Annotated in this window: 51 protein-coding genes (1 of these 51 running past the window's edge); 47 read left to right on the top strand and 4 right to left on the bottom strand. The window is 42.1% G+C overall.

What is annotated here, in order from left to right; genetic code table 11:
• Positions 1 to 1442 carry the 3' portion of a glutamine--fructose-6-phosphate transaminase (isomerizing) gene (gene glmS / locus HMPREF2904_RS06020; RefSeq protein WP_070660972.1) on the top strand. It extends 367 nt beyond the left edge of the window, so the window shows 1442 of its 1809 coding nt (coding positions 368-1809); its start codon lies beyond the left edge, outside the window; its stop codon occupies positions 1440 to 1442.
• A 58-nt stretch (positions 1443 to 1500) separates the two neighbouring features.
• Here the strand turns inward: glmS and HMPREF2904_RS06015 are convergent, their stop codons facing one another.
• On the bottom strand, positions 1501 to 2358 hold the full coding sequence (locus tag HMPREF2904_RS06015; RefSeq protein WP_070448942.1) for a 5'-nucleotidase, lipoprotein e(P4) family: 858 nt from the start codon (positions 2356 to 2358) through the stop codon (positions 1501 to 1503).
• Positions 2359 to 2785: 427 nt separating this feature from the next.
• Here HMPREF2904_RS06015 and HMPREF2904_RS06010 point away from each other — a divergent pair, with 427 nt between their 5' ends.
• From HMPREF2904_RS06010 to HMPREF2904_RS05920, 19 genes are all read left to right on the top strand, one after another.
• On the top strand, positions 2786 to 3787 hold the full coding sequence (locus tag HMPREF2904_RS06010; protein WP_371106545.1) for a uroporphyrinogen decarboxylase family protein: 1002 nt from the start codon (positions 2786 to 2788) through the stop codon (positions 3785 to 3787).
• A 17-nt stretch (positions 3788 to 3804) separates the two neighbouring features.
• Positions 3805 to 4005, top strand: coding sequence for a hypothetical protein (locus HMPREF2904_RS06005; protein ID WP_070660966.1), 201 nt, complete (start codon positions 3805 to 3807; stop codon positions 4003 to 4005).
• Positions 4006 to 4104: 99 nt separating this feature from the next.
• Positions 4105 to 5106: a uroporphyrinogen decarboxylase family protein gene (locus tag HMPREF2904_RS06000; RefSeq protein WP_070660965.1), complete on the top strand. Its 1002-nt coding sequence runs from the start codon at positions 4105 to 4107 to the stop codon at positions 5104 to 5106.
• A 27-nt stretch (positions 5107 to 5133) separates the two neighbouring features.
• Positions 5134 to 6012 carry a transporter substrate-binding domain-containing protein gene (locus HMPREF2904_RS05995; RefSeq protein ID WP_070660963.1) on the top strand — a complete coding sequence of 293 codons (879 nt, stop codon included), beginning with the start codon at positions 5134 to 5136 and terminating at the stop codon, positions 6010 to 6012.
• A 66-nt stretch (positions 6013 to 6078) separates the two neighbouring features.
• Positions 6079 to 6771 (top strand): amino acid ABC transporter permease, encoded by a 693-nt coding sequence (locus tag HMPREF2904_RS05990; protein WP_070660961.1) that lies wholly within the window; start codon positions 6079 to 6081, stop codon positions 6769 to 6771.
• Positions 6772 to 6774: 3 nt separating this feature from the next.
• The gene (locus tag HMPREF2904_RS05985) at positions 6775 to 7461 is read left to right on the top strand and encodes an amino acid ABC transporter permease (protein WP_070660959.1); all 687 of its coding nucleotides are present in this window, start codon (positions 6775 to 6777) and stop codon (positions 7459 to 7461) included.
• 19 nt (positions 7462 to 7480) lie between these two features.
• Positions 7481 to 8245 carry an amino acid ABC transporter ATP-binding protein gene (locus HMPREF2904_RS05980; RefSeq protein ID WP_070660956.1) on the top strand — a complete coding sequence of 255 codons (765 nt, stop codon included), beginning with the start codon at positions 7481 to 7483 and terminating at the stop codon, positions 8243 to 8245.
• Between the two features lie 108 nt (positions 8246 to 8353).
• Positions 8354 to 8743, top strand: coding sequence for a DUF1310 family protein (locus tag HMPREF2904_RS05975; protein ID WP_070660953.1), 390 nt, complete (start codon positions 8354 to 8356; stop codon positions 8741 to 8743).
• A 166-nt stretch (positions 8744 to 8909) separates the two neighbouring features.
• Entirely contained in the window at positions 8910 to 9296 is a 387-nt protein-coding gene (locus HMPREF2904_RS05970; RefSeq protein WP_049473088.1) for a DUF1310 family protein, read from the top strand.
• Between the two features lie 2 nt (positions 9297 to 9298).
• Positions 9299 to 10900, top strand: a complete 1602-nt coding sequence (locus HMPREF2904_RS05965) for a lipase family protein (RefSeq protein WP_070660949.1) — start codon at positions 9299 to 9301, stop codon at positions 10898 to 10900.
• On the top strand, positions 10879 to 11259 hold the full coding sequence (locus HMPREF2904_RS05960; protein ID WP_070660946.1) for a type III secretion protein: 381 nt from the start codon (positions 10879 to 10881) through the stop codon (positions 11257 to 11259). The genes HMPREF2904_RS05965 and HMPREF2904_RS05960 overlap by 22 nt, the downstream gene beginning before the upstream one ends.
• 18 nt (positions 11260 to 11277) lie before the next feature.
• Positions 11278 to 11577 carry a hypothetical protein gene (locus tag HMPREF2904_RS05955; protein WP_070586354.1) on the top strand — a complete coding sequence of 100 codons (300 nt, stop codon included), beginning with the start codon at positions 11278 to 11280 and terminating at the stop codon, positions 11575 to 11577.
• Between the two features lie 357 nt (positions 11578 to 11934).
• Entirely contained in the window at positions 11935 to 14064 is a 2130-nt protein-coding gene (locus HMPREF2904_RS05950; RefSeq protein WP_049523161.1) for an AAA family ATPase, read from the top strand.
• 225 nt (positions 14065 to 14289) lie between these two features.
• The gene (locus tag HMPREF2904_RS05945) at positions 14290 to 14535 is read left to right on the top strand and encodes a hypothetical protein (protein WP_003009969.1); all 246 of its coding nucleotides are present in this window, start codon (positions 14290 to 14292) and stop codon (positions 14533 to 14535) included.
• A 156-nt stretch (positions 14536 to 14691) separates the two neighbouring features.
• Positions 14692 to 15018, top strand: coding sequence for a preprotein translocase subunit YajC (yajC, locus tag HMPREF2904_RS05940; RefSeq protein ID WP_070660943.1), 327 nt, complete (start codon positions 14692 to 14694; stop codon positions 15016 to 15018).
• A gap of 154 nt (positions 15019 to 15172) precedes the next feature.
• A complete protein-coding gene (locus tag HMPREF2904_RS05935; RefSeq protein WP_070660940.1) occupies positions 15173 to 15922 on the top strand; it encodes an isoprenyl transferase in 750 nt (249 codons plus the stop codon).
• Positions 15923 to 15931: 9 nt separating this feature from the next.
• Positions 15932 to 16735 (top strand): phosphatidate cytidylyltransferase, encoded by an 804-nt coding sequence (locus HMPREF2904_RS05930; protein WP_023919527.1) that lies wholly within the window; start codon positions 15932 to 15934, stop codon positions 16733 to 16735.
• 36 nt (positions 16736 to 16771) lie between these two features.
• Positions 16772 to 18031 (top strand): RIP metalloprotease RseP, encoded by a 1260-nt coding sequence (rseP, locus tag HMPREF2904_RS05925; RefSeq protein WP_070660937.1) that lies wholly within the window; start codon positions 16772 to 16774, stop codon positions 18029 to 18031.
• A 15-nt stretch (positions 18032 to 18046) separates the two neighbouring features.
• Complete coding sequence (locus HMPREF2904_RS05920) at positions 18047 to 19897, top strand: proline--tRNA ligase (RefSeq protein WP_021154372.1); 1851 nt, start codon at positions 18047 to 18049, stop codon at positions 19895 to 19897.
• Positions 19898 to 19951: 54 nt separating this feature from the next.
• Here HMPREF2904_RS05920 and HMPREF2904_RS05915 read toward each other — a convergent pair whose 3' ends face one another.
• Positions 19952 to 20503, bottom strand: a complete 552-nt coding sequence (locus tag HMPREF2904_RS05915) for a hypothetical protein (RefSeq protein WP_070660934.1) — start codon at positions 20501 to 20503, stop codon at positions 19952 to 19954.
• Positions 20504 to 20979: 476 nt separating this feature from the next.
• On the opposite strand from HMPREF2904_RS05915, the gene HMPREF2904_RS05910 reads away from it, so the two are divergent.
• From HMPREF2904_RS05910 to HMPREF2904_RS05805, 24 genes are all read left to right on the top strand, one after another.
• Positions 20980 to 21267, top strand: a complete 288-nt coding sequence (locus HMPREF2904_RS05910; RefSeq protein ID WP_003009979.1) for a WXG100 family type VII secretion target — start codon at positions 20980 to 20982, stop codon at positions 21265 to 21267.
• A 131-nt stretch (positions 21268 to 21398) separates the two neighbouring features.
• Positions 21399 to 24422, top strand: a complete 3024-nt coding sequence (gene esaA / locus HMPREF2904_RS05905; RefSeq protein ID WP_070660931.1) for a type VII secretion protein EsaA — start codon at positions 21399 to 21401, stop codon at positions 24420 to 24422.
• A complete protein-coding gene (gene essA, locus HMPREF2904_RS05900) occupies positions 24419 to 24874 on the top strand; it encodes a type VII secretion protein EssA (protein WP_070660928.1) in 456 nt (151 codons plus the stop codon). The genes esaA and essA overlap by 4 nt, the downstream gene beginning before the upstream one ends.
• Complete coding sequence (locus HMPREF2904_RS05895) at positions 24875 to 25117, top strand: EsaB/YukD family protein (protein WP_003013697.1); 243 nt, start codon at positions 24875 to 24877, stop codon at positions 25115 to 25117.
• 1 nt (position 25118) lies between these two features.
• The gene (gene essB, locus HMPREF2904_RS05890) at positions 25119 to 26408 is read left to right on the top strand and encodes a type VII secretion protein EssB (protein ID WP_070660925.1); all 1290 of its coding nucleotides are present in this window, start codon (positions 25119 to 25121) and stop codon (positions 26406 to 26408) included.
• Between the two features lie 3 nt (positions 26409 to 26411).
• A complete protein-coding gene (gene essC / locus HMPREF2904_RS05885) occupies positions 26412 to 30836 on the top strand; it encodes a type VII secretion protein EssC (protein WP_070660923.1) in 4425 nt (1474 codons plus the stop codon).
• Positions 30833 to 31186, top strand: coding sequence for a hypothetical protein (locus HMPREF2904_RS05880; RefSeq protein WP_070660921.1), 354 nt, complete (start codon positions 30833 to 30835; stop codon positions 31184 to 31186). Before essC ends, HMPREF2904_RS05880 begins: the two co-directional genes overlap by 4 nt.
• Positions 31187 to 31196: 10 nt before the next feature.
• Entirely contained in the window at positions 31197 to 33401 is a 2205-nt protein-coding gene (locus HMPREF2904_RS05875; protein ID WP_070660918.1) for a hypothetical protein, read from the top strand.
• Entirely contained in the window at positions 33388 to 34368 is a 981-nt protein-coding gene (locus tag HMPREF2904_RS05870) for a hypothetical protein (protein WP_003009995.1), read from the top strand. Before HMPREF2904_RS05875 ends, HMPREF2904_RS05870 begins: the two co-directional genes overlap by 14 nt.
• 39 nt (positions 34369 to 34407) lie before the next feature.
• Positions 34408 to 34761, top strand: coding sequence for a hypothetical protein (locus HMPREF2904_RS05865; RefSeq protein ID WP_256263242.1), 354 nt, complete (start codon positions 34408 to 34410; stop codon positions 34759 to 34761).
• A gap of 179 nt (positions 34762 to 34940) precedes the next feature.
• On the top strand, positions 34941 to 35468 hold the full coding sequence (locus HMPREF2904_RS05860; RefSeq protein ID WP_070660914.1) for a hypothetical protein: 528 nt from the start codon (positions 34941 to 34943) through the stop codon (positions 35466 to 35468).
• A gap of 195 nt (positions 35469 to 35663) precedes the next feature.
• Entirely contained in the window at positions 35664 to 40058 is a 4395-nt protein-coding gene (locus HMPREF2904_RS05855) for a PolC-type DNA polymerase III (protein ID WP_070660913.1), read from the top strand.
• A gap of 350 nt (positions 40059 to 40408) precedes the next feature.
• Complete coding sequence (locus HMPREF2904_RS11930) at positions 40409 to 40531, top strand: hypothetical protein (RefSeq protein WP_256263241.1); 123 nt, start codon at positions 40409 to 40411, stop codon at positions 40529 to 40531.
• Between the two features lie 64 nt (positions 40532 to 40595).
• On the top strand, positions 40596 to 41906 hold the full coding sequence (locus HMPREF2904_RS05850; protein WP_031576550.1) for a DUF262 domain-containing protein: 1311 nt from the start codon (positions 40596 to 40598) through the stop codon (positions 41904 to 41906).
• A complete protein-coding gene (locus tag HMPREF2904_RS05845; protein ID WP_031576549.1) occupies positions 41900 to 43777 on the top strand; it encodes a DUF262 domain-containing protein in 1878 nt (625 codons plus the stop codon). Before HMPREF2904_RS05850 ends, HMPREF2904_RS05845 begins: the two co-directional genes overlap by 7 nt.
• Before the next feature lie 101 nt (positions 43778 to 43878).
• Positions 43879 to 44142 carry a type II toxin-antitoxin system RelB/DinJ family antitoxin gene (locus HMPREF2904_RS05840; RefSeq protein ID WP_031576547.1) on the top strand — a complete coding sequence of 88 codons (264 nt, stop codon included), beginning with the start codon at positions 43879 to 43881 and terminating at the stop codon, positions 44140 to 44142.
• Complete coding sequence (locus HMPREF2904_RS05835) at positions 44135 to 44413, top strand: type II toxin-antitoxin system RelE/ParE family toxin (protein ID WP_031576545.1); 279 nt, start codon at positions 44135 to 44137, stop codon at positions 44411 to 44413. Before HMPREF2904_RS05840 ends, HMPREF2904_RS05835 begins: the two co-directional genes overlap by 8 nt.
• 37 nt (positions 44414 to 44450) lie before the next feature.
• Positions 44451 to 45128: a hypothetical protein gene (locus HMPREF2904_RS05830; protein WP_141751201.1), complete on the top strand. Its 678-nt coding sequence runs from the start codon at positions 44451 to 44453 to the stop codon at positions 45126 to 45128.
• Positions 45129 to 45142: 14 nt separating this feature from the next.
• Positions 45143 to 45292 carry a hypothetical protein gene (locus HMPREF2904_RS11425; protein ID WP_141751200.1) on the top strand — a complete coding sequence of 50 codons (150 nt, stop codon included), beginning with the start codon at positions 45143 to 45145 and terminating at the stop codon, positions 45290 to 45292.
• A gap of 172 nt (positions 45293 to 45464) precedes the next feature.
• Positions 45465 to 48317 (top strand): AAA family ATPase, encoded by a 2853-nt coding sequence (locus tag HMPREF2904_RS05825; protein ID WP_070660910.1) that lies wholly within the window; start codon positions 45465 to 45467, stop codon positions 48315 to 48317.
• A gap of 254 nt (positions 48318 to 48571) precedes the next feature.
• A complete protein-coding gene (locus HMPREF2904_RS05820) occupies positions 48572 to 49813 on the top strand; it encodes an aminopeptidase (protein ID WP_070661192.1) in 1242 nt (413 codons plus the stop codon).
• A 619-nt stretch (positions 49814 to 50432) separates the two neighbouring features.
• Positions 50433 to 51101 carry a DUF443 family protein gene (locus HMPREF2904_RS05815; protein WP_070660907.1) on the top strand — a complete coding sequence of 223 codons (669 nt, stop codon included), beginning with the start codon at positions 50433 to 50435 and terminating at the stop codon, positions 51099 to 51101.
• Between the two features lie 32 nt (positions 51102 to 51133).
• The gene (locus HMPREF2904_RS05810) at positions 51134 to 51802 is read left to right on the top strand and encodes a DUF443 family protein (protein WP_070660904.1); all 669 of its coding nucleotides are present in this window, start codon (positions 51134 to 51136) and stop codon (positions 51800 to 51802) included.
• A gap of 82 nt (positions 51803 to 51884) precedes the next feature.
• Complete coding sequence (locus HMPREF2904_RS05805) at positions 51885 to 52889, top strand: hypothetical protein (protein ID WP_070660901.1); 1005 nt, start codon at positions 51885 to 51887, stop codon at positions 52887 to 52889.
• Between the two features lie 53 nt (positions 52890 to 52942).
• Here HMPREF2904_RS05805 and def read toward each other — a convergent pair whose 3' ends face one another.
• The gene (def, locus tag HMPREF2904_RS05800) at positions 52943 to 53557 is read right to left on the bottom strand and encodes a peptide deformylase (protein WP_003004253.1); all 615 of its coding nucleotides are present in this window, start codon (positions 53555 to 53557) and stop codon (positions 52943 to 52945) included.
• Between the two features lie 60 nt (positions 53558 to 53617).
• Positions 53618 to 54304, bottom strand: a complete 687-nt coding sequence (locus HMPREF2904_RS05795; protein ID WP_070660899.1) for a cyclic nucleotide-binding domain-containing protein — start codon at positions 54302 to 54304, stop codon at positions 53618 to 53620.
• A gap of 145 nt (positions 54305 to 54449) precedes the next feature.
• On the opposite strand from HMPREF2904_RS05795, the gene HMPREF2904_RS05790 reads away from it, so the two are divergent.
• The 3 genes from HMPREF2904_RS05790 (at position 54450) to HMPREF2904_RS05780 (ending at position 57602) form a co-directional block, all read left to right on the top strand.
• The gene (locus HMPREF2904_RS05790; RefSeq protein WP_070660895.1) at positions 54450 to 55613 is read left to right on the top strand and encodes an MFS transporter; all 1164 of its coding nucleotides are present in this window, start codon (positions 54450 to 54452) and stop codon (positions 55611 to 55613) included.
• Positions 55614 to 55719: 106 nt separating this feature from the next.
• The gene (locus HMPREF2904_RS05785; RefSeq protein ID WP_070660892.1) at positions 55720 to 56871 is read left to right on the top strand and encodes an MFS transporter; all 1152 of its coding nucleotides are present in this window, start codon (positions 55720 to 55722) and stop codon (positions 56869 to 56871) included.
• A 2-nt stretch (positions 56872 to 56873) separates the two neighbouring features.
• Positions 56874 to 57602 carry a pseudouridine synthase gene (locus HMPREF2904_RS05780; protein WP_070660888.1) on the top strand — a complete coding sequence of 243 codons (729 nt, stop codon included), beginning with the start codon at positions 56874 to 56876 and terminating at the stop codon, positions 57600 to 57602.
• Positions 57603 to 57671: the final 69 nt, after the last annotated feature.

Below are 57671 nucleotides of genomic sequence, written 5' to 3'. Positions count from 1 at the left end.
CAGAAATCGCAGCCCACTTGATCGGAAAATTTGCTGAAGAAGAGGGCTTGTCTACGCTTGAAGCCTTCAAAAAAGCCCTCCACATCATCCGTGGGGCCTATGCTTTTGCTTTGATGGATGCGGAAGATCCAAGCACCATCTATGTAGCGAAAAATAAGTCACCACTCTTGATCGGTCTTGGAGATGGTTACAATATGGTTTGCTCTGATGCTATGGCCATGATTCGTGAAACCAACCAATACATGGAAATCCATGACCAAGAGTTGGTCATTGTCAAGGCTGACAGCGTTGAAGTGCAAGACTATGATGGCAACGTCAAAGAACGGGCTAGCTACACGGCTGAACTCGACCTTTCTGATATTGGAAAAGGGACTTACCCATACTACATGCTCAAAGAAATCGATGAGCAACCAACTGTCATGCGTAAGTTGATCCAAGCCTATACAGATGAATCTGGTCAAGTAGTGGTAGAGCCAGCTATCATCAAAGCGGTTCAAGAAGCAGACCGCATCTACATTCTTGCAGCTGGAACTTCTTACCATGCTGGATTTGCTTCTAAGAAAATGCTAGAAGAGTTGACGGATACTCCAGTAGAACTCGGTATCTCCTCTGAGTGGGGCTACGGCATGCCACTTCTCAGCAAGAAACCACTCTTCATCTTTATCAGCCAATCTGGTGAAACAGCCGATAGCCGCCAAGTATTGGTCAAAGCCAATGAAATGGGCATTCCAAGCTTGACAGTGACCAATGTTCCAGGATCTACTCTTTCACGTGAAGCAGACATGACTATGTTGCTCCATGCTGGTCCTGAAATTGCGGTCGCTTCCACCAAGGCTTATACGTCTCAAATCGCAGCCCTTGCCTTTCTGGCTAAAGCTGTTGGGGAAGCCAATGGCAATGAGAAGGCCAAAGCCTTTGATTTGGTGCACGAATTGTCTATCGTTGCCCAATCGATCGAATCAACCCTTTCAGAAAAAGAAGTGATCGACGAAAAAGTTCGTGGCTTGTTGGAAACAACCCGCAATGCTTTCTATATTGGACGTGGCCAAGATTACTATGTTGCTATGGAAGCCAGTCTGAAACTAAAAGAAATTTCTTACATCCAATGTGAAGGCTTCGCTGCGGGTGAGTTGAAACACGGTACTATCGCTCTGATCGAAGAGGGTACACCGGTTATCGCCCTCTTGTCTGATCCAGTCCTAGCCAGCCACACACGTGGAAACATCCAAGAAGTGGCAGCACGTGGGGCTCATGTCTTAACCATTGCAGAAGAAAATGTCGCTAAAGAGACAGATGATTTGGTCTTGACAGCGGTTCACCCTTACCTCTCTCCAATCTCAATGGTGGTACCAACCCAATTGATTGCCTACTTTGCAACCCTTCATCGTGGGCTCGATGTTGATAAACCACGGAACCTTGCTAAGTCTGTAACAGTTGAATAAAATTATCTATATAGAAAAAAACATCCTCGTTAGGTTTTTCCTAGCGAGGATGTTTGCTTTATTTATCAAAACCTTGCAAGGCTTTGAGGCGTTCTTCTGTTTGTCCCTTGGCATCTAGTTTTTTACCTTGGTAAACAGCAGATTCCCATGATCCATACATTGGATTTGGGAAGATGATGAATTTTTCACCAAATTCTTTTTGCAATTCGTCCAATTTCTTGTCGCGATCAGCTTCAGAGGTCTTAGAGAAGTCTGCAAAGTCGACCAGGTTGTCCCCGAAGAGCAAGACAAGGTTGGTCTTTTCTTGTACAGCTTGGCGACGGCCTTCTTTTGATTTGACGCCATCTTCTAAGAACATGAGGTGGTCACGTCCTTGAACAGGAATGCCTTCTTTTTCAAGGTTTTTGATGGTATCATCTACTTGAGAGGTTGTACGGTCAGAAATGTAGTAGATTTGAACCCCGTTTTGATCCGCATATTGAAGGAAATCTTTGGCACCTGGCACCGCTTTTGCGGCTGCTTTTTTCACCCAAACATCCCAATCTTTAGGATTGAAGGCCGTACCATCTTTGACGTTTTGAACTTGGTAAGGGCTGTTGTCTAAAACAGTTTCGTCCAAATCCAAGACGATGGAATAAGGCTTATCAGAAGGAGTTTGGAGGATCTCTTTCAAACGGTCAGTAGCGACATTGTAGCCTTGTAAATACAAAGCCTTGGTTTCTGCTGCCTTTTGGTACCAGAGAACAGACATGGTATTTTCTTGTGAGCGCTGCTGATCATAGGTCATCGTCACCTGATTTTTAGTGCTACTTGCTTTTGTCTCTTGCGTTTTGTTGGTGTTGCTTCCACAACTCGTCAGTAAAATGACAGAAGCAAGAGCAGAAACGATGGTAAAGGTGGTTTTTGTTGTTTTCATAAACCGTACACTCCTTAAAATTATTCTATAAAAATTATACTCCTTTCAATCTTGCCTGACAAGAAAGAGAAGAAGGGGATCCAGGGAATGGTAAAATGAATAGGAAGAAAGAAATGTTGATATGAAGGGCTTTTTCACCTCAATAGATGCCATTTTTCAGCTTAAAAGAAGGGGTATAGTTTTATGCTATAACCGGATCAAAAAAAGATCAAAGCAGCTCTTTTCTTTTAAAATGAAACAATCGAGAAAGATACTCGCAAGTCCCTATTTTCAAGGACTTGCCTTTTTTTGATGCCTTTCTCAATAAAGAAATTTTAAGGCCTTGATAGGGAAAATATATTAGTCAGCCACTTTTCGAGGTGATATCATGGTTACAAATTCCAGAAGGGAAGCAGTTAGTCTTTCTTTTGGAGAAAAGATGAGGAGGATGTACAGTATGAGTAAAAAAGAATTGGTTCTTCGTGCCATTCGAGGCGAAACAGTAGAACGAATCCCTGTAGGATTTTGGCTCCATTATGTGACCCAAGAAGAAAAAGAATTGGGGCTAGACAATCCGGCTGTAGTAGAAAAAAGTATTCAAGGACACCAACACTATGTTGAAGAAATTTCACCTGATTTTGTCAAGATCATGAGCGATGGCTTCTTCCGCTATCCGAGTGCACTTTATTCGAAAGAGATCACATCAATCAAAGAATTGAAGGATATTCAGCCCATCGGGGAGCATCATCCTTGGATTGAAAAACAAATTGAAGTGGTCAAGGAAATTCGTTCTCATTTCCATGAAGAGATTGCTTCTTTCTACAATATTTTCTCGCCCATTTCTTATTTGAAACGCTGGTTCCGTACGGATCAATCCCGTGGAGACCAAGTGATTGCAGACTTTATCAAGGAAGATCCAGAAACTTTAGCTCATGTCCTTGACGTGATTGCAGGAGATATCGCTACTTTAAGTCGCCGCTTGATCCAAGAAGCAGGTGTTGAAGGGATTTACTTCTCAACCCAGCAGGTCCAAGATGAGCGTGTGACAGATGAAGAATACCGCAAGATCATTGAACCGAGCAATATCGCTGTCCTAGAAGCGGCCAATGAAGCTGGAGGCATCAATATCCTTCATATCTGTGGTTTTGAAGGGGCCAGCAATGAAGTGGAGCTCTTCAAGGATTATCCAGCCCAAGTCATTAACTGGGCGACCCATCATGAAGGCCTTAGCCTAGCCGCAGGTCGTAAACTTTTCGGCGATCGTGCCGTTTTGGGTGGCTTTGTCAATGGCAAGAAAGGCTTGCTCTACCAAGGGGAACGAGAAGCGATCGAGCAAGAAACGCGTCGCTTGGTGGCAGAAGCTGGAAGCCGTGGTTTGATCGACTGTACCGTGCCAGATGATTTCCAATTGGAACGCTTAGATTGGGTGCGTCAAGCAGCTGTATTGTAAGAAGAAAGGAGAGGGAGATGAAAAAGATCAATGTATGGTGTATTCTGGTAACCGTTTTGTTTTTGCTTCTAGGGCTCAGTAAAGTCGCTCTAGCAAGCAACCAGGGGAAAGCAAAAAAAGATCCAGATATGGCAAGACTGGAGAAGATTCCAACTCATAGTTTCTCCCTCCTTCGCCCGTCTGATCTAGCAGGAATTCTTCTTCTCGAAGATCAGTGATAAAAAAAGATGAAGAGCTTGATAAAAAATATATATTAGTAAAAGCATCATTGAAGTGATAAGATAACAAACAAGAAAAGAATAGAACGAGGTAAGAACATGTCAGCAAAAAGAGAATTAGTCTTAAAAGCTTTTAAAGGAGAAGCGGTTGACCGTGTGCCAGTTGGATTTTGGCATCATTTTACAACAGAAGAAGAATGGTTGAAAGGATTTTCTAATCCGGAAATTATTGAAAAAAACCTCAATGGCCATAAAAACTTCCTTCACAAGGTCAAACCAGACTTTGTCAAACTCATGAGTGATGGTTACTTTGCTTATCCAAACCCAGCCATTCACAAAGGCCTTGAAAATATCTCTGACTTAGCAGGGATTGAACCACTCGGAGCAGATCATCCATGGATCACAGAGCAGGTAGAGCTCGTTAAAAAAATCCGTGCCGGTTTTGAAGAAGACATTGTGGCTATCTACAATATCTTTGCTCCGGTGACCTACTTCAAATGGTTGGTCGGAGAAGTTTCAGGAGGAGATGACTTGATCGCAAACTTCATCGATCAAGATGCAGCAACTCTTAAAAAAGTATTGGATACGATTGGCCAAGATATTGCCAGTTTGAGCCAACGAATCATCAAAGAAGCAGGAGCAGACGGGATCTACCTCAGTGTTCAAAGTATCCAAGATGCGCGGGTTACACAAGAAGTTTATAAAAACATTATTGCACCGAGCGAACTCCATGTCTTAGAGGCAGCTAATGAAGCCGATGGCGTAAATATCCTTCATATCTGTGGCTACGAAGGAGCCCGCAATGATATCCATCTTTTCACAGACTACCCAGCCCAAGTCATTAACTGGGCAGTCGGACCAGAAGGAATCAGCCTAGCAGAAGGACGCGAAATCTTCGGTGGACGCACGGTTCTTGGTGGTTTTGAAAATGGCAAAAATGGTCTTCTCTACACAGGAGACAAGGCTGCGATCCAAGCAGAAACCAAACGCATCATCGCAGAAACAGGAACGACAGGCTTGGTCATTGGTGCCGATTGTACCATTCCAAGTGACATTGATGAAGAACGAATCGAATGGGTTCGTGAAGCTGCAGCAGAATAAGGAAAATAGAAAAAGGGAGAACAAAGTATGAGTAAAAAAACATGGATTATCGGTGGGGTGGCAGTACTTGCCATTGCAGGTGCAACCATTCTTGGACGGAGCTTGAACCATGCAAACGACAGCAAAGATTCAACAGGATCGAACAAGGTAACAACCTTGAAAGTAGCCCACACTCAAAACTATGTACCGTATGATTTCGTCGATGAAAAAGGAGAATCAGATGGCTATGAAGTAGCCGTTCTCAAAGCCATTGATGAAAAACTACCAGACTACAAGTTTGAGTACACTGGAACGAGTGATGACGATCTCTTGATCGGTCTAGAATCTGGTAAATACGATATCGGAACCAAAGGAGCTTGGTATACCGAAGAACGTGCCAAGAAATTTATCATTCCAAAAGAACCAATTGGAGCAAGTATCATCGGTTTTACCGTACGGAAAGAAGATGCGAATAAATACAAGAACATCGATGACTTCGCTAAAGAAAAAGGAAAATTGGTTCCAATTTCACCACAAAATGCACAATGGAATGTTATTAAAGAATACAATGAAAAGCATAAGGACCAACCAATCGAATTAACAGCTGCGGAATCTTTCAAAGTCGCAGATGCTTATGCTTGGGTTCTTGAAGGGCGTTACGATGCCTTCTTTGACATCAAACTTTCCTTTGAAAAAGCTATCACAGATAAAGATGGTTCTTACCACCAATATGCGGACAAACTGAGCTGGTTTGCCTACAAAGGAATTCCAACTTACCCATTGATCCATAAGGATAAGAAAAACGAAAAATTTGCAGAAGCATACAGCAAGGCTATCAAAGAGTTAGAAAAAGATGGGACACTTGCTAAATTGTCGAAAAAGTATTTCGGTGAAGATGTCTTCGGTTATGTAGATAAAGAGAAATAAGATGGAACTGGGTGCGCATAGCCCCAGCTTCCTTATTTCTATACGGATACAGAAAGGAAAAGAAACATGGTCTCATACGACATTTCCAAGGTCTGGTCATTTCTTCCAACCTTGGTCCAAGCTCTACCAGCGACCCTCGCTTTGATGGTTTTAACGACGGTTCTCGGTTCTGCATTTGGCTTGGTTTTAACCTGGGCACAAGTATCAGAAGATAAGGTAGGAGCAGGTCTGGCAAAAGGTTATGTCTTTACTTTGCGTTGTACTCCTCCGATTGTCTTGCTCTTTTTGGTCTTTTATGGACTCCCCCAATTTTTGAACTGGTGGTTGGGCATTGACATTGACCACTGGTCCAAGTTTGTCTTTGTCCTTGTTGCCATGTTTCTTCTCTTTGCCGCTATGATCTCTGAAGTTTTCAAGGCAGCCTATTTGGCCATTCCAAAAGGTCAGATGGAAGCGGGCTTGAGTATCGGCTTGACGCCAGCCCAAACCATTTGGCGGATTATCCTTCCCCAAGCATTTCGCGTGGCTCTTCCAAATATGACGACTGCCATCTTGAACCTCATGCGCGATGCCGCTTTGGCTTATACCATTGGCTTTATCGATATCATGGGAGCAGGCAACAACTTGATTAGCCGCAATCTTGGGAATTATTCCCTCGAAACGTATACAGCTGTAGCAGTGATCTACTGGGGAATTGCCCTTGTGATCTCCTTCTCCGCTCAACTCCTTGAGAAACGACTCAGTGTAACAGAAAGGTAGCTTATGGATTTCAATTTTATTAGTAAAGCATTTCTAGCCACCTTAGGTGGTGTTCCAGTGACCCTTCTGATCATGGTCGTATCGATTCTTTTGAGTTTCTTTCCAGCCCTCTTTTTGGCACTCGGTCAGATTTATAAGGTCAAAGGTGTTCGCAGTTTCTCAGTGGTTTACTTAGCCTTTATCCGCGCGACGCCTCCGATTCTCTTGATTCTCTTCTTTTATAGTCTCTTTCCCAGCCTCTTAAATAGCTTTTTTAAGAGTATTGGCAGTCACTTTAATGTCTTTGAGATCAATCCCATTTACTATGCCTTTATCATCTTTAGCTTGATGACAACGGGGAGTCTTGCTGAAATTCTACGGTCAGCCATTCTGACTGTGGATAAGGGCCAGCTAGAAGCAGCGCAAGCCATTGGTTTGACCAATCGCCAAGCCTACATCCGCATTGTTTTTCCACAAGCCTTGCGTTCAGCCCTGCCTAATTTGTGTAACCTGGTTATCAACTTGGTCAAAGGAACATCCCTTGTCTTTGTCATGACCATCAAGGATATCACCGCTATTGCCAAGGTCGAAGCCTCTTATGGCTATCAATATTTTGAATCCTATCTAGTGATTTTTATTCTTTATATTGTCATTTGTGGGGTGATTCAGTGGGGATTCAATCGCTTAGAAAAACGCCTGACACTCGCATAGAAGAAGGAGAAATAAGAAGATGTTAGAAGTAGAACACGTATCGAAAAGATTTAAGGACCACCAAGTCCTGGTAGATGTTAATCTCAAGGTCAACCAAGGGGATGTCGTCGTTATTTTAGGTCCATCTGGATCAGGAAAAACAACCTTCCTTCGCTGCCTTAACCACTTGGAAAAGGCAGATACAGGCCACCTAACCCTAGGTGGAAAAGAGTACGACCTCTCAAAACTCAGCAAAAAAGAGATTCTAGAAATCCGCCAAAAGACAGCCTTTGTCTTCCAGCATTATAATCTCTTTGCCAACAAAACAGCGCTTGAAAATATCTTAGAAGGACTGGTTGTAGCTCGTAAGATTCCAAAAGAAGAAGCCATCCAACGGGCAGAATCAGCCCTTGAAAAAGTTGGTCTCCTCGCTTATAAAGATTACTATCCTTCTCAATTGTCAGGTGGTCAGCAGCAACGAATCGGAATCGCGCGTGCCATCGCAGTGAAACCAGACGTGATCTTGCTGGATGAGCCGACTTCAGCGTTAGACCCAGAGTTGGTCGGTGATGTCTTAGATGTCATGAAGCAATTGGCCCAAGAAGGAGTGACCATGGTTGTCGTAACCCATGAGATGGGCTTTGCGCGTGATGTAGCCAACCACGTTATCTTTATGGATGGCGGACACATCATCGAAGAAAACGAACCCCATGAATTCTTCAACAGTCCAAAAGAAGAACGAACCAAACAATTCCTTTCACGGATTTTATCTGATGCTACTTATAGCGTCGAATACATGATTTAACAAGAGACGCACCCAGTAAGGGTGTGTTTTTTAGGTTCTGGAAAAAATTTTTAAAAATTGGGTCATTTTTTAAAAATCATTACGAATAATATAAGTGAGAGGGAACATATGACTGATAAAAAACAACGATTAATGCTACTATTCTTACTGACTTTGTTTCTAGGAGGCTGCAGTCTTTTTACAGATAAAGCTGCTGAGAGAAGGGAAATGATTCAGATTGCAGAGAGTCAGAAGATGAAAGTGGCAATTGAAACCTATTTAAAAAATCTGGATCCAGAGGCATTAACTCCAAATGGGAAAATAAAGTCTTATAGAATTTTAAAAGATAAATTAAAATATAATCCAATGGAAGGAATTATTGTCGAAATTGTCATTAATAGGGATGATCGGTTGACGATTGATATGACGGTCATAGAAGAGGATTCAGGAGAATATCTTGTTGCCACATCAGGAACGCCTAAAGAATTAACGAAATTAATAGAAAGAGACAAGCAATAGCAACCTCATCTATTTTATAGAATTTATTGATTGGGCCAAGTATGTTACATCAATATGTAGTGCTTGTAACCTTTTGGCAACATTTTTTAACAAAAGTAACATTTCAGGTATGAATAGAATTTTGTATAATAAATTCTAAGAAACCTGAAGAAAGAATGGGAAGAAGATGAAAAAAAGTAAATTTATTGTGTTGATAATGGTAGTATTTAGCCTGAGCTTAGGAGGCTGTAGCTTTTTTAATGGACAATCTGCCAAGAAACAAGAAATGATTCAAATCGCAGAGAGTAAGAAGATGAAGGTAGCGATTGAAAATATGTTGAAAAAATTAGATCCTAAAGCTCTTACTCCAGAAGGAAAAATAAAATCATATAAAATCTCTAAAGATGATTTAGATTATAATCCGATGGGAGGGCTATTAGTAAAAATAGTTATAAATAATGATGAAAAATTAGTTTTAAGCACAACTATACAAGAGGATGCTACAACAGGGAAATATGAAGAGACCTATTTTGGGGAAACAGAGGAGTTAAGTGATTTATTAGATAAGGAGTGATAATGGCTAATAATTTAAATTTCAATGATCAACAAAATGTTAAAGCTGCTCTACTTGAATACGAAAAAGATGTCAAAATAAATGGAAAGTTTAAAATTGGGACGAAGAAAGACGAATACATTGGTAATGTTGCCCATATTTATGATAATGTAAATGACAATGAGGAGCAAGTCTTCGTTCTTACTAATAATGGCCAAGGCGCGCAACAAAATGCAGTCCCCTATACTGCTTCTGATGAAGCGCGTGCCCAAATCCATGACGTGACTGTCTTGATGAAGGGATCTGAAACTGATACAAGTACACAAAAATTACTCCATGATACATATACGGATTGGGTAAAGACAGATTTGCCAGCAGCTTCCAATATTTTGAACCCTGGTGGTGCAAGTGAGTATGCAACAGAATATGCGAAGAATTATGCGCGAGATAAGGCTAAAGATAGTTTTAACAATGCTGTAGAAGCTTTTGAAGATGCAATTATTCCTACATCTGTTAATCTTCCACCGGAGGCCACTCCCGTTGGTAGGTTCATACAAAAAGCAATGGACAATCCTGTCAGCAATTTCGTACAGGAAAAAGCATCAGATATGGTCGGCTTTTTTGCAGAAAGAACAGCCGAAGAACAGGTTAAATTTCCTGCTTTAATGGGAGCTGCTTTTTTAAAAAAATACAATGATGAAAACGGGACTTTCCCGCCTCCGCAATTTAAAGATGCTGCAGCTCATTTGAAAGAGGTGATCCGAAAATACCCCAATGCCAAGATCGATCTATACGGTCACTCTCTGGGGTCTATGAATATTCAGTATGCGCTTGCCTGCTTGACGGAAGAAGAAGCGTCTCATATTGGGACTGTCCATCTATACAATGGCCCTAATGCCTATTCCATCTTAACACCCGAGCAAAAAGCGCGTATAGATTCGCTGAAGTACAAAATCTACAACCACATTGACCATAAAGATTTGGTTAGCTTGGGCTATCAGGATTCTGGAAGCAAGGAATCCAGTGGGATTGTCAAGCACCTCAAAACTAAGAATTTGATAAATACTGGCCTGCAGCACATGATGCATGGTTATATCTATGATAAGGATGGGAATTTGGTTCTTGAAAAGGGAACGGAAGCCATCACTCGGAAGGAAATCATTGAAGAGCGGATGAAGGTTTACTATCGCCTAAAGGATAAATTGCAAAAAACAGGTGGTGGACTGAGCTCAAGTGAACGGATCTATCTGGATGCTTTGCAGGCGCGCTTGGCTTCTGATGAGCTGTTTCGAGTAGTGGATGAAGGGCTGGAGCAAGCTCAGAAATCTAAGGCACAACTGGATACAGATTTAGAAGCTTTGGAGAAAGTATTACATACCGTTCCGAAAGGCTTCATTCTCAATCTTGCGGAAGTAGAAGAGGCCTATGCACAGGCTGGTGCAACAAAGCAAACAGTTGTCACTGAAGTAAGAGAAAGGTTTGACAATCGTTTGGCTGCATATCAGTCCTTATCGAATGAATTTCATACTTTAAACGAGCAAGTGAATGCAGGAATTGAGCTCTTAAAAGCAAAAGATCAAGAAATAGCAGGAGAAATGAACCAGTGGGAACAACTAGCTTATTAATTTCATCTACTCTTTCGAAAAAGGAAAAGAAACTAGATCACTTGGAAAGAGAGTTCCAAAAAGCGCGCTTGGAGCTAGATGAAAAGCGTTGCCTAGTGGAAAGAAAACAGCAGCTCTTCACCCAGATGCTGGAAGAAGAGTATGCGTTGGCAGCTTCCTTTTTACAAGAGCAGGAGGTTGATGTCAGTTGTGGATGGGAGTCCCTCCATCGCTGTATCGAAGAGTATGATCTCGAAGCTAGAGAAGCTGCACAAGTAGCTTTAAAACAGATCGAAATCGAGGAAGAGAATTTATGGCAATCCTACCGGAAAGATAGACGCCAACTGGAAGAGGAGTTTGCACAAGATAAAGTTTCATAGTATAGAAGAGGAGGAAGTATGGGTGATAGTCCAGTCAAAGATTTCTTTGATTTAGATATGAAAGATAAGATGAGGATCATCGAAAGCCGAAAGAAACTTGAAAAAGATTTAATCCGGGTTGTCTATGCGCCCGTTTTATTGACCTGCAAGGCAGGAGTTGAGAAGCGTTACAATGATGGCTTGACTGCGATTGCAACAGTAGCTGAAGAAGACGTCCAAGTGGTCGGAAAGCAACTAGACCAATCCATGGTGGGGCAATTTGCTAAAAATGTACAGACAGCTATTCAAGAAAAAGCTGGTAAATTTAAATCTATCTAGCCAAGAACTTCTATTTAAATATGGAATCTGGAGTGACATCCAGATTTTTTTAATAAATTTTAAAAATTATGTAAAAAAGTGTTGACAAAGAAATCAGTCTGCGTTATAATAATTTATGTAAACAAAAAGAGGTTGGAAAAACCTACTGGTTTACAAGATCAATAGTGGAAAGGAGATGGTGATATGCTATTTCCAGAATTAAGACAACTAATTGATAAAAGGAAAAATAGAAACTGTTAGCCTGTAGGGCTATTATTAAATAAATGAATTAAAATTATGTAAACAATCAAATGGCAGCCAATTGGTCTGCTAATTTTCAAGAATGAATTAAAATTATGTAAATTAGAGGTATACAATATGAATAACAACTTTAACAATATGGATGATCTTTTCAATCAACTAATGGGAAACATGGGTGGTTTTCGTTCTGAAAGCCGTCGCTACATGATCAACGGTCGTGAAGTGACACCTGAAGAATTCGCTATTTACCGCCAAACCGGTCAACTTCCAAATGAAGGAAGCGAGCAAGTGCAACACCATCAAGGTAAAGGAATGAAACAAGATGGGATCCTTGCAAAACTTGGTCGCAACTTGACCGAAGAAGCTCGTGAAGGAAAATTGGATCCAGTCATCGGACGTAATAAAGAAATTCAAGAAACTGCTGAAATCTTGTCACGTCGTACCAAGAACAACCCTGTCCTTGTAGGGGATGCCGGTGTTGGTAAAACAGCAGTTGTAGAAGGTTTGGCACAAGCTATTGTGAACGGAGATGTTCCAGCTGCTATCAAGAACAAAGAAATCATCTCGATTGATATTTCTGGTCTAGAAGCTGGTACGCAATACCGTGGTAGCTTTGAAGAAAATATTCAAAATCTGATCCAAGAAGTCAAGGCTATGGGAAATGTTATTCTCTTCTTTGATGAAATCCATCAAATCCTTGGTGCAGGTAGCACAGGTGATGGTCAAGGATCTAAAGGTCTTGCGGATATCATCAAACCTGCTCTTTCACGTGGGGAATTGACAGTCATTGGGGCAACTACTCAAGATGAATACCGTAACACCATCTTGAAGAATGCAGCTCTTGCTCGTCGTTTCAACGAAGTGAAAGTCAATGCTCCATCAGCTGAAGATACTTTCAAGATTCTCCAAGGGATCCGTGATCTTTATGAAAAACACCACAATGTCATCTTGCCAGATGAAGTTTTGAAAGCAGCGGTTGATTATTCGATCCAATACATTCCACAACGTAGCTTGCCTGATAAGGCCATTGACTTGGTCGATGTGACAGCTGCTCACTTGGCAGCCCAACATCCAGTAACAGATGTCCATGCTGTGGAACATGAAATTGAAGAAGAAAAAGCTAAACAAGAAGCTGCAGCTGCTAAAGAAGATTACGAAGCAGCTCTTAATGCAAAAGTTCGTATCGAAGAACTTGAAAAGAAAATTGAAAACCATACGGAAGACCATAAAGTAACGGCAACAATCAACGATGTGGCTGAATCTGTAGAACGGATGACGGGTATTCCAGTGTCACAAATGGGTGCAACTGATATCGAACGTTTGAAAGATATGGGTCACCGTTTGCAAACTAAGGTTATCGGTCAAGATAAAGCCGTTGAAGCAGTGGCACGTGCCATCCGTCGGAACCGTGCAGGATTTGACGAAGGGAACCGCCCAATCGGTAGCTTCCTCTTTGTAGGTCCTACTGGTGTTGGTAAAACTGAGTTGGCTAAACAATTGGCTCTTGATATGTTCGGAACCAAAGATGCCATCATCCGTTTGGATATGTCAGAATACAGCGACCGTACAGCCGTTTCTAAATTGATTGGTACAACAGCTGGTTATGTTGGTTACGATGACAACAGCAATACCTTGACAGAACGTGTTCGCCGTAACCCATACTCAATCGTTCTTCTCGACGAAATTGAAAAGGCGGACCCTCAAGTGATCACACTTCTCCTCCAAGTTTTGGATGATGGTCGTTTGACAGATGGTCAAGGGAACACGGTCAACTTCAAGAACACTGTGATTATCGCCACTTCAAACGCTGGCTTTGGTTACGAAGCCAACTTGACAGAAGATGCGGATAAACCAGAACTCATGGATCGTTTGAAACCTTACTTCCGTCCAGAATTCTTGAACCGTTTCAACGCTGTCATTGAATTCTCACACTTGAGCAAGGAAGACCTTTCTAAGATTGTTGATTTGATGTTGGTAGATGTCAATAAGACCCTTTCTAAGAAAGAAATCGACTTAGCAGTGAGCGATGCAGCTAAAGAATACATGACTGAAGAAGGTTATGATGAAGTGATGGGTGTTCGTCCACTCCGTCGGGTAGTTGAACAACAAATCCGTGACAAAGTCACAGACTTCCACTTGGATAACTTGGATGCCAAACATCTCGAAGCAGACATGGAAGATGGTGTCCTTGTGATTAGAGAAAAAGACACAAAGAAGGAAGAAAACGCTGATAAACAAGCAGATTAAGGCGAATTAGTTTGTGAAAAATAGAGACTGCTATCATATAGCAGTCTTTATTTTTTCTTCCCACCTGGGGGAAATTATTCGCCGTATAAGGCCAAAATCCTCCTATTTGAGCTAAAAAAACATCAATAATTAGTGAAATTAATCCAATTTGAGCAAAATTATTAATAAATAAAGAAAATAAGTATATAATCTATACAAGAATAAAATTTGAGGAATGGAAGTAAGATGAGCAATACAATTGATATCTACTCAACTCCCGAATACAGAAAAGTGGAAGCCGTTGTTCAACTGATGGTTGACGGTCGCTTGACGAGCTATCGTGTCGCAACTGAAACAAACATCAGCAAAATGAGCTTAGCGACTTTGACGAAGGGAACGAGTAAAATCAAAAATATTACCTATCAAACGGCTTTGGCCTTGATTGATTGGTATGATGAGAATCATGAAAAGTATGGCATTACGATTGACTAGTCAGTAGCCCACTTTTCGTGGTTTTTTTCTTTTTCATCAAAACTTGCCTCCTCTCTGAGACTGGAGTCTGATTTTACTTGAAGAGGATGGGAAAACTTGAAAAGACGGGCGAAATTTGATATAGTATAGCATATATGAAAATTAAAGGAGAAACATATGCAAGGCGGAAGTTTGCTAATTATGCTCGTTCTTATGGTCAGTTTGATGTACTTCATGAGCCGTAGCCAAAAGAAACAGTACCAAAAACGGATGGAAAGTTTGAATAAACTTCAAAAAGGAAATGAAGTCATCACGATTGGTGGCTTGTACGGAACCATCGATGAAGTCGATACAGACCGCAAGACCGTTGTCTTGGATGTTGATGGTGTCTACCTGACCTTTGAATTGGGAGCGATCAAAACAGTTCTTCCTGTATCAGAAGGAATCTCAGCCACTGCTACAGAAGGTGCTAGCTCAGATGCTGATTCAGCCATCGAAGAATAATCATCAAAGAAGAGGCAAAGGCCTCTTTTTTGGTGGGCAAATAGGACGATGTGATGAAGGAAAGCCTTGCTGGTTCAAAAAAGAGGCCAGAGTCCCTATTTTATGGGGATTTATGGTATAATGAAGCGATAAATATTGAAATAGGTAGAAAAACATGTTTCGTTTTAAGAAAAAAGAAAAAATCGAGATACCTTTAGAAGTCCCGAAACACATTGGGATCATTATGGATGGTAATGGTCGCTGGGCGAAAAAGCGGATGCAACCGCGCGTCTTCGGTCATAAGGCAGGGATGGAAGCTCTCCAAGAAGTGACGATTGCAGCAAAAAATATGGGGGTTCAGGTCTTGACTGTCTATGCCTTTTCTACGGAAAACTGGACACGCCCTGAAGATGAAGTCAAGTTCATCATGCACTTGCCGGTCGAATTTTATGATCGTTTCTTCCCCGAATTGCATCGCAACAATGTCAAGATTCAAATGATTGGTGACACCAAGAAATTACCAAAAGAAACGCTGGAGGCTTTGGAAAGAGCAGAAGCGATGACCCATCTCAATACAGGCTTGATCCTGAATTTCGCACTCAATTATGGTGGACGTGCAGAGATCACTCAGGCTGTGAAGCAGATCGCCCAAGAAGTCTTGGATGCGAAGTTTAGTCCAGAAGATATCACAGAAGAGATGATCGCAGATTCTCTCTATACCGAGAGTTTGCCACGTGTCCTAAGGGATCCGGATTTGATTATTCGTACCAGCGGAGAGATCCGTTTGAGTAATTTCCTTCCTTGGCAGGCTGCTTATAGTGAGTTGTATTTCACAGATGTGATGTGGCCAGATTTTGGAGAGGAAGCACTACGAAGTGCCATAGTAGAATATAGCCATCGCCATCGGAGATTTGGTGGTGTTTAGGAGAAGATGATGACGAAAGATTTACAAAAACGTGTGATTTTTGGAGGAATTGCCCTGCTCTTTTTCATTCCAACAGTAATGGTTGGAGGGGTATTCTTCCAGATTGTGATTGGCTTGATCGCCATGCTAGGGGTTCATGAATTGCTCAAGATGAAGGGGCTTGAGACAGCGACTTTTGAAGGAGCGCTAGCCATGTTAGCGGCCTTCGTCCTGACTTTGCCGATCGAGGACTACCTCCCTTACCTTCCAGCAGATGGCAATATGATTGCCTATGGTCTGGTTGTCTTGATTCTCATGGGGACAACTGTTCTTGCTCAGAATTATAATTATGAAGATGTGGTCTACCCCATTGCGTCCAGCTTTTATGTTGGACTCGGCTTCCATTCCTTAGTAGATGCGCGAATCGCTGGTATTGATAAGGTTTTGTTAGCCCTCTTTATTGTCTGGGCTACAGATTCAGGTGCTTATCTGGTAGGAAGCCGGTTTGGGAAACGCAAGCTCATGCCTGCGGTTTCTCCTAATAAAACGATTGAAGGCAGTCTTGGGGGAATCTTGTCTGCAGTTGCGGTAACTGTGATCTATATGATCGTGGATCGCTCTGTGGCAGGTGGACATGGTTTTCTTGCTATGATCTTCTTTACCATCCTCTTTAGTATCGCAGGTCAGTTTGGAGATCTGGTAGAGAGCGCGATTAAACGCCATTTCGGTGTGAAAGATTCTGGGAAATTTATTCCAGGACATGGTGGTGTTCTAGACCGCTTTGATAGTTTGATTTTTGTCTTTCCCTTGATGCATTTCTTGGGTTTGTTCTAAGACAGAAGAAATAGAAAGGAAACCACGTATAGAACGATGCAGTTTATTGCCTTTATTGTTATTTTTGGAGTGATCGTTCTCGTTCACGAGTTTGGTCATTTCTATTTTGCAAAAAAATCGGGCATCCTGGTGCGAGAATTCTCGATCGGGATGGGTCCCAAGATCTTTGCCCATATTGGTCAAGATGGAACAGCCTATACGATTCGCATTCTACCTTTAGGTGGCTATGTTCGTATGGCTGGCTGGGGTGAGGATACAACTGAGATTAAAACCGGAACACCTGTCAGCTTGACGCTAAATGAGGTTAGCAAGGTTGTCCGGATCAATCTTTCAGGAAAGAATCTGGATCAGACAGCCCTTCCCATGAATGTTACCCAGTTTGACTTTGAAGACAAACTGGAAATTACAGGCTTGGTTCTCGATGAGACCAAGACTTATGATGTCGATCATGATGCGACCATCGTTGAGGAAGATGGGACAGAGGTGCGGATTGCACCGAGAGATGTTCAGTATCAGAATGCCAGCATTTGGGGACGGTTGATCACCAACTTTGCGGGTCCTATGAACAACTTTATCCTCAGTATTGTCGTCTACTCACTTCTAGCTTTTATGCGAGGCGGTGCGATTGACTACTACAGCAACAATGTTCAGGTGGCACCCGATGGGGCGCTGGCTAAGGTCGGTGTCAAAAGCAATGTTCAGATCCTTCAAGTCAATAACGATACCGTTAGCAACTGGGATGAGCTGACAGATGCTGTCGAAAAAGCAACCAAGGACAGCAAGACGGCTCCTGAATTGACCCTGAAAATCAAAACAGACGGCCAAGAAAAAGAAGTCAAAGTGAAGCCAACCAAGTCAGGGAATCGTTACTATTTGGGTGTGACAAATGGCCTCAAGACAGGATTTGTGGATAAACTCTTGTCTGGTTTTACAGATACCTGGAATACAGCGACACGGATTTTGGGAGCTTTGAAAGATATCATTTTCCACTTTAGTCTCAATAAACTGGGTGGTCCGGTCGCCATCTACAATGCCAGCTCACAAGCTGCTCAATTAGGGATTCCAGCAGTCTTATCTCTTATGGCCATGCTCTCTATTAATATTGGGATCTTCAATCTAATCCCGATTCCCGCTTTGGATGGCGGGAAAATCTTGATCAATTTGATCGAGGTCGTCCGGAGAAAGCCACTGAAACAGGAAGTAGAAACCTACATGACGCTTGCAGGTGTAGCTGTAATGGTTATTTTGATGATTGCTGTCACCTGGAATGATATTATGAAATTATTTTTGAAATAGAAAAGGATATTGTCCATGAAACAAAGTAAAATGTTGATTCCAACGCTTCGCGAAATGCCAAGCGATGCTCAAGTCATTAGCCATGCTTTGATGTTGCGTGCAGGTTATGTTCGCCAAGTCTCAGCTGGTGTCTATTCTTATCTGCCATTAGCAAATCGAGTGATTGAAAAAGCAAAAGGCATCATGCGCCAAGAATTTGAAAAAATTGGAGCAGTAGAAATGCTTGCTCCAGCCCTTTTGAGTGCGGATCTCTGGCGTGAATCTGGTCGTTACGAAACTTACGGGGAAGACCTCTATAAGTTGAAAAACCGTGAAGGCTCTGACTTTATCTTAGGTCCAACTCACGAAGAAACTTTTACCGCTATTGTGCGCGACTCAGTAAAATCTTACAAACAATTGCCGTTGAATCTCTACCAAATTCAACCAAAATACCGCGATGAAAAACGCCCACGGAACGGTCTTCTTCGGACCCGTGAGTTCATCATGAAAGATGGCTATAGCTTCCATGCTAACTACGATAGCTTAGATGTCACTTATGATGAATACAAGGCAGCTTATGAGCGAATCTTCACCCGCAGTGGTATCGACTACAAAGCCATCATCGGTGATGGTGGTGCTATGGGCGGAAAAGATAGCCAAGAGTTTATGGCTGTTACGCCTGCTCGTACAGACTTGGACCGTTGGGTTGTTTTAGACAAATCGGTGGCTTCCTTTGATGAGATCCCAGCAGAAGTCCAAGAAGAAATCAAAGCAGAATTGCTCAAATGGATGGTCTCTGGTGAAGATACCATTGCCTATTCAAGTGAATCAACCTATGCTGCCAACTTGGAGATGGCTACTAACGAATACAAGCCAAGTAACCGTGTCGTAGCGGAAGAAGAAGTGAAACGCGTGGAAACACCAGGTGTCAAATCGATTGATGAAGTAGCTGCATTCTTGGATGTTCCAGAAGAAGCTACTATCAAGACTTTGGTTTACATTGCAGATGGTGAGCCTGTTGTAGCCCTTCTTGTAGGTAATGATCAGCTCAATGAAGTGAAGTTGAAAAACCACCTCGGCGCAGACTTCTTTGAACCTGCAACCGAAGTGGAAGTGAAAGAATTATTAGGAGCAGATTTTGGCTCTCTCGGTCCAGTAGATCTTCCTGAAAATGTTAAGATTATCGCAGACCGCAAGGTCCAAGACAGCCGCAATGCAGTAGTCGGTGCCAATGAAACAGGCTACCACTTGACTGGTGTCAACCCAGGACGTGACTTTACTGCAGAATACGTCGATATCCGTGAAGTTCGTGAAGGCGAAATCTCACCAGATGGGAAAGGGGTCTTGAACTTTGCACGTGGGATCGAAATCGGTCACATTTTCAAACTCGGTACACGCTACTCCGCTAGCATGGGAGCAGATGTCTTAGACGAAAACGGTCGTGCAGTTCCAATCATCATGGGCTGCTACGGAATCGGTGTCAGCCGTCTTCTTTCAGCCGTTATGGAGCAACATGCACGCCTCTTTGTCAATAAGACTCCAAAAGGGGAGTACCGTTACGCTTGGGGAATTAACTTCCCTAAAGAATTGGCGCCATTTGATGTGCATTTGATTCCAGTCAATGTTAAGGATGAAGCAAGCCTTGCTTTGACCGATCGGATCGAAGAAGCCTTGGTGAATAAAGGCTACGAAGTCTTGGTGGATGACCGAAATGAACGCGCTGGTGTCAAATTCAGCGATAGTGATTTGATTGGACTTCCAATCCGCGTAACAGTTGGTAAGAAAGCAGCTGAAGGCATCGTTGAAGTGAAAATCAAAGCGACAGGAGATACCATCGAAGTTCATGCGGACAATCTCCTTGAAACTCTTTCAATCTTGAACAAATAAGAAAAAGCTTTCTGAGCCCTCACCAGTGTGGTGATGAAACTCAGGAAGCTCTTTTTATTTTTCTTCTTTGAGACCTTGATCTTTGAAATAGGTAAAGAGATCTTGAGGTTTGCCATTGAGGTATTTCTTGAACTCGGCTCTTTCTTCCTCCCCTTGATCTCCGTAGATGGTAGCAAACTCATCTTTCTTGATTTTTGAGAAGTCAGCCTGTAAGACTTTAGCATAGGATTGTTTATCTTTTGAAATTTGAATGCGGAAGCTAAGTCCAGGCTTACCATTTAAGGTTTTATAGATATCGCTATGTTCTAATTCTTCTTGGTAGATTTCCTTTAATTCAGGAAGATCCATGTCTTGCAAATCTGAGGAAATGGGTTCAAAACTAAGGAAAGTAAAAGAGACAATTTCCTCATTCTTGTAGCCAATTTGAATTTTGTTTTGGTAGTGATCACCGAGGTCACGAACAAAGGTCTTGGTTTGGACTTGCTCCTTTTTGTTTTGAGTGGCCTCTTGCTTGGAAGAAGCGGCAGTAGTTCCTTTGCCTTGTTGGCCTTGGCTACAAGCGGTAAGAGCTAGTAGACAGACAGAGGCAAGTAGAAATTTTTTCATATATACTCCTTATAGGTTAATGGTGTTCGATCTTGTATGAAACAAGTTTTGAACAGGTTTCATTATACCATAAAAGTTTTAAAAATGAAAAAATATACAAAAATCATCAAAGATTGTATCTAAAATCACCTAAAATCAACATTTTTTATCTATGTGTCGAGTTAATATAACAGGACAGAGTGTCTTCTTTTCTTATCAGAAATAATACTAGTTGGAGACTACTGGGGCAAGGAATTTCAGATATATGTTACGTTTGTATAACAAATTATTTCAAAAATGTAACAAAGTTACAATATTTTATCAGTTGGGGCTCAAAACTTGACTTTCTCGCAATATTTCATTAAGATATCTTTAAGTAAATAATACAAATAGGGAGTGAAAAGGTAAATATACAGTTTTTTGGATTTTTACTAATTCGTACTAAATGTATTGTTTATGAAAAAAATATTAGGGTATCAGCCCAAAAGGAGAAACATATGGCTCAAATTAAATTAACTCCGGAAGAACTACGTCAATCAGCACAACGCTATTCACAAGGTTCTCAAGAAATCGATCAAATCCTTAACACTTTGACTCATGAACAACAAGTCATCGACGCAAACTGGGATGGATCTGCATTTGATAGCTTTGAAGCACAATTCAACGAATTGTCTCCAAAAATCAAACAATTCGCTCAATTGTTGGAAGACATCAACGCTCAATTGATCAAAGTTGCTGATATCGTTGAACAAACTGACCAAGATATCGCTGCACAAATCCACTAAGATAGTCTTGGAGGTGATCTTACTTCTTGTAGGTAGATCACCCTTTTGTCTTTTGATATATAGAAAATAGGGGTTAGATTCTTAATTCCTAACCCCTATTTTGTATCTATGAATTAGAAAAAGGAAAAGGTATAGAAGTGAAAAAGAAAAAATGGTTAAAATACATCGGTCAGAGTGCAGTTGTGCTCCTTTTGATGGGATCTGTAGTGGGTCTTTATACGACGGTTCAAAAGGACCAAAAGCAAAACGAAGCCAAGACCGTACAAACGACAGAAAACACCAAGCTTAATATTGCGGTTGTCAATGAAGACAAGGCGGTCAAACTGAATGATAAAGAATACAACCTTGGGGCTAGCTATGTAAAGAATATCGAACGGGATAATTCGCAAAACTGGTCTGTACTCCCTCGTGGAGCCGCTGAGTCAGGGCTTGCAGATGGCAAGTACCAGTTGATGATTGTCATTCCAAGTGACTTCTCAGAGAAGGTCTTGGAAGTGAATGCGGTTAATGCAGAGAAGACCACGGTGACGTATAAGGTCAATGCGGCTGGAAATTCTCAGGTTGAAAACGAAGCCAATAAAGTCGCTAAAGATATCGTTTCAGACTTGAATAGCCAGTTGGTTGATATGTATATGGTCAGCATTTTGAGCAACCTCTATACAGCTCAGAAGAACGTGGAAACAAGTAACAAGATCCAATCGACCAACATTGGTTCATACCGAAGCAACTTGCTGGATTCGGCCTTGGATTCCAAGAATATCTTCCCAAGTCTCTATAGCTTGTCTGCGTCATCTGTTGAGTCGAATAATGCCTTGAAGACAGTCCTTGAGTCTTATACACAGGCTTTTGATCAATTGACCCAATCTCAGGATCAGTACGGTCAAAACTTCGACACATTGATCAAGCAACGCTCTGAGGACAAGATCAGCCATGAAGAGTTCATGAACCAGCTGATGTCTATGAACCAGTCTGTTGTCAGTGAAAAGACCCAAGAGTTGTATAAGAATCTACAACAAAACCAAGAAGCAATTACCAAACAATTGAGTCAACCAACTGAAACAGAAGGAGATGCTTCAGGGACCAAGACCTATGCAGGTTTGACAAAAGATGTGAATGATCGTGTGGCAGACCTCGAAAAAGGGATCAAGGCAGAACGCGACAAATTAGATGAGCACGAAAATAACATCGAGTCTTCTGTAAAAGCGAAGATCCTTGACTACTATGGTCTAAAAGAAGGAGACAAAGTCACTCTTCGTACCTTGCTTGGAAAGCCAAAAATCGAAACTATCAGCAAGGCTCGAGATAAAGCGGATGATGACATTCGTCAAGCAATTGAAAAGCTTCCGTCTTTAGATCCTGCTAGTCTGAATCTGAATAAGTATGGGAATCTCAACGCAGCGATTGATTTTGATAGTGCTTTTGCTGGAACGAAGGCGCAAGCAAAAGGGAATGCCGATGAATTAAAACGATTGGCTGCAGAAGTGGATGCCAAATCAACGGCAGTTGCGGATGTTCTTAATGCTAAATCTGGAAAACAAAAAGTTAGCATTCAAGTACCTGCAGGAGTCAAGGTTGATACTTGGACCTATGATGGACAGACTTATGCAGGCAGTGGTGAGCAGGAAGTCGAACTAAAAGATGGCAAACAAATTCAAATTCACCTTGTTGAAGATGGAGGAGCTATGCCAAGCGCGATTGATGTTGAAGTCCTTGTGAATGGGGTTCCTTCAACTAGTGTGACCGTATCTGCAGAAGATTTGAAAACAGCTGTCGCTAACTATGCATCGAAAGCTAGTGAAATTGCTCTGGATTATCAACGCACAGGAGCATTGATCGATGCCTACTATCCAAAAGATGAAAAGGGAGATCGTCATTCACTCTATGATCCAATCGAAGATATGGATTTGACAAACGCTTTGGTCGACATCGTGAAGGCTGCTGTTTCAAGTAACATGAAGGACTACCGTAAGAGTATTGAAACTGATGAATCTGGGGATGCAACGAAGAGTGTGAAAGCCCAGTTAGACGGTACACTCCAACAGTTGCAAGACTTGGGACCACAATTGCAGGCCAATCTTCAAGCAATCGAAAATACTAACAAAGATCTAACCCAAAATATCAACGATCAATTGACGCAATATGCTGATCTTCAAAAACGCTTAGAAGCTATCTCAGCTGCACAAGAAACAGTGACACAGGCTCAAACCAAGACCGATGCAGATTTGTCAGCCCTTGGTTCTGAATACACGTCATTATTGAGCTCGACAGAAGGCGTTAAGAGCTCGTCTCGTAGCAATGTAGAAGCGGCTAACTCTACCAATGAAATCTTTAGTCAATTGAACAAAGAATTGGAAAAAGCCCAAGGCAATACAGAGAAATTGTCTAGCAATGCGGAAAGTTTGATGGGTGAATTCGACAAGGAATTGTCTGAAAATGGGAACTTCGTTGAAGCCTTCCGTAAGGTCTTCAACAATGCCTATGAAAACGGAGTGCCGAATGAAGTCTTGCTCGACTTCTTGTCAAATCCAGTCGCAGAGAAATCTTCTTCTGTGAAAGCGACCATCAACGTCTACCGTCCATTTATCTGGATCTTTATGTTGGAAGTCTTGAGCCTCTTTACAGCTTATCTCTTTGCGACTCAGCCAATCATCCGTAAGGTTAAGGACCGTTTCAAATTGGATCGTTTGCAAGAATCAGATCTCTTGTCTGTCGGTGTCCTTGTGGGACTCTCTCTCATCCTTGGACTGGTGATCGGAATGATTTCAAGTATCCAACTCTCTGTTGGTCGTGAATATGTACCTTCTTGGGTATTCTTAGCGGTTCTAGCAAGCTTTGTCTTGGTACAACTGCAATACCTTCTCTTGAAACACTTCCGTGTGATTGGAATGGGACTAGCCTTCTTCATGTTGATCAGCTACGTCTACCTATCAAGTGCGATCGGAACGACTGCGACCTTGTCAGGCCTTCCAGCACTGGTGAAAAATGTCAACCTCCTTTCTATTTTAGAAGGACAGTTTGCGGGTTACTTTGATGGACAAACAGCCGGTATCGGCGTCTTCTTCGGATTGTTGGTCTTCTTCGGACTTTTGGCGGTTGCCAATATCTTCATTCCTAAGAAGTTTACTCAAACAAAGGAAATTGAATCAAGCTTATGAAAAAAATGATGTATCTTCTCTTTGTCTTTAGTCTCTTGCCAGTAGCTGTTGTTTCTGCAGATGATTTTATTGATAATCGTCTGCAGGTCAACAACTCACGTCTTGAGACAGAAGAGGAAAAGACACTTGGTGGCCAATTGGATGCCACTGAGTCTCTTTTCAATGAGAAGGATCAGAAAAAATTAGCAGATGAAAAACGCAAGCAAGAGAAACAATTGACCGATTCTGACGGCCAGTTGTTTTCTGCTATAAAGGGAAAGAAAAAAACAGGGCCTGAAGCGGACCTGTTCCAGCCTGAAAATCAAAAATTATCTAAATTCGAGTCCAATGTGGAGGACAATTCGGCTAGCCTGTCGGATTTTATTCCAGCCTTGCAAATGCTGGCTTGGAGTGCCCTTCTCTTTGGGATTGCTGGCTATATTTCCTATCGAATCTATAGAAAAGAGGCCTAAATGGACCAACATATCAATGTCACCTTCCGTATGAATGGTGCAAGCCATGACCTCCGAATCCCAACACGGATGGAGGTGCGACGCTTGATTCGGGAATTGGATCAGATCTTTGGGTCTGCCATGGAGCCTAGAAGCAAGTATCAGTTGCGCGTGGTAAATAAGGGCATCTTGCTAGATGAAGGCAAGGTGGTACAAGAGTATCCGATCACGAGTGGTGATCTGATCGAGATTGAGGAGTGGTAAGGTGAAAGAAGAACAATTTACACTGGAAGAACAAGTCTTCCGTTTTGAAAAAGAAGAAACAAGCTGGCGGCTGGACCTTAAGCGTTCAGAAGTGGATAGCCAGGATTTACGCAATTTATGGATTTTGGATCTCCATCATCCCTTGTTTTTAGAGCAGAGCATGACAGCGGATCAAGACCAGATTCATCTGACCTATCAGACGGATGCGCTAGGCTTGAGTGCTGAAGAAATCCAAGAATTACCAGTATCAGACCGTCTGCGTCTAGCCATCAATGTCTTGGATTTGGCGCCGGCCTTGGAGCTTCCGGTGACCTTTATGTTGCATCCCATCAATTTGTTTGTGACCAAGGATGCGCAAGTCAAGATCGCTTATCGCGGGGTTCCGGGAATGATGGTGCCACGCAAGTGGGATCAGGATGAATTCTTGCGTCAGGCCAAGTGCTATGCGGTCACTCTTTTTGGGGACTGGGATTTCATGGAGCTCTATCAAGGCACACTTGAATTAGAAGATCTGCCTGATTTCTTGGTAGAAATCCGTGATGCTACTAGCTTAGAAGAGATGAAAGCTCTCTTAGAGAAAGCCTACCAAGAACGCAAGGAAGAGGAAGAAAAGACCTTGACCTTGGTTTCAAGTCGTCAACACCGAATCTTTAAGTTGGCAACAGTATGGCTTTCAGCTGTAGTGGCCCTCTTACTCTTGCCCTTGATTTATTTGGTCTTTTTCCAAGCACCTTTTAAAGAAAAGTTGCTTCAAGCGGATACAGCCTATCTCAAGGTAGACTACACCGGTGTGATCGATGAATTGGAGGGAGTAGCTCCAAGCAGTCTTCCAACGACACAGAAATATGAGTTGGCAACGTCTTATTTGCAAGGCTTGAATTTTTCAGAGGACCAAAAAAAGGTCATCCTTAACAACGTCACGCTCAAGTCAGATAGCCTCTATCTCCACTACTGGATCTATATCGGCCGTCATGACTTTACTCAAGCGCTGGATACGGCCAAGCGGATCGACGATTCAGACTTGATTATCTATGCCCTTCGTAAAGAAATCAAGGCGACACGTGATAGCGAAAAACTCTCTGGTGAACAGCGCGAGAAGAAACTCTCTGAGCTTGAGGGTGAATACAAGAAATACTGGGATGCCCGCTCTAAACTCTTGGAAGCAGAGACAGATGAAACCAAATCTTCCACTAGCAGCTCAACAACAGCTTCATCTACAGAAGGCTCCTCAACAGAAAGCTCGTCTTCTACAACTGCAAGCTCGACTGAGTCTAGCGACCACAAGGAGTAGTCTATGAAAAAACGTATCATACTCTATAGAAAAGGTTTTCGCTATGAGCTAGCGCTAGAAGAGGGAAAAACAGCGACCGTATCGAATCAAGAAACAGCTCAGTTGACCCTGGCTTCGCAAGAACCCCCCCTTCATTTCCAATGGAGTCAAGGAGAAATCTTCTACCAGTATGGTGAAGACAAGGGTGTGCTTGAAAATAGCAAGATCCTTGGGGATGTGGTCTGCTACTTGGCGACAGGGGAAGTCCATACTTATGAACTGTTAGACAAGGAAGAAATCCTCGTAGCAGATGAAAAGGGTGCGGATGTGCGCTTGCACTATCCAGTACGCTTTCTCCTTGTGAAAAAAGAGCAGACCTGGACTTGCCAGCTCTTATCTGGAAAACTCTACCATAACCACAAACTCGTCAGTGAAGCGACTTTTCCACTGGCCTTTGGGGATGAGTTGGCCATTGGAGATGTGACCTTTAAACTCTATCCAGAAGAATTTGGCGTGGAAGGGGCTGTCGAAGTGAGTCCTTATCTAGTGCCGCGTTTGCATTCACGTTATGACTTCTACAAGGACTATCCAGAGTACCACCGGTCTCCGCGGATCATCTACCGGAGTTCGGAAGACAAGATCTTGATCAATCCTCCGGGAGCGGAGCCTCAAAAGCCATCAGATGAACTCTTGAAGTTGATCATGCCACCCCTCATCATGGTTGGGGTGACCCTCTTGATCACCATTTTCCAACCGCGGGGTCTCTATATCATCGCGACGGTATCCATGTCTGTGGTCAGTGTGATCTTTTCGATCCAAGGATTCTTCAAGAATCGTAAGAAATACAAAGAAGACAAGAAAGAGCGCGTGGAGCTCTACCATCTCTATCTCAAGGATAAGGCTAAGGACTTGGAACAGCTATCTCGTAAGCAGAGAGAAGGCATGTTTTACCATTTCCCAGCGATCGAAGATTTGACCAAGATGGTCAAACGCTATGATTCGCGGATCTACGAAAAAACACCGCTTCATTTTGACTTTTTGGCTTATCGTTTGGGCTTGGGCAAGGTTCCAACCAGCTATGAGCTCAAATATGGTCAGGAAGAACGCAGTGGGAAGAAAGACGCCTTGGAAGAAGAAGGCTATGCCCTTTTCCAAGCTCATCAAAAGATCGACAATCTTCCGATTGTAGCCAGCCTTAATCGGGGACCTGTAGGTTACGTCGGTCCTCGTCCTATCGTGCTAGAGCAGTTGCAACTCCTGGTTGCCCAATTGGCAGTCTTTCACTCTTACCATGATCTGACCATTATTCCGATCATTCCAGAAGAGGAAAAAGAAAGCTGGGATTGGATGCGCTGGTTGCCTCATGCGACTCTGCAAGACATGAATGTCCGTAGCTTTGTCTACAATCAGCGGACACGCGATCAGGTCTTAAACAGTCTCAACCAGATCCTCAAGCTTCGCAAGGCGCAAAAAGAGGAAGAAAAAGCCAATGATACCAAGATCTTCCACCCTCACTATGTGGTCCTCATCACCGATGAAACCTTGATTTTGGATCATGTCATCATGGAGTTCTTCCGTGAGGATCCGACAGAGCTCGGCTGCTCCATCATCTATGTAGCAGATGTGCTCTCATCACTTTCTGAAAATATCCAAACGGTTATCTCTATCAAGGACCGCAACCAAGGGCAATTGCTCTTGCAAGAAGGGGTTCTTCGAGAACTTGACTTCCAATTGGATCACTTCCCTGAAGGTTATGACAAGGAAGCCATCTCGCGTGGCCTAGCCCCTCTTAAGCATATCCAACAGCTCAAGAGCTCAATTCCGGACTCGGTGACCTTCCTTGAAATGTACCAGGCAGAGACCTTCAATGACCTCAAGGTCTTGAGTCGTTGGGAGAGCCATGCCCCTTACCAAAGTTTGGCTGTTCCGATCGGTCTGCGCGGGAAGGACGATTTGGTCTACCTCAATCTCCATGAAAAAGCTCATGGACCACACGGTTTGATCGCAGGGACGACCGGGTCTGGTAAGTCTGAAACCATTCAGTCTTATATCCTGAGCCTTGCTGTCAACTTCCACCCCCACGATGTGGCTTTCCTCCTCATCGACTACAAGGGTGGGGGAATGGCCAACCTCTTCAAGGATCTGCCTCACTTGCTTGGAACTATCACCAACTTGGATGGTGCCCAGTCTATGCGGGCCCTAGCCTCTATCAATGCAGAGATTCATCGTCGGGAGCGGCTCTTTGGACAATATGGGGTCAACCATATCAACCAATACCAAAAGAAATTTAAACTCGGTGAAGCGACCGAACCGCTACCTCACCTCTTCTTGATCAGTGATGAGTTTGCCGAACTCAAGGTCAACCAACCAGACTTCATCAAGGAATTGGTCTCTATCGCGCGTGTCGGGCGTTCCCTTGGGGTGCACTTGATTCTTGCGACGCAAAAACCTTCTGGGGTCGTGGACGACCAGATCTGGTCCAACTCCCGCTTCAAGCTAGCCCTTAAGGTGGCAGACCGTGGCGACTCTATGGAGATGCTGCGGACGGCAGATGCAGCTGAGATCACCCAGACTGGTCGTGCCTATCTCCAAGTCGGGAATAACGAAGTCTATGAACTCTTCCAAACCGCTTGGTCAGGAGCAGACTACCAGCCTGAGAAGGACCAGTTAGGAATCGAAGACCATACCATCTACTTGATCAATGAACTGGGCCAATACGAAGTCCTCAACCAAGACCTCTCTGGTCTTGATATGGCAGAAGAAATCAAGGAAGTGCCGACAGAGCTGGATGTCATCGTGCAAGAGATTAATCACTTGCACCAACAAGAAGGCATCGCAGCTGTGGCTCAACCATGGTTGCCACCGCTCAAAGAGCGAATTACGCTGGATGAGTTGGACAAGGTCGTACCGATCGAGGCTTGGCAAAAAAGGACAGCTCCAAGCGTCCTGATCGGGGTCGCCGATATCCCGCAAGCGCAAAAGCAAGAAGCAGTCGCTATCGATCTGTCAAAAGATGGCAATATCCTCCTTTACGGAAGTCCAGGTACAGGAAAGACCACTTTCCTACAGACAGCTGCAATGGATCTAGCTCGCAAGCAGAGTCCAGAAAATCTGACCATGTACCTGCTGGATTTTGGGACCAATGGTCTAGCACCCCTGACTCAATTGCCACATGTGGCCGATAGCCTTTTACTTGATCAGACGGAGAAAATCCAGAAATTCATCCGAATCATCAACCGCGAGTTGGATCGTCGCAAGAAGCTCCTGTCTGAGCATGGTGTCGGCACCATCGCCCTCTACCGTGAAGTGACCGGCAAGCAAGAGCCAACCATGGTCATCCTCATGGATAGCTATGAGTCTATGAAGGACGAGCCTTATGAGACAGACCTCTTCAAACTCTTCATGCGGATCTCTCGTGAAGGTCTCAGCATCGGAGTGCACTTGATCATCACAGCTAGCCGTCAGAACAACCTACGGGCTCAGCTCTATTCAAACTTCAAACACCAGCTGACCTTGCCACAAAATGATATCTCTGAAGTCCGCGGTATCGTGGGAGCAACCCCACTAGCGTCTACGATGGAAGACATCAAGGGACGTGCGCTCATGAAACGTGACGAAGTCGATGTCGTCCAGTTCGCTCTACCTGTCGCAGGGGATAATGATATCCAAATCATCAACAACCTCCGCGACCAAGTCCAAAGCCTCAAAGAGATGTGGACAGGCCGCACCCCAGCAGGTATCCCAATGGTGCCAGATGAGTTGACAGAAGCAGCCTTCTATGGACGTGAGGATGTAGCAGCTTTGTTGGATGAAGGAAAAGTACCACTCGGATTGGATCTGGAAACAGTTGAGCCGGTAACATGGGATCCTGATGTATCAAACTTACTTTATTTAACAAGTAAAGAAAGTCAAATGACAAATCTGCTAAAACAATTAATCCAGTATGGTCAAAAACATCAAGAGAAGTTAGTTGTATTCGCACCTGAACATAATTTCTTACCTAAAATAGAAAATATAGAAGTATTAAGTTCAAAAGAAGATGTAATGGATATGATTGGCGGATTAGCATTAAAAGTTTCTGAGAGACTAGGTAAACGATTGACAGATCACGTAGTTAAAATCATTATCCTTGATTTTGCGCATTTTGTTGATGGTTTAGATTCAGTAACACAGCAAAAATTAATCAGTGTATTAGAAAAAGGCTATCGCGTAGGTTATAGTTCTGTAATTATGAGTGATTCAGGTATTTCTAGCCGTTATGATCCTGTAACAAAAGAAGTGAAGAAAATATCACAGGTTCTTTTAGGCCTTCGCTACACAGATCAGACAATTGTTACAGCAGTTAATAAACCGATGAGAGAAGGGCAACTAGGCTATCAAGAGCATTATTATATTAGACAAAATACCTTGAATAAAATTAAGGTTTTAGTAGATAAGGAGTCAATATGAGTAAATCTGAACTTATAGCACAAATTAACAAAATTCATGCAATTGTAAATACTTCAAGAGAGAAATTAAAAAAACTACTAGCCGCTAAGAGCAAAGTAGATACGATAGAGATTGCGTTGAAGTATATTCCCGAAAATGCAGAAAGCATAAAAGATTCCTATGATTTATATGGCACTCCATATGATGTGATGGCTACTGATGAAAAACAAGTTATTACTCAAGCAAATACAGATTTTAAAAAAGTACGGGAGACTGTATCAAATGAGTTAGAGCAAGCTATTAAACAAGAAAATACTATTATAAGTAGTAATAGCTATTTGTTGGAATCATTGCAAAAACAACTCAGTTAAGGAGGACAATATGGCTAAAGTTAAAATTAATAGTATTTCAGAATTAGAGTCATATGGAAAGAATATAAAAGACTTCTCTGATAAGTATGAAGTAGAAACCAATGCTCTGTATCGCAATTTTACTGATAAAGCAGGTAATGATAGTAAAGGGGCTGCCGTAAATGCTTACTTTAAAAAGTTAAATACAATACAAAGTCAAATCTTTTCTCAATTACCGTCTGCTATTAAAAAATATGGGGAAGTTGTAACAACGTATGTTAGTGAAATTAGAGCGACAGAGTTTGTTGATAAGTGTTATAGTAGCTATACAGGAGCGAATGATTTATCGAGCCTACTTAAAGGAGCACAAACAAATGATATTTTCAATCTGTCCAAAGATTTAGATGAAGCTTTTAAACAGGCAGCGGATGCTATGGGAAATTCTCCATATAATACAGAGGGAGATCTTAATAAAGCTACGACAGATTTAGAGAATGCAGCTACTAAACGAATTGAAAAAGATGAGGCGGTACAAGAAGCCTATAGTAAATTTACAAAGAATCTTGAAGACGAGACTGTTACAATAAAGAGCTTCCAGGATATATTAAATAATGCAATCTGTTTTTCTGATATTCCTAGTTCAGCAATCTTTCAAGCCATTGCAAATGGACATCTCACAGCAACGCAAATGTATTATTTGAATATTCCAAAAACTAAGGAGGATGCTCAGGCACTGAAAGCTATTATTAGTGATAAGCCTGGTGACGTATTGAAGGTAGATCCGAATAAAATTTCTGAACAAATGTATGCGGTTATTGCTAATGAACAGAATGACTGGACGCTAGCTGAGAATAATGAAATGTGGCAACACTTTGTAAATGCTTTAGGTGATTATTCAGTTGAACGAAATGACATTTTCACAAATGGTATATTAAAGGCAGAGGATGCTCTTGCACAAATATTAATGCTCCAAATGTATCAACTGTATGAGGATAATCATAAGTCAACTTTACCAGAGAATGCAACTCCTGAACAAATAGAGGAATATGAAGAAAAGATGAAAAATTATCAAATTCTGTATGATTCCTATCAATCGGAGTTGAATGCAATCAATAGTAATACAGGTTTGATGTACTCTCTACAAGTTTTAGAAATAGGAACTTCAGTGGAGTCCAAATTCTTCGAAAACAGAAGAACAATGGAATATTACTACTATAAAAAGGTAGCAGAAGTTGAATTAAATAACGGTCAGTTTAATATTAAAACAGATAAAGGATTCTTTCAGTTCGACGTTAACACGATACAGACAGCTTATCAACAGAGGGAACTTAAGCCTACTGACAAAGATTATACCTGGGGAGAGTATAATGAATACACAGCAACAACGGAATATTCTGATTTTGGAATGGAAGCTTCGGAGTACAGTGAACGGTTAGAAGGACTTCGGAAAGAAAGACAGAAAGCGCATGATGATTTTAACAATAGTATCCTACAAGCAGTAGCTGAAACAGGAATATCTTTTATTCCATTTGGTTCGACTGCTTTATCGGTCGTCAAGACTTTGGGTGCAGTGAGTGATGGATTTAAAGGTAATGAGTTTCAGTCTAACGGTACGGATGCTATTAAGTCGGCAAGAGATGATTATAAAAGTTTCTATAAGAAAACTACAGGTCAGGATATCCCTGATACAAAATTTGATAAATTATGGGATCATTGGAGTAAGTTGAGCTCCGGAATATCTGATGGAGTAAAAGCTATAAACACTTATAACTCTGCTATTAGTCAGATTGATCAGCAAACTTCCGAAGCTAGAAACGATTTTATGGAAAAGATTTTGGACTATGGAGGATGGGACCTATCAGAAAATGGGAAATCTACTATAGCAAATGGAAGATTTGGTCAGTACTATGATTTTAATGCAATTCTGAGAGTGAAGGAATTAAATAAGTTAGGTCTAAAGGGTTACATTAATAATGCGACAAATCTTACTGAGAATGATTTAGATGCTGCGATCAATAAGACATTTACAGAAGAAGACAAACAAGCCTATTCGGATGTCATTGCCTATGCGAGAGGTAAAGAAACAGCTTTAAAATTACAAGATATGTCTCCAGAACAATTGGAAAAATTCACTACTATCGTTAAGAATCTCGGAAGAGATGGTATGTCAGGCTTGGGAGACTATTTTGATAAAGAATACCAAATAGAAGAGGTGAAGCCGTATGGTGCTAAATAGCAAAAGCAATAATAGTATCTTTGTCTCTTCTCGATTATTATTAGGAATAATCTTTATTTTTCTTCTTTTTGGCTGTTCAAACCATTTAGAGGATGACCAAAAAAAATCTAGTAGTTCAGATAGAAATGAAGATTTCAGTGTTTATAACCTCAATGCAGACATTCACAAATTTGAATTTATTCATGATAAAAACGGTATTATTGTTGAGTGGGATTTTGAAAATAACAAGGTGGCGAAAGCTATTAATTCCTCTGATTGGATTAGAGTAAATCCAAATTTTCTTGTTAGAGAGCGCGAAAAATTAAGACGAGTGACTGCTAGTAAAGAAATGAAGTCAGATGAATATGCATATCTGGACATCTTTGATTTAACCAATAAAAAAGCCCCTAAAAAAGAAATAGATGTTTGGAAATTAATGGTAAATTATTTAAAAAATGATCATATAGAGTTACATGGTACGCTGCCAATTCTTAGAAGAATAGGTGACAATGATTATGTTGTTCTCTCGATAACCGAACAGAAAAAATATCGATACTTTTTACTAAATCTTAGAACTCTAAAAATAGATGCTGAGAAAACAGAGCAAGAGCTTAATGTGAAAAATCAGATTGACATCAGGTTGTTCACAGATGAAAAAAACAGATCGGGTGTTGAGCCTTTTGATAACGGATTTTGGAAATCACAAGATTATAACGGAGACATCAATTTAAAATATTCCGACCCATCAGTATTCAAGCTTTTTTCTAATAAGAATAGCTTTGCTTATAAAGTAATTAATGAGGAGAATGGGACTATTATAAATGGTAGGGAACTCATCAATCTTGAGACAGAATTCCTGAAAACTGGAGTATCTGTTTATGATGGTTTATACTTAGATGCTAAATGGAGTATCGAAGGGAAGACAACAAAAATCACAAACTATGAGGATATACAGAAATATTATAATGGTAGAATGGGGATAAATTAATGTATATAGAATTTAAGAGGAGGAAGTAATTATATGGTAATGGACTCGACAGTTGAAATAGATGTTGCTCATATTCATGGTATTCAAGTTGCTGCAAAAGAACTAGGTGATCAGATCACTGATGGAGCTTCAGCTGTTTCCGATGACTCAGGGGATTTGATTTCATCTGGAACAAATGAAATCAAGTCAATAGTGGGGAATGTTGCCACAGTGGTGAGTAAACTAAATAACTATTTAGACCATGTAGCGACATCGTTTTATAAAGCAGATATTTCTATAGCCAGCTCCATTTCAAAAGGTGGTGTGGTAGAATCGTATGGAAAACCCAAAAATAATACTACAGATACATCGCCTACTGATGGTGAAAAAGCTGCAGCAGATGGTTTACCTTGATTAATTTAGGCTCTTTACCAACTCTGTATTGGTTGATGAAAAGTTAAACCTTAGAGAGAACCACGGTTCTCTCTTTTTCATCCCCCAACTTTCTCCACCTAGTAACTAACTTGATCTTCAAACTAATTTCCGGTATGATAGTAAGGAATGATGTATAAATGATAAATGAGGAGTGACCTATGTCTAAAGAAGCTTATTTACAGCTGAAAAAAGAATTTTTGATGCGTTTTGTTTTTAATGTGGGGATTGCGGGGATTGGTCTTGTGTTATTGATGATTATGATTTTCAATCAATCACGCTATATTCCCTACTTGCTCGTAGTCATGGGGATGATTTCCTTAATGAATCAAGTCTTGGTCATGCCGACCAAGACCAAGAAAGATGCCTGTGAGAAAGAGCATCCGGAGTGGAAGGAGCTTTTGACGAAGGGCGTCAAGGTCGACTCTAAAGAACAGTCAAAACGCTATGGGGTGAGTCTGATCGCTTTGCTCGTGGTCATCGGGGCTTTCTTTGCCATGTATCGTCCGACCCTCCAAGCGCAAAAAGAGCAAGAGGAGAAAGTGGAAATCCGGCAGAAGTTGCAACCTGCTATGGAGAATATCCAAAAGCAAGAACAAAGCTCACGAGAAGCGGTCCAGTCACAGATGAAGGATCTGCTGCGGACACCGAGCTCCAGCTCAGAAACAGAGGCGACAAGTGGAGAGTGATCAGGATTGCCTGCTGTTGACCGATCATCGAGAAATCACCGTCCTATCGGTGATTTTTTTGTCTTCACTTCTCCCTCGAATTAATCCTTAAATTGTGATAAAATAAAGGTTACGAATGTTTTTGAATGGTCTGTTTTTGCTTAGAAGTCGGGCCACTCAAAAGCGAGCAAAAGAATCAAGATCAAGGGAGAAACAATGTCCAACACCTTTGAAATTTTAATGGATCAGCTGGATATGCCGCTGGATATGCGATCTTCCAGTGCCTTTTTGCATGCGGAGATTCAAGAAGTCGTGGTGCACAAGGTCAGTCGGGTTTGGGAGTTCCGCTTTGCTTTTGCGGAAGTCTTGCCGATTGCTTTGTTTAAGGAATTGCGCCAGCGTTTGAAGGACGAATTTTCAAAGACGGGAAACCAGGCAACCTTTACCATCCAGGTGGCCAATCCGGATTTTTCTGCGGATTTATTGCAGGCCTACTATCGTGAGGTCTTTGAGGATGGTCCTTGTGCCAGTCAAGGCTTTAAGGGGCTTTATCAAGACTTGCAGGTGCGCGCGGAAGGGCAGGAATTGATCATCTCGGGGCCTTCTTCGGTTGATACGGAGCATTTTCGTAAGAACCATTTGCCTAATCTTGCCAAGCAGTTGGAAGCCTTTGGTTTTCCGCATTTCACCTGTCGGGTGGAGTCTGATGAGGAGTTGACAGAGCAAGAAGTGGCGCGCTTTGAGGAGGAAAATGAAAAGATCTTCCAAGCGGCCAATGAAGAGACCTTGCGGGCTATGGAATCCTTGGCCCAGATGGCTCCGCCACCAGCTGTTGAAGAAAAGCCAGTTTTTGACTTCAAGGCTAAGAAGGCGGCGGCTAAACCTAAGCTAGACAAGGCTGAGATCACTCCGATGATCGAGATTACGACAGAAGAGAACCGGATTGTCTTTGAGGGTGTGGTCTTTGACGTGGAGCACAAGGTGACGCGGACCGGTCGGGTCTTGATCAGCTTTAAGATGACCGACTATACCTCGAGTTTTTCTCTTCAGAAATGGGTGAAAAATGAGGAAGAAGCCCAGAAGTTTGACATGATCAAGAAGAACAGCTGGCTACGGGTGCGGGGAAATATCGAAATGAACAATTTCACGCGCGACTTGACCATGAATGTCCAAGACATCCAGGAAGTCGTCCATTATGCCCGCAAGGACCTGATGCCAGAAGGCGAGCGCCGGGTGGAATTCCACGCGCATACCAATATGTCGACGATGGATGCCCTGCCGGAAGTCGAAGAGCTGATCGCCAAGGCATCTGAGTGGGGGCATAAGGCGGTAGCTATCACTGACCATGGCAATGTGCAGAGTTTCCCACATGGCTTTAAAGCAGCCAAGAAGGCTGGGATCCAGCTGATCTATGGGATGGAAGCCAATATCGTAGAGGACAAGGTGCCCATCACCTATAACGAGGTGGATCTGGACCTCAATGAAGCGATTTATGTGGTCTTTGACGTGGAAACGACGGGACTTTCAGCTATTTACAATGACTTGATCCAGGTTGCCGCTTCTAAGATGTACAAGGGCAATGTCATTGCTGAATTTGATGAGTTCATCAATCCAGGGCACCCCATTTCCGCCTATACAACAGATCTGACAGGTATTACCGATGACCATGTTCGCAATGCCAAACCATTGAAACAGGTCTTGGAGGAGTTCCAGGAATTCTGTCAGGATGCGGTGTTGGTTGCCCACAATGCCACTTTTGACATGGGCTTCATGAATGTCAACTACGAGCGTCATGGCCTTCCAAAAATCACCCAACCAGTTATCGATACGTTGGAATTTGCCCGCAACCTCTACCCAGATTTTAGATGGCATGGTTTGGGCCCCTTGACCAAGCGCTTTGGGGTCGCCTTGGAACATCACCATATGGCCAACTATGATGCGGAAGCAACCGGTCGCTTGCTCTTCATCTTTATCAAGGATGTCGCAGAAAAACATGGTGTGACCAATCTAGCCAAGCTGAATTTGGATTTGATTAGTCCAGATTCCTATAAAAAGGCACGGGTCAAACACGCAACCATCTATGTCAAGAATCAGACCGGCTTGAAAAATATGTTCAAATTGGTCTCTCTTTCCAATACTCAGTATTTTGAGGGCGTTCCTCGGATTCCCCGGACAGTTTTAGATGCCCATCGGGAAGGGTTAATTTTGGGATCGGCTTGTTCTGAAGGAGAAGTCTTTGATGCGGTCGTTTCTCGAGGAGTTGACGCAGCAGTCGAAGTAGCCAAGTATTATGACTTTATTGAGGTGATGCCTCCAGCCATCTATGCCCCCCTCATTGCCAAAGAGCAGGTTAAGGATATGGAGGAACTCCATACCATCATCAAGAGCTTGATTGAGGTGGGAGATCGCCTTGGCAAACCGGTCCTGGCGACAGGAAATGTCCACTATCTTGAGCCTGAGGAAGAGATCTATCGAGAAATCATTGTCCGCAGTCTTGGGCAAGGGGCTATCATTAACCGGACCATTGGTCATGGAGAAAATGCTCAACCAGCACCCCTGCCAAAAGCTCATTTCCGTACAACCAATGAAATGCTGGATGAATTCGCCTTTTTGGGAGAAGACTTGGCGCGAAAATTGGTCATTGAAAATACAAACACTTTAGCAGAAATCTTTGAACCTGTTGAAGTGGTCAAGGGTGACCTCTATACGCCATTTATCGACAAGGCCGAAGAGACAGTTGCCGAATTGACCTATCAAAAGGCCTTTGAAATCTATGGCAATCCGCTCCCTGATATCGTCGATTTGCGGATTGAAAAGGAATTAACCTCCATCTTGGGGAATGGCTTTGCCGTGATTTATCTGGCTTCACAGATGCTGGTGCACCGTTCCAATGAACGGGGCTACCTGGTTGGATCGCGTGGATCCGTTGGATCTAGCTTTGTCGCGACCATGATCGGGATTACCGAGGTTAATCCTCTTTCTCCTCACTATGTCTGTGGTCAATGCCAGTACAGTGAGTTTATCACGGATGGTTCTTACGGTTCTGGATTTGATATGCCGGACAAGGATTGTCCAAACTGTGGCCACAAGCTCAGCAAAAATGGCCAAGACATTCCCTTCGAGACCTTCCTTGGTTTTGATGGGGACAAGGTACCCGATATCGATTTGAACTTCTCCGGTGAAGACCAGCCGAGTGCCCACTTGGATGTCCGGGATATCTTTGGGGAAGAATATGCCTTCCGGGCAGGAACGGTTGGTACTGTGGCTGCCAAGACGGCCTATGGCTTTGTCAAGGGTTATGAGCGGGATTATGGCAAGTACTACCGGGATGCAGAGGTAGAACGTCTGGCCCAAGGAGCAGCTGGGGTCAAGCGTACCACTGGTCAGCACCCAGGGGGAATCGTTGTTATTCCAAACTATATGGATGTCTATGACTTTACTCCTGTGCAGTACCCGGCTGATGACGTGACGGCTGAATGGCAGACCACTCATTTTAACTTCCACGATATCGATGAGAACGTCCTCAAGCTCGATGTTCTGGGACACGATGATCCGACCATGATTCGCAAGCTCCAGGACTTGTCAGGCATTGATCCGAATGATATTCCGATGGATGATCCAGGGGTCATGGCCCTCTTCTCAGGTACCGATATCCTAGGAGTGACACCGGAGCAAATCGGTACCTCAACCGGTATGCTGGGGATCCCAGAGTTTGGGACCAACTTCGTTCGAGGCATGGTGGATGAAACCCATCCGACCACCTTTGCAGAGTTGCTTCAGCTTTCTGGTTTGTCTCACGGTACCGATGTATGGTTGGGAAATGCCCAAGACTTGATCAAGGCGGGAATTGCCGACCTATCAACCGTTATCGGATGTCGGGACGACATCATGGTTTACCTCATGCACGCTGGCCTGGATCCAAAAATGGCCTTTACCATCATGGAGCGGGTGCGGAAAGGCATGTGGCTCAAGATTCCTGAAGAAGAGCGCAATGGCTACATCCAAGCCATGAAGGAAAACAATGTCCCTGAATGGTACATCGAGTCCTGTGGAAAGATCAAGTACATGTTCCCGAAAGCCCATGCGGCGGCCTATGTTATGATGGCCCTTCGTGTAGCCTACTTTAAGGTGCATCATCCACTTTATTACTACTGTGCTTACTTCTCTATTCGTGCTAAGGCCTTTGATATCAAGACCATGGGAGCGGGCCTAGAAGCTGTGAAAGCGCGGATGAAGGACATTGCTGAAAAACGTAAGAACAACGAAGCTTCTAATGTGGAGATCGACCTCTACACCACCCTTGAAATTGTCAATGAGATGTGGGAGCGTGGCTTCAAGTTTGGGAAATTGGACCTCTATCGCAGTGATGCGACTGAATTCATCATCGATGGAGACACCCTTATCCCGCCATTTGTCGCCATGGATGGATTGGGAGAGAACGTAGCCAAGCAGATTGTACGAGCTCGCAAAGAAGGAGAATTCCTTTCTAAAACAGAGTTGCGAAAACGTGGAGGCGTCTCCTCAACCTTGGTGGAAAAGATGGACGAGATGGGAATCCTTGGTAATATGCCAGAAGACAACCAGCTCAGTCTCTTTGATGATTTGTTTTGATAGATAAATGATTTTTATTCAAAAGTTATCAATCTTAGATGAACAAAAGTCATAATTACATGATGAAGTAACTAATTTATTGAATTGTTCATTTTCTAAGTTTGGAAGAATGTTACATTATCTTTTCAGGAGTAGGACAGAACGAAATTTACTAAAAATCGTACTGCCTTACTCCTATTTTTCTATACTTGTATGCTCAAATAGAGAGAGTTTATTGCAGTTGATTTTAAATTGAGAAAAATAATATTATGTTCTTTCTATATAATATTGACATCATAGTTTGTACATGCTATACTATCTCTGATAATAAATGATTAATATATGATTAAAAAGTTGGAAGAGGCGTAGATATGACTGAATGGATTGTTATTGATCAGTTTGGTAATATGATTGCACAAGGATTTTGGACAAAGGAAGCAGCAGAGCAGTATTCAAAAAATATTCCTAATACAAGTGTTATTCCAAAGAATTAGCTACTCTTAACTACAGATTCATATGAATTTGTAGTTTTTTTAAAATACAATAAAGGCGGATGAAATGGGTATTCAATTTACTTCTAAAAAGGTTGGGGAACTATTGAAAGAAGGTAATTTGCGGATTCCTTCTTATCAAAGACCTTATAAGTGGAACAGAAAGCATATCCGTAATCTTTTTTATGATTTACGAGATGCTATGGAAAAAAAGGAATATCAAGTTGGCTCTGTTATCTTGCATGATAATAATGGATACTTAGATATTGTAGATGGGCAACAACGGCTAATTTCTATTTCTTTATTTCTTCATTTATTAGAGAAATTAGAGAATTATGAAGGTGCTAATCAACTTTTAGGTGCTGAATTTGGAGAGATATCCTGCTATCATGCGAGCGAAAATTATAATGAGTGGGAAAATTTAGCTCAATTGGTTGGTTCAAACCAGGCAAAAGGAATTTGCGAATTTTTATTAGAAAATTGTTCTATCTCTTGTATCGTCATGCCAGAGGAACGTTTATCAGAAGCTTTTCAATTATTTGACTCTCAGAATAATCGTGGCAAATCTTTAGAACCTCATGATTTACTCAAAGCCTACCATCTGCGTCAACAAGATTCAGAAGATGAAAAAATTGTTGAGAAATGGGAGCAGTTTGTGGAAGATAACGATTTAAGTCTGAAAGATCTATTTGATAAGCATCTTTTTCGTATGAGACGTTGGTCGAGGGGAGAAACAGGATTAACCAATAAGCGTTATGGTTCATATCTGCGTTTTACAGAATCTTTTATTGATGATTTTAAAGGTGTTGATTTAAGTCAGAATTTTCCATACCTAGAATTATACCGTCATATTGAAAATTTCCCTATGTCAATAACCATGCCAATCATTGATGGAAGTAAATTTTTTAAGTATATTGAATCTGTCCATCAAACGATTAAAGATCATATAGATATTTTGAATAAACAGTTAGGAATTTCTAATGATTCTAAAAGGGCAGAAAATAGTTCAGATTATCCAAAAGGTATGTTGAAAATTTACAATAGTTCAAAAGGACGCTATATCAAGTGTCATAATTTGTTTCTAAATATTTGCTTGCTTTTTGCAGAGAGATTTGGAAAAGAAGAGCTATCAAAAGAAATAGTAGAGACCTTGTTTATTTGGGCTTACTACCCGCGTGTAAAGTCTCGTGCTATATATGATGCTACTTTAGGAAACTACGCTGCAGGCGGGAAGTTCAGACAAAGAGAAGTTCAAAAACTTTTCCAAATTTTAGCCCATGCTGTAACTCCAAATGATTTCATGCTTAAGATAGATAGAGAATTATTTGAAAATTATACTGTGGAGCAGATTATAGAGGAGGAAAGAGGGAAATGGTAGAGACACATATCAGCTTGTCCGTTGATCGTTTATTAAACGAAGATAGCTATGCTATTCCTCTTTATCAGAGAAATTTTTCCTGGACTTATGATGAGATCGAGCAGTTATTGAACGATGTAGCAGATGCTTATCAAGAAAAGAGAGACAATTACTATATTGGAACATTAGTTGTCAATGAAGAGAATGGTCTTTTTAAAATTATAGATGGTCAACAACGAACAACAGCCCTTAATTTAATTGCTTTGGTTTTGAAAAATGAGTTTAATTTTGACAAATTAGAGGCGGTCAACTTAACTTTCCCGGCTCGGAGAAGATCAAATGAGAATATTCAAAAACTATTTATCAATGAAAAAATTTCTGAGAACGATGAAAATGAATTAACTAGAGGTTACAGACATGCTAAAGATGCCTTGAAAAAAGTGCTAGGAGAGCGCCAACTTGAACCTCAGTACTTCGTTGATTATCTTTTTAATAAAGTCATCATTTTTCGAAGTATACTTCCTAAAGATTTAGATTTGAATCTTTATTTCGAACGTTTTAACTCTCGGGGAGAACAACTAGAAGCTCATGAAATTCTTAAGGCACAAATGATGGCTAAGTTTGGAGAAAATCAAGAAACAGCAGAAAAATTTGCTAGAATCTGGGATGCTTGCGCTGAATTTGATAAGCCGGTAGCAAGTCAATTTAAGATGAGGCGGAAGAGGGCAGACAGTTTTCAGGAGCGTGAACGTATTTTTGGATGGCACTTTTCAAATTACTCATTTCATAATATTTATGATGACATTGATTTTTATCAAAATGAAAGAAGAAAGTTATCAGATGTATTAGGAAAAAAGATAAATGAAAAAAATATAGAAGTAGAAAAAGATTTTGGTGATTATACCCAAGTTATAGATTTTCCTACCTTCTTACTCCATGTATTGGCTATTTGGGAAGGTAGAGATCCCAGTGAGGTTCAGCTAGACGATAAGAAACTCTTAACTCTATTTGATATAAAAAATAAAAATAAGACTTGGATTATTGAATTCAGTGAATTTCTTCTTAAAATAAAACATATTTTTGATAATTACATCGTTAGAAATTCAAATATGGATTCTTCAAGCAGAAATAAGGATGAATGGTTTTTGCAGAAGGGAACTTATTATGAATATCAACCTAACGGAAAAGCGAAAGAGCATTACATAGTTGAAGAACGCTTTACTAAGAATACATTTTCAGATTCGGAAATTAACCAAAACATTATTCTTCTTCAATCTATGTTTGCTGTGACTTTCACTGCCAATCGTGATAGTCGTTGGTTATATGAAATTTTGCAATTCCTCTTCGAGAATATTGAGGAACTAAATGATCAAGAATTTGCTATTCGATTTAAGGATTTTCTTGAAAAAATGGCTGTGAGATATGCTGAGGGAAGATTGTTCACCGAGGAAGATATTATTAAGAAATATGGTGACATTCCTGTTTATGCATTTAATTTTATTGATTACATCTTATGGAAAAATCGTGAAGAGTTAGGAAGGGAGTATAAAGGTGTTAAATTTGATCATTTCAAATTTGCTTATCGTCGTTCCATAGAGCATTGGTTCCCACAACATCCAAATAGTGATGAAAAAGTTGAGAAAATGGATGATCAATTCTTACACTCTTTTGGGAACCTTTGTATCATTACAGATAGTCAAAATTCAAAATTTGGAAATTTAGTCCCGAGTGCAAAATATAAACAGTGGGAAGGAATTTTTGATCGTCAGAGTCTAAAGTTACAAATAATGGCTAATATAACAGAAAAAACTAAATGGGAATCATATCAAATAAAAGGACTTGAAAAAGAAATTTTACCTATGGTCAAAAGATTCATAGAAAGTAAGTCATAAGAATTTCCTCGATCATTAATTTCAAAAGGCTATTGTATATCCAATAGATTTACAACAGCCTTCTTTTTTGTTACAATAATCAATAGAAAGAAGGTGAGAATATGTCAAAGACGAGTATGAGTATTCGTTTGGATAGTAAGGTCAAGGAGCAGGCTCAACAGGTTTTTAACCACTTAGGAATGGATATGACTACAGCCATCAACATTTTCCTCCGTCAGGCTATTCAATATCAGGGTCTACCTTTTGATGTTAAGATAGACGAAAACAGGAAATTGCTTCAAGTGGTAACGGATGTAGAGCAAAATCGGAATATGAGTCAGTCTTTTGAATCTGTCTCAGACTTGATGGAGGACTTGCGTGCTTAAGATTCGCTATCATAAACAGTTTAAAAAAGATTTTAAGTTGGCAATGAAGCGTGGTTTGAAGGCAGACTTATTAGAAGAAGTCTTACATTTTCTGATTCAAGAAAAAGAACTTCCTGTCAGATATCGTGACCATCAACTGACCAACTCCAAGCATTTCCAAGGTGTTCGGGAGTGTCATATCCAGCCGGATTGGCTTTTGGTTTACAAAGTAGATAAGGACGAATTGATTTTAAACTTGCTGAGGACAGGAAGTCACAGTGATTTATTCTGATGGATTTAACGATCTTCGCTAAATTTGAGGTTGGCTAATGATAGAAAAGAAAAAAAGAGCAATACCCTGGAAGTCAGGGAAGATCATTTCCATTCGCTTACGAAATGGTGTCTATGTCTTAGCACAAATGATGCGAGAGCCCTATCTGGTGTTTTTTAACCATTTTAAGGAGGAAAATTGTTGGAAGGGAGTGACCTTGAAAGAGGAGGATATTCTCTTTTGTAAAGCAGTCACTCGTCAGTTTCTACGCTCTAGCCCTGTAACGATTGTCAAAGACCTTGAGCCCCTGTTAGATTATCGGTTACCCAAAGAATGGATTTATAGCCATATGGGTGGGCACCCGATTACGGTTTCGGTGAAGGGACGGGAGCGCCAAGTAGCTGGTTTTGGCCAACTGCTTTCCTTGGTTCAGGCGGACAAGGAAAGTGGTCAACCAGAGGATAATCCTCTGCTGGGACTCTTTCAAGCCTATATCCTACCAGATATCCAAGAGCAAGATTGGGAGCGAGTAGGGCAGGCTGAGCTCATGTCTCTCGAAGTTTTTCCAACGCTCAATGAACGTCTCTATCTCTGCTTTCTTTTTGGGAAAAATGTGAATCCAGAGCTAGATATCTCTTTGGGAAAGCCATTGCCCGATGAGTATGAAACCTATCTCGATATTCTTACCAACAGCCCAGAAGCACGACGTCTCTATCTGGGTGAGGAGGATGACTAAGAAAGGAATAGAACATGAAGTTAGAAATTTTTGCAGAAGACAAACCAGCTGAAAAAGTCTTTGAGTACAAGCTAGAAGTGGCAGACAATGTGCTGCTCCTTTCCACTGCCATGCTCTCAGGAGCGATTGCTCTAGCCGGCTTGTTTTCAACCTTAAAAGATTAACGGACAGCCTCTATTTTCCTTTTGAAAATAGAGGTTTTTCAGTCTTTTCAGATCTGATAAGTGTTTTCTTTGGCACTGGATTGTGTTACAATTTTTAGTGACAAGTGTTTGTAACAAGTAAACAGAAAAACAATGGATGTTCTTCCAAAAAGAGGAAATAGAGGAGAAGTGCGTGGCAAGATATTTAGTAGGGCCTTACAACAATAGTTGGAACTTTATGGATGCGGTTGAAAAAGCGCAGGATGGTGATACCATCGAATTTGAAAATGGGTATGTCTTTCAATGGCCGACAAATAAAGTGATCGAGATCGACAAGAACCTTCATTTTGTGGGGCATGTGGTCCCAAATCCAAATGGCAATGGGCGCATGTTTAACAACATCATTGAGGCTTCCTTCCGATTTGTAGAGGGAGCTCAGGTGACATTTGAAGATCTGTGGTTTAAAGTTGGTGGGAATTATACTACCTTGCTCTTATGGAATAGCTCAGATATCACCTGTAAACAGGTCTATTTTGAAGCAACCACTCCGACAAATAGTGAATTTTTTATCTATATGGATACGCATTCGAAGTTGACACTGGAAGGAGTCGGGATGAAGGTTCCGGAAAAACACCAAAGTGCCATCGGTATGTCCGCTTCGGAATTGTCCATTCGCAATTCAACGATTTTTTCTAAGATTGATCTGTCAGAAGGATCTAAATTGACCTTAGAAAATGTCCATATTGAAATATTTGGGAATAATACCATCCATGCCAAGGACTCAGAAGTGATCGCAAAAAATTCAACGATTACAGGCGGGGATCTGGAAAAGGACTTTCCACCAGTTTGGTTGAGGAATGTCATCTGGGAGTCTGAAAACTGTAAAATTGAGTTGCCTACTGGTACTGGGGTCTGTCTTGATAATAATGTTCAATTCAATTCGGATTCGGATCATATGACCTCCATCAATTCATACAATAGTATGATCCGAGCTCATCAAGCTACATTTTCAGAATTTTTATGCGTCTATGAAGAATCCTTTGCTTCCCTGACTGGAGAAACAACCTTCTTGAATGAGAATGCCGAAACCATTTCATTTGGAGTTTTTGATGATGGTGTGCTGATGGCTGAGCATATGATTTGTCATAAGATTGCGGATCCCAATATACGGCTTCAAGGTGGAGCTTTTGCGAAGGTGGGCACCGTGACCTATAGGCAGGGCGATGCGCGTGATCTGACCAAGGAAATCGAGGATGATTGTGATTATCTTGTCAGTAGAGAAGTGGCGAAGGGCAATGCGCAAGTCGTTCCTACGGGACAGGCGACGGATGCAACGGTGGCATCAACCCCTACAACGGGCTCTGGACCAGAGAAAAATCAAGATGCTCTTCAAGAACTCAATAGCCTGATTGGTCTTGAAAAAGTCAAACATGAGATCAAGAAAATGATCAACATGGTGGAATTTAACAAGAAACGAATCGCCAGTGGCAAGGCACCGGAAAAGCAAACCTTGCATGCTGCCTTTATGGGAAACCCTGGTACAGGGAAAACCACTGTGGCACGTCTGTTGGGACAAGTGCTCTTTGATGCGGGTGTTCTCTCAGGGGAAGAATTCCGTTTCGTGGAAGCAACGGAGTCCGATCTGATCTCTTCAAATATTGGGGGAACAGCTGAACAGACCCAAGCCCTGCTTGAAAAAGCGCGAGGGGGCATCCTCTTTATTGATGAAGCCTATAGCTTGGATAAAAAGGACAGCGGTGCGGACTTTGGGATCGAGGCGATCAATACCATCCTCAAATTTATGGAGGACAATCGTGACGACATCATGATTATCTTTGCCGGCTATACCAAGGAAATGGAGGAGTTCTTAAAGACCAATCCAGGCCTTCGTTCTCGGGTGCCAAATAATTTCATCTTTGAAGATTTCACAGGAGATGAGATTGTCCAACTAGGCGAAATGATCCTAAGCAAAGGAGACTACAAGCTCGAAGACCGGGATTACTATGCGCGGCATGTTAAGCGGGCTTATGATGGCTCGCTAGATAAGAGCAATGGTCGCTGGATCCGTAACCTGGATGAACAATTGACCAAGACCATGGCAGATCGGGTGGTGGCTCAAGGTTCTGACGATATTGAGACCATCCTCAATAGCGATATTGATGCTGTTCTTAACCAAGGCAAGTATCAAGCAGGAGCCGACAAGGAAGAAGATGGGATGGCTGCCCTCAACCGTTTGGTTGGAATTGCTAAGGTGAAAGAGCAAGTTGAACAATTTGTGGCTATGGCTGAGTTCAACCAAAAACGGGCTGAACAAGGTGGCATCGTTGAAGATACGACCTTGCACTCTCTCTTTCTTGGAAACCCCGGTACAGGGAAAACGACTGTGGCCCGCATTTTGGGTAATATCCTCTTCCAAAAAGGGGTTATCAAGCAGAAGAAATTCATCGAAGTATCACGGAGCAATCTGGTTGGAGGCTACCAAGGTCAAACAGCCTTGAAGACGCGCGAAGTCCTAGAAAGTGCACTGGGTGGAGTCCTCTTTATCGATGAGGCCTACACGCTCTATACCGGTTTAAATGATGATTTTGGGAAAGAAGCCTTGGACGAAGTCCTCAAATTTATGGAGGATCACCGCCGCGATATCGTCATTATCTTTGCTGGTTACACGAAAGAGATGCACGACTTCTTGCAGGTCAATTCAGGTCTGCAAAGCCGGATCCCAACTACATTTGATTTTGAAGACTACAGCCCAGATGAGATCGTGGAGATCGGTTTGTTAGGATTGCGTAAGCAAGGTTACCAGGTCAATGAAGCCCTTTATGGAGAGATTGTGAAAGGGAATTATATGCGTGCCAATGACCATAGTAATGGTCGCTGGGTTCGCAATCTTAATGAAAAACTCTTGCGCCAAGTATCGACTCGGGTAACCCGTGAAGGTAGTACGGATTACAATTCCATTTTGGATCAAGATTTGCAAGCCTTGAGAGAGAATAGCAGTTCTGAACAACCCCATACCGTGGATGATCAAGGCTATGTTCTTCCTTAAGTTAGAAGGAACAAGAAAAAGAGGCTGGGACAAAAGTCCTAGCCTCTCAATTATTTTTGGATTGTCGAGCAAGACGCAGTGGTTGAGTGGGCTCTACTACGCTGATTTCATCAGTTTTTACAGCCCTACTCAACTGTGCGGAGGTGGGACGACGAAATCGAATTCTAACGAATTACCGATTTCTGTCCCACTCTCTTTTTGCATGGACTTATGGTATACTAGGAGAAGATTATTCACTTATGAAGGAGAAAAAAATGGTTTTACCAAATTTTAAAGAAAACCTCGAAAAATACGCTAAATTGTTAGTGGCGAACGGCATCAACGTGCAACCTGGCCATACCTTGGTCTTGAACATTGATGTGGAACAAAGAGAATTGGCTCACTTGATTGTGAAGGAAGCCTATGCCTTGGGTGCGCACGAAGTGATTGTCCAATGGGCCGATGACTTCACTACCCGGGAAAAATTCCTCCATGCACCGATGGATCGTTTGGACAATGTGCCAGACTACAAGATCGCGGAGATGAACTACCTCTTGGAACACAAGGCCAGTCGTTTGGGTGTGCGTTCGTCTGATCCAGGTGCTTTAAACGGCGTTGATGCTGAGAAGCTTTCTGCTTCTGCTAAGGCTTTGGGCATGGCCATGAAACCAATGCGCATCGCTACTCAATCCAACAAGGTCAGCTGGACGGTTGCTGCAGCAGCAGGTTTAGAATGGGCGAAAAAGGTCTTCCCAAATGCGGCGAGCGATGAAGAAGCAGTGGATCTCCTGTGGGATCAAATCTTCAAGACTTGCCGAGTTTACGAGGAAGATCCAGTCAAGGCTTGGGAAAAGCATGCTGCTATTCTCAAGAGCAAGGCAGATACATTAAATAAGGAACACTTCTCAGCCCTTCATTACACAGCCCCAGGGACTGATTTGACCCTTGGCTTGCCGAAAAACCACGTCTGGGAATCTGCCGGAGCCATCAATGCCCAAGGTGAAAGCTTCTTGCCAAACATGCCGACAGAAGAGGTCTTCACAGCTCCTGACTTCCGCCGTGCAGAAGGCTATGTCACCTCTACAAAACCGCTTAGCTACAATGGAAACATCATCGAAGGCATCAAAGTGACCTTTGAAAATGGAGAAATCGTAGATATCACAGCAGAAAAAGGCGATCAAGTCATGAAAGATTTGGTCTTCAAAAACAAGGGAGCGCGTGCCTTGGGTGAATGTGCCCTCGTACCAGATCCAAGCCCAATTTCACAGTCAGGAATTACCTTCTTTAACACTCTCTTTGATGAAAATGCCTCTAACCACTTGGCCATCGGAGCAGCCTATGCAACCAGTGTAGAAGGTGGCGCAGAGTTCACAGAAGAAGAACTCGAAGCAGCCGGCCTCAACCGCTCAGACGTCCACGTCGACTTCATGATCGGTTCAAGCCAAATGGATATCGACGGCATCCGAGAAGACGGCACCCGCGTCCCAGTCTTCCGCAACGGAGATTGGGCAATATAGGGAGCAGGACAGAAATCGGTAGACGCAGTCTCGATTTCGTAGTTTTGCCCCCGCACAGTTGATTAGGAAGTACGAGTACCGCAGGTAGGAGTAGTTCCAATCAACCACTGCGCCGAGAGACAGAAATCAGTAACTCGAAGAGTTTGATTTCTACCTCGCTTTTCGGTTTTAGTACCCCCGCACAGTTGATTAGGAAGGGGCCTTGCTTCGCAATCCCTATCTGCCACCTCAAACAGTGTTTTGAGCAATCAACCACTGCGCCGAGAGACAGAAATCAGTAACTCGAAGAGTTTGATTTCTACCTCGCTTTTCGGTTTTAAGGCTCGGGCAAAAAAGGTCCGCAGGACCTTTTTAGTACCCCCGCACAGTTGATTAAGAAGGGGCCTTGCTTCGCAATCCCTATCTACTACCTCAAAACAGTGTTTTGAGCCATCAACCCCTGTGCCCAAAAAATAATAGAGTAAAAAGTATCCAACTGCTAAGAAGTTGGATACTTTTTTTGGTCAAAACTTGATCATCAAAGTAAAATCAGGTATGATGGATGGTATGTTCTTTTATGAATAAATAATATAATTATGACTGCCTAAGAATAAAATAGTATAGAAAGTAAGATCAATCTATGTTTAAACCAGCAAAAATCGATCGTTTGCCGAAAATGAATTTTCGATATCGTTTGTTAAAAGTAGAGAATGAATGGTATTTAATGGACGTCGATCGACCAATTATCATCACCTATTTTCTTCCATGGTTTACCTATTTTATCCCTCATAAAGCTTATCAGCTAACAGAGGATGAAGTAGAAGCAATAGCTCCGAAAGTTCTTAAAAGAGATAAGAACATACTTTCAACTCAGACTAAAGCAGGGATTTCAACACTTGGTGCTGGTTCCTTAGCAGTTTTACTAGGTAGAGCTTTTCCGATAGAGGATTATTTATATTTTACTTCCCATCTACTGAATCTAGTGCTAATGATCCTTGTTCTAATCATTGCTTTTGGAATTCGCATTTGGATCAGTATTGGGAAAAAAGAGTCGGTCATAAAGTCTTCCAAGAAAGCTAAAAAAATGTATTGTCGCCCAGTAAGATTTAGGTTACTACTAAAAAATCTTCTATTAGTAACATTGGCTTTATTTCTTTCAGTTGTATCATTTTGCTTTGTTCTGAGTACCAGTAAACCCAATCTAATTCTTCATGTGGCCTTATTTGCTTTTTCATTGGTTTTTTTATCACATGGTAATTTATTATTATATGCTTCAGGCGAGGATTATAAGGCAAAAATTAAAAAATAGGAAAAAGTGTAAATGTCAAGAAAGGATGATCTATGTTTAAACCAGCAAAAATCGAACGGTTGCCCAAAATGAACTTTCGCTACCATTTGTTAAAAGTTGATGGAGAGTGGTATTTGATGGAAGTTGATCGTCCGATTATCATCACCTATTTTCTGCCGTGGTTTGTTTATTTTATCCCTCATAAAGCCTATCAGCTAACAGAGGATGAAGTAGAAGTCCTAGCTCCAAAAGTGTTTGAGAGGGATAAGCATCATCAGAGTTTAGTGAGTAATAATATCGGGAGGGCATCGCTTAGTATAGGTGTAACCTCCATGCTATTAGCAAGGGTATTTCCAATCGAAAAATTCCTCAATTTTACTTCTCGCTTCGTCAATCTAACCTTGATGATGTTGATTTTAATTTTTGTAGTGGGACTTCGGATTTGGATGGGTAGAGGAGAAGGGATGCGTGAAATTGTGGCAGATAAAACACCTCGAAAAGTATATTGTTTCCCAAGTGAGATAAAGAAAATACTATTGATTCTGACTTTAACATTATTTGCTTTGGTAGTATCAATTGCAGTATGTTACGTGATTCTTTTAAACCTTAGCCCTAATTTTATTTTTCATATAGTTTTATTAAGTATTTCATTTCTATTTTTATCAGCTGGGAATTTAATTTTTTATTCCCCAATCATCTCTTTCAAAGCCAAAATCAAGTAGATCAAGTTAAGTGAAATTCAGAAGCAAGAGCAACATCCATCTGCTTTTGGATCTTAAAAGAATTTTTTAGAAAGGATTTGTCATGAAAAACGAAAAGACAGTCGATATTGAGCAGGCGAACAAAGTCTACTTTAAAAGTTTAGCCAATACACGTGCTTCAGCGGCTATGATGATCAATTCGTGGACAGGCGTATTTCTGTTCGCGATTGAAATCCTTTGCTTTTATTCGTATGATGTATCAAAAGGTATAAAACCATTTAATCATTGGTTTTTTGATATTCTCGTCATCTATTGTCTTTACCATATCATTACATTTTTCTTGCCGTTAATGGGGGCATTTATATATAGAAGACAAGTATTGTCAACGACCCTACTCTTATTCACCTATGCAGGGATGTTTTTATCGCTCCAAGTCATGGGCTTGCTCATCATTGTTTCTGCTCTGGCAAATAAAGAATTTGAGGTAGGTTTCCCGAAATATGGCTTCATCGTCATTCCTTTTCTTGTGATTTGTACCTTATTGGGCTTTATTTATCATTATTTTTGGCTTAAGAAGCAGTTAAAGATTGGCTTTTCACCAACTAGAACCCTGGGAAATTATTTCGCAAAATCAAGTAGTTACAGTAGCAATGCCCTAACGATCATCTTCGTCTGCTCCATGATAGGAGCGGCCCTTACTGGCTATTTTGGAGTGGTGCTAGGAGTATCCGTAAGCATACTGTTCAGTTACGCCTTTACTCAGTTGCTGACAGAAGTGGGCTACCTCTTGTATTTGAAAACAAAAAGCAAGGATTACTGGGAGGATGAACCTGAGGAGAATCCGACGTTGTGGGATTTACTATGGGGTTGGTTGAAAGGCTTCAGTCTAAAAAAAGCTAAACATCGTATTTTATTAGAAATTTTAGTTTTTATATCCTTTACAGTAATTGCCTATAATTCAGGATATTCTAAACCAGGTATAAAATATCCATTTTGGCTAGTGTGGGGAGTAAGAATTTTAGTTTATACAATCGTGCTTGATCTATTTATCAGTATAGTGCGCTCTATCATGCGTAAGTTTTCGAATAAAAAGCAAGGCAAAAAATAACAAAAAAATACCTAACTGAGAGTTTCCTCAGTTAGGTATTTTTGTCGGTTACGCTATTCTAAAATCAAGAGGCCTTCTTTGATTTCAAATGGGTTATTTGGGTTGATGCGGTCATAGAACATGATGCCGTTGGTGTGGTCGATTTCATGTTGAACGACGATGGAGTTGTAGCCTTTGAGTTTGATGCGTTTCTTTTCCCCATCTTTTGTGAAATACTCAACGGTCACGCGGGCATGGCGAACCACATAGCCTGGGACGTTGCGGTCTACTGAGAGACAGCCTTCCCCGTCGCCAAGAGCTGCATCTTGAACAGAATGGGCGACAACCTTTGGATTGTACATGACTTCTTGAAGGCTATAGGCTTCTTTTGGTGGGTTGCCATCGGCATCTTCTGGATTGGGAACCAAAACAGCGATAATCCGTTTAGAGATATCCAACTGTGGTGCTGCGAGTCCCACTCCTCCACGGAGGCCAAGTTTTTCAGCCATAACAGGGTCTTGAGAATGGTGCAAGAATTGCATCATTTTTTCACCCAGGATAATTTCCTGATCAGACAAAGGGAAGGTCACGTCTTCCGCAACAGCTCGAAGTGTTGGATTTCCTTCGCGGATAATGTCATCCATATCAATCAAATGGGACGCTCTTGTAACTTTTTCAATTGCTTTCATCGTTTTACTCTCACTTTCTTTCTACCCTCCATGATAACACAAAAGAGCCTAAAATTAAAGTTATCTGTCGACGGTTTCCGCATGTTTGATGGACAAATCACTCATCCTTTTTGCATCTAAAATCGTATAGATCCGTCCTTCTCTTTGGACTAAGCCCTCTTCGATCATCTGCTTGATGACACGGCTAAGGTGGCGGTAGCTGATCCCAAAACGCAGGGCCAGCTGATTCATCTTGGGCTTGAGGGTCGCATTTTCATCGCAATGCTCCAGAAAATGCGTAGCGAGGCGTTCCTTGACCGAATAATGAAAGTTAGCAGGAGCTAAATAGTTGATCTGGTGCAATTTCTCAGCCAAGGTCTTGGCCGTAGAGCGCAAAAAGGTTGGATCAAGCAGAAGGCGCTTCTTAAAGTGCTGGGCTGGGAGCTGGATGACTAGTGAGTCTTGGTCTGCAATGACCGATGTAATACAGACCCGATCAAGCAGGAGCTCAATCTCTCCTAAGAGTCCAGGTTTTTCTTGGATTTCAAGGATGGTGTCACTGCCGTTTTCAAGACTATGAACGATCTTGAGCCGGCCATTGAGAAAATAAGGAATGACATCTTGCTCAGAACCCTGGCGGCAGATATAATCTCCAGCCTGGTAGAGAACGAGGTCCAGCTGGCTGAGGCAGTCGCCCGGAAAGATCTGGTCCAATTGGTAGTCTGTGATGATTTCCTTGAGTCTTGTAGATGGGGAAATTTTTTTCATCTTAATCTCCTAAAATAGGACAAATGTCCTGTTTTTCTATTTCTAAATTGATTATACTAGGATTCTATTGAAAATACTAGTTTGAATCTTTTCTGAAAAAACTAGTAAAATCAAAATGTTACCAGTAAAGTGTAGGAAATAAAAAATGAAAAAAACAATGGAAAGAATCAGTCTCTTGAGCTTGTCGCTCATGCTGATCTCATCCTTTTCAATTACAGCCGGTTTGCCAGCTATGAAGGCTTATTTTAGCCGCTTCGGCTATACAGCAAGTCAGGTAGAACTCTTGGTTTCCCTGCCGGCCTTTGCGGTCGTGGCCATGCTCTTTTTAAATAGCGTGATCGAGCGGTGGATGAGTGAGCGCCAGATGATTGTTGCAGGACTTTTGCTCTTTTCAACTAGCGGGCTTTTGCCTTTGGTCGTGCAGGACTATCCTCTCATCTTTCTGAGTCGTTTGCTCTTTGGCTTGGGGACAGGAATGATCAATGCCAAGGCTATTTCGATTATCAGTGAGCGCTACTCAGGCAATGATAAGACCCGGATGCTGGGCTATCGGGGGTCTGCTGAAGTGGTGGGCTCTGCCATCTTGACCTTTATGGTGGGACAACTCTTACCCCTAGGCTGGCCAGCGATCTTTGCCGTATATGGTGGTGGTTACTTGATTTTACTCCTCTATCTCCTTTTTGTCCCTTATCCTAAGGAGAAAAAACAGGCTAGCTTGAAGGAGAAAAAGAAAGGTTCCGCACGCCTTCGCTCCCCTCAATGGCGTTTTAGTCTGATGCTAGCTGTGATTGCTGGTATCATCATTTGCTTCAATTCTATTATTAGTCTGCGCGTGCCGGATATCATCGTTGATGCTCGTATGGGGACAGCGACAACAGCTGGAACCGTCTTGAGTCTGATGCAATTGACAGGGATTGTAGCAGGAGTGGGCTTTGCTAGTTTGACACATGTTTTCAAAAAGAACTTGCTCATGATCATGTGCTTTGGTTTTGGACTAGCTCTGGCCTTGATTGGCTTGTCCGGACAGCTGTGGAGCCTGGTTTTAGGAACCCTTTTAGCAGGATTTACCTACAGTACGGGAGTCACCAGTATCTTCTATCACCTATCTGAAAAAATACCGACCAATCTCCTGAACCTTGCGACCTCGCTGGTCTTGATCGGCTGCAATCTCGGATCAGCCCTCTCTTCTTTCTTCATCCAGTTGGTGACGCCACTAGCTCCCTCCAATCACCTGCTCTTTGTCTGGATTGGCGCTTTGATGGTCCTAACGGGAGTATTTGCCTCACAATTGCTAGCACGAACGAAATGATGGAGAAATCATTTCGTTTTTTTTAATTCAATCTATTGCGTCCTGTCACTAGCTCGTGTTATTATAGGAGGAGTGTGAAAAAAAGATTAGTTTAAAGGATAGAATAATGAAAAGAATCATGGAGAAAGTGAGTATTCTCGCGCTTTCATTTATTTTGACGACCTCGTTTTCTATTTCGAGTGCGCAGTCGGCCATGTTTGCCTATTACAAGGGAATTCCTCATAGCATGATTGAGCTCTTGGTCTCGCTTCCTTCAGCTGGGATCATGGTTTCACTCATCTTCAATAAATGGATTGGACGTCTATTTTCAGAGCGCCAGATGATTGTGACAGGCTTAGTTGCTTACGCTCTATGTGGCTTTATTCCCTTAATCAGTCCAGCCTATCCGGTTGTCTTTTTGTCTCGGATTATTTTCGGGATGGCAGTTGGTTTGCTTAATGTTTCTGCCATTGCCATTATCAGTGAGCGCTATAAAGGAAAAGAACGCGTCCAAACCCTTGGTATTCGTGGTTCTGCAGAGGTTGTTGGGACGGCCGTTTTAACCTTTGGAGTTAGCCTTTTGATTCGCTTTGGCTGGCAGGCTGCCTTTCTCGTATACGGTATCAGTATTCCTATCTTACTTTTGTATCTCTTATTTGTGCCTTATGGATCTACGACGGAAGCAGTGGAGGAAAAACACCGGGATGTCAAGATGACAGGGGGTCAATGGCGGACTGCGCTCGGCCTAGCGGTCGTTGCGGCAGCTATCGTCTTGTCCAATGTCATGATCACCGTTCGGATTCCAAGTGTGGTAGAACAAGTTGGACATGGCACGGCCCAAACTGCTGGGGTTATATTAGCAGCCATGCAATTTGTTGGGATCTTGGCAGGTTTGGCCTTCTCGCCCTTGACCTATCTATTCCGTGATCGTTTATTATTAGTTTCGGGAGTAGCTTTTGGTGTGGCCCAAATGTTGATCGGGGTCTCTCCAAATCTCTTGATTCTTGCCCTTGTAACCATTGCTTCTGGCTTCGCCTACAGTGTGGCTCTTACAACAGTTTACAATGTCTTATCTGATAAGATGCCAGCAGGGGTCTTGAGCCAGGCAACGTCCATTGCGGTTTTGGGATGTAGTACAGGTTCGATCGCAACGACCTTTGTCCTTAGTCTATTAGGGACGATCTCATCTGCTCCAGTCTTCATTTTTGGATTTTCTGGTATCCTCTTGATCCTGGTTTCCTTTTTTGGTCTTTGGATTGTGCGAAAGAGTGGGAAATAACTATGCGCCTAGATAAATTTTTAGTAGATTGTGGTGTGGGGAGTAGGACCGAGGTTAAGCAACTCCTCAAGCAAAAGAAAATTGCAGTGAATGGAAAAAAAGAGACAGCAGGAAAGCTGCAGATTGATCCAGACAAGGATCAGGTGACCTTTATGGGAGAAGACCTGGTCCATGAAACCTTCGTGTATTATCTGCTTAATAAACCAGCTGGGGTCATCTCAGCGACTGAAGATGACCACCACCAAACTGTGCTAGATCTATTGGATGAGACAGCCCATCACAAGGAAGTCTTTCCTGTCGGGCGTCTAGATATCAATACCCATGGCTTGCTCCTTTTGACCAATAATGGCAAGCTCGCTCATGCCATGCTTTCGCCGAAGAAGCATGTGTCGAAGATCTACCGTGCCCAGGTGGCTGGGATCGTAGATGAGGTAGATGTAGCCCGTTTTGAAGAAGGCATTGCCCTCAAAGACTTCACCACCTTACCTGCGAGATTGCAGATCTTAGAGGTGAATGAGGCAAATACCAGCTCCTACGTCGAAATCGAAATCGCTGAAGGAAAATTCCATCAGGTCAAGCGTATGGTCGCTGCCTGTGGCAAGGAAGTGGTGGATTTAGAGCGGATTTCTATGGGTCCTCTAACGCTAGACCCAAGCCTGAAATTGGGAGAATGGCGGAGACTCCAGCCTTCTGAACTCAAGTCCCTAGAGGTCTTCGGAGTTCCCTTATAAGCAAAAAACCAAGCAGTCTGATTCTTACAGACTGCTATTTTTTATTATGTGACTTTCAGTCCGTCTCGC

Origin of the sequence: Streptococcus sp. HMSC072G04, from assembly GCF_001813295.1 — a bacterium.
Classification (GTDB): Bacteria; Bacillota; Bacilli; order Lactobacillales; family Streptococcaceae; genus Streptococcus.
The sequence above is the reverse complement of the archived record's forward strand: the minus strand, read 5'-3'. Positions and strand labels throughout refer to the sequence as shown.

Coding starts and splice junctions, on each gene's coding strand:
- HMPREF2904_RS06015 (WP_070448942.1), bottom strand. CDS start 2,358: ATGAAAACAACAAAAACCACCTTTACCATCGTTTCTGCTCTTGCTTCT.
- HMPREF2904_RS06010 (WP_371106545.1), top strand. CDS start 2,786: ATGTACAGTATGAGTAAAAAAGAATTGGTTCTTCGTGCCATTCGAGGC.
- HMPREF2904_RS06005 (WP_070660966.1), top strand. CDS start 3,805: ATGAAAAAGATCAATGTATGGTGTATTCTGGTAACCGTTTTGTTTTTG.
- HMPREF2904_RS06000 (WP_070660965.1), top strand. CDS start 4,105: ATGTCAGCAAAAAGAGAATTAGTCTTAAAAGCTTTTAAAGGAGAAGCG.
- HMPREF2904_RS05995 (WP_070660963.1), top strand. CDS start 5,134: ATGAGTAAAAAAACATGGATTATCGGTGGGGTGGCAGTACTTGCCATT.
- HMPREF2904_RS05990 (WP_070660961.1), top strand. CDS start 6,079: ATGGTCTCATACGACATTTCCAAGGTCTGGTCATTTCTTCCAACCTTG.
- HMPREF2904_RS05985 (WP_070660959.1), top strand. CDS start 6,775: ATGGATTTCAATTTTATTAGTAAAGCATTTCTAGCCACCTTAGGTGGT.
- HMPREF2904_RS05980 (WP_070660956.1), top strand. CDS start 7,481: ATGTTAGAAGTAGAACACGTATCGAAAAGATTTAAGGACCACCAAGTC.
- HMPREF2904_RS05975 (WP_070660953.1), top strand. CDS start 8,354: ATGACTGATAAAAAACAACGATTAATGCTACTATTCTTACTGACTTTG.
- HMPREF2904_RS05970 (WP_049473088.1), top strand. CDS start 8,910: ATGAAAAAAAGTAAATTTATTGTGTTGATAATGGTAGTATTTAGCCTG.
- HMPREF2904_RS05965 (WP_070660949.1), top strand. CDS start 9,299: ATGGCTAATAATTTAAATTTCAATGATCAACAAAATGTTAAAGCTGCT.
- HMPREF2904_RS05955 (WP_070586354.1), top strand. CDS start 11,278: ATGGGTGATAGTCCAGTCAAAGATTTCTTTGATTTAGATATGAAAGAT.
- HMPREF2904_RS05950 (WP_049523161.1), top strand. CDS start 11,935: ATGAATAACAACTTTAACAATATGGATGATCTTTTCAATCAACTAATG.
- HMPREF2904_RS05945 (WP_003009969.1), top strand. CDS start 14,290: ATGAGCAATACAATTGATATCTACTCAACTCCCGAATACAGAAAAGTG.
- yajC (WP_070660943.1), top strand. CDS start 14,692: ATGCAAGGCGGAAGTTTGCTAATTATGCTCGTTCTTATGGTCAGTTTG.
- HMPREF2904_RS05935 (WP_070660940.1), top strand. CDS start 15,173: ATGTTTCGTTTTAAGAAAAAAGAAAAAATCGAGATACCTTTAGAAGTC.
- HMPREF2904_RS05930 (WP_023919527.1), top strand. CDS start 15,932: ATGACGAAAGATTTACAAAAACGTGTGATTTTTGGAGGAATTGCCCTG.
- rseP (WP_070660937.1), top strand. CDS start 16,772: ATGCAGTTTATTGCCTTTATTGTTATTTTTGGAGTGATCGTTCTCGTT.
- HMPREF2904_RS05920 (WP_021154372.1), top strand. CDS start 18,047: ATGAAACAAAGTAAAATGTTGATTCCAACGCTTCGCGAAATGCCAAGC.
- HMPREF2904_RS05915 (WP_070660934.1), bottom strand. CDS start 20,503: ATGAAAAAATTTCTACTTGCCTCTGTCTGTCTACTAGCTCTTACCGCT.
- HMPREF2904_RS05910 (WP_003009979.1), top strand. CDS start 20,980: ATGGCTCAAATTAAATTAACTCCGGAAGAACTACGTCAATCAGCACAA.
- essA (WP_070660928.1), top strand. CDS start 24,419: ATGAAAAAAATGATGTATCTTCTCTTTGTCTTTAGTCTCTTGCCAGTA.
- HMPREF2904_RS05895 (WP_003013697.1), top strand. CDS start 24,875: ATGGACCAACATATCAATGTCACCTTCCGTATGAATGGTGCAAGCCAT.
- essC (WP_070660923.1), top strand. CDS start 26,412: ATGAAAAAACGTATCATACTCTATAGAAAAGGTTTTCGCTATGAGCTA.
- HMPREF2904_RS05880 (WP_070660921.1), top strand. CDS start 30,833: ATGAGTAAATCTGAACTTATAGCACAAATTAACAAAATTCATGCAATT.
- HMPREF2904_RS05875 (WP_070660918.1), top strand. CDS start 31,197: ATGGCTAAAGTTAAAATTAATAGTATTTCAGAATTAGAGTCATATGGA.
- HMPREF2904_RS05870 (WP_003009995.1), top strand. CDS start 33,388: ATGGTGCTAAATAGCAAAAGCAATAATAGTATCTTTGTCTCTTCTCGA.
- HMPREF2904_RS05865 (WP_256263242.1), top strand. CDS start 34,408: ATGGACTCGACAGTTGAAATAGATGTTGCTCATATTCATGGTATTCAA.
- HMPREF2904_RS05860 (WP_070660914.1), top strand. CDS start 34,941: ATGTCTAAAGAAGCTTATTTACAGCTGAAAAAAGAATTTTTGATGCGT.
- HMPREF2904_RS05855 (WP_070660913.1), top strand. CDS start 35,664: ATGTCCAACACCTTTGAAATTTTAATGGATCAGCTGGATATGCCGCTG.
- HMPREF2904_RS11930 (WP_256263241.1), top strand. CDS start 40,409: ATGACTGAATGGATTGTTATTGATCAGTTTGGTAATATGATTGCACAA.
- HMPREF2904_RS05850 (WP_031576550.1), top strand. CDS start 40,596: ATGGGTATTCAATTTACTTCTAAAAAGGTTGGGGAACTATTGAAAGAA.
- HMPREF2904_RS05845 (WP_031576549.1), top strand. CDS start 41,900: ATGGTAGAGACACATATCAGCTTGTCCGTTGATCGTTTATTAAACGAA.
- HMPREF2904_RS05840 (WP_031576547.1), top strand. CDS start 43,879: ATGTCAAAGACGAGTATGAGTATTCGTTTGGATAGTAAGGTCAAGGAG.
- HMPREF2904_RS05830 (WP_141751201.1), top strand. CDS start 44,451: ATGATAGAAAAGAAAAAAAGAGCAATACCCTGGAAGTCAGGGAAGATC.
- HMPREF2904_RS11425 (WP_141751200.1), top strand. CDS start 45,143: ATGAAGTTAGAAATTTTTGCAGAAGACAAACCAGCTGAAAAAGTCTTT.
- HMPREF2904_RS05820 (WP_070661192.1), top strand. CDS start 48,572: ATGGTTTTACCAAATTTTAAAGAAAACCTCGAAAAATACGCTAAATTG.
- HMPREF2904_RS05815 (WP_070660907.1), top strand. CDS start 50,433: ATGTTTAAACCAGCAAAAATCGATCGTTTGCCGAAAATGAATTTTCGA.
- HMPREF2904_RS05810 (WP_070660904.1), top strand. CDS start 51,134: ATGTTTAAACCAGCAAAAATCGAACGGTTGCCCAAAATGAACTTTCGC.
- HMPREF2904_RS05805 (WP_070660901.1), top strand. CDS start 51,885: ATGAAAAACGAAAAGACAGTCGATATTGAGCAGGCGAACAAAGTCTAC.
- def (WP_003004253.1), bottom strand. CDS start 53,557: ATGAAAGCAATTGAAAAAGTTACAAGAGCGTCCCATTTGATTGATATG.
- HMPREF2904_RS05795 (WP_070660899.1), bottom strand. CDS start 54,304: ATGAAAAAAATTTCCCCATCTACAAGACTCAAGGAAATCATCACAGAC.
- HMPREF2904_RS05790 (WP_070660895.1), top strand. CDS start 54,450: ATGAAAAAAACAATGGAAAGAATCAGTCTCTTGAGCTTGTCGCTCATG.
- HMPREF2904_RS05785 (WP_070660892.1), top strand. CDS start 55,720: ATGAAAAGAATCATGGAGAAAGTGAGTATTCTCGCGCTTTCATTTATT.
- HMPREF2904_RS05780 (WP_070660888.1), top strand. CDS start 56,874: ATGCGCCTAGATAAATTTTTAGTAGATTGTGGTGTGGGGAGTAGGACC.